The following is a 57,671-nucleotide window of genomic DNA, read 5'->3' on the forward strand; positions in this document are numbered from 1 at the left end:
CGTGCGCCACTAATCCACTTCTAGCAAGCTAGAAGCTTCATCGTTCGACTTGCATGTATTAGGCACGCCGCCAGCGTTCACTCTGAGCCAGGATCAAACTCTCCATAAAAATTATAGATAGTTTAATCTTTTTCTTCAAAGAAAAAGTATATTTAGTAAAGAAAGATTTTTAATCTTTTCTTATTATTCTTGTTTAATTGAATAGATTTTACATAATTACTTATGCCTAAATCTTTCTGGCTCAATCAATCACTTATTTAGATTTCAAAGATTGACTAATAAGATTTGAATAACAATACTAATTTAAAAGAACAAAACAAAAAATCATTTTTAAAAGAAAAGTTTTTTAAATTAAAAAACAAGATTTATAAAAAGCTTTTAGTTTATAAAATAAAAACTAAAAGAATTGATTTATAAAATCTACTAAGCTAGTGAAACTTTATAATTTAAAAGATTTTAAGTCCTTTTTCAAAAAAAGGAAATGAAATTATAACTATTTAAGCTTAAAGGGGAATTAAATAAATAATATGAATAATATAAAAGAAAAACTAAGTATAAAAAATTCCTAAGCATTTTACCAGCAATCATCTCTTATCTTGCGTGTATTTTGCCTAGCTTCATTTTGCACAGCATTATACTTTTATTTTCTTGCTATTTCTTTATGGTTTTAACGCTTTATTTTATTTCTTGTTTATTTTTTAACTTGACTTTTAAATAAATTGAAACTTGAACTTAAAAGGACAATAAAGAAAAACAATATTTTATAAATTTATTAGGTTTTTGAAATTTTAATTTTTAGAGAAGTTAGGAGAGTAGTTTTTTGCAACTTCAATTTTAAATATTTTAAAAAAGATAGAAACTAAAAAAATTTAATTTGACAAGACAGGAAAGTTAATTTTCCCTGCTTTGTTTGAGCGTGAAAGGCGTGATTTTATTAAAAAATGAAGTTAGACTTAATTAAATATAAATTTAAAATAAGTATAATTTCAAAAAATTTTACATCAAAAGGAAAAAAATGAAAAAAATATTAAGCATAGTCTTGCTTGCTTTGGTTGGCTTATTTTTAGGTGCTTGTAACAATAGCTCGGATGCAAATGTGGAATTAAAGGTTGGAACTTCTCCTAATTACAAGCCTTTTAATTACAAAGAAGACTCAAAACTCACAGGTTTTGACACGGATTTGGTTGAAGAAATTGCCAAAAGAAATGGGATTAAAATCATTTGGGTTGAAACGGCTTTTGATGGCTTAATCCCTGCTTTAAAAGCGGGTAAAATCGATATGATAGCCTCAGCTATGAGTGCGACAGATGAAAGAAGAGCGAGTGTGGATTTTACCGAGCCTTATTATATGAGTAAAAATCTTTATCTTAAGCTAAAAGACAATAGCGCCCTGAATTCAAAAGAGGATTTAGAAGGCAAAAAAATCGGCGTTTTGCTTGGAAGCTTGCAAGAAAATACAGCAAAAGCTATCCAAAACGCACAAGTTCAAAGCAATAAAGACTTAAATATAGCTGTTTTGGCACTTAAAAATAACAAAATCGATGCCATTGTGGCTGATAAAGATACGGCTAAGGGTTATTTGAGCGAAAACCCAGAATTAGTAGATTTCTTTGAAGAAGAAGATGGAGCAGAGGGTCTTAGCTTCGCCTTTGATAAGGATAAACAAAAAGAAATAATAGAAAAATTTAACAAAGGCATAGAAGAGTTAAAAGCCGATGGCTTTTATGATACACTTGTTAAAAAATATGGGCTAGAATGAGCGTGAAATCACGCTTCTAGCTTAAAAATTTAAAAGCTCATAATTTCTTTCTTTAGCGATTTTTAATAATCTCGCATCCGCATTACACACCACAGGCTTACTTACTCTTTCTAAAAGGGCTAAATCATTGATAGAATCGCTAAAAAAATAAGAAACTCTCATCCATTTTTCATAATCTTCGCCCAAATATTCTTTTAGCCTTAAAACCTTTCCTTCCCTGTAAGTATGCACCCCCAAAGCCCTGCCGCTAAATTTATTATCCACTAGCTCACATTTTACAGCGATAATTTCTTCAATTCCTAATTTCAGTGCTATTTTTCGCACTAAAAAATCAGCTGTGGCTGAAATCACTATACGCCTTTGCCCTTCATAGCTTTTGACAAGTTCCTTCGCCCTTTCATAAAACTCAATATGCTTTTGTATAAATTCATCAACCAAGTCATTCACAAGCTTTTCATCCTTGCCCTTGATAGCCTTAAGAAAAAAGCTCATAAATTCATCCATATCAAGCCTTTCTTCTTCGTATTGTTTATGAAAAAAATCAATTCGCTCTAAATTCTGCTTGGCTAATAAACCCCGCTCTATGCAAAATTTCAGCCAAAGTCCAGTGCTATCGCCTTTTATCAAGGTTTCATCAAGGTCAAATAAAACAAGTTTCACACAAGCTCCTTTGCCAAATAAAGATTGAATTTCAAAGCGATTTTATCGCCCACTTCAAAAGTGCTAAAAGTGCTAAAATTCAAAGTATCCACCTTAAGTTCTAAATTTCCAAGCTTGACCTTATAGCGAATAATATTGCCTAGCAAGGACTTTTCTTTAATCCTTGCTTCGTATCCTTCATTGGCAATTTCTATGGTTTCAGGACGCAAGGCTATGTCTTTGTTAAATTGATGTTCTAAACCCAACTCATCAAGCTCTTTAGGGCTTAGTATATTATAATTACCTATAAAACTCGCTACAAAATGACTTTGAGGCAAAAGATAGAGATTGTTAGCATTGGAATTTTGCACTATTTTTCCCTCATTCATCAAAATAATCCTATCTGAAAGCTCCAAAGCTTCTTCTTGGTCGTGGGTTACAAAGATAGTAGTAAGATTTAATTCCTTTTGAATTTCTTTGATTTGTGTTCTTAAATGCTTTCTTATCTTAGCATCTAAAGCCGATAAAGGCTCATCTAGCAAAAGTAAATTAGGCTTAGTAACTAAGGACCTAGCTAGAGCTACCCTTTGCATTTGCCCACCTGAAAGGCGGTGCGGATAACTTTGCGAAAAATCTTCAAGCTCCACAAGTTTTAGCATTTTTTTCACTCTTTTTTCTAAATCTTTTTTATCCACTTTTTTAATCCTAAGCCCAAAGGCTACATTTTCAAACACATTAAGATTTGGAAATAAGGCATAGTTTTGAAAAACCATACCAATATTTCTCTTTTGGGGCTTGAGTTTGCTTATATCCGTTTCTCCTAGCAAGATTTTGCCCCTATCTATAAGACTAAGCCCTGCTATACATCTTAAAAGTGTCGATTTTCCACAACCACTAGGTCCTAGCAGGGTTACAAACTCACCCTTTTTAGCACTAAAAGAAATATCTTCAAAAATAATTTTATCCCCATAAGTCTTTTTAAAATTCTTAATTTTTAAATAAGCCATTCTCACTCCTTAAAGCTATAAAAGTTGCAATAAAAATCAACGCAAAATACACCATTACCAAAGCACTAGAATAATGACCGCTTTGACTTTTAATATTATAAAGATAAACCTGCAAGGTCTCATAAGCACTGCCTGCTAACAAATTTGCATATAAAAATTCCCCTATCAAAAAAGAAAAACTCAAAAACACAGCCACTAAAATTCCATTTTTTAAATTAGGCAAAATAAGCCTAAAAATCGCTCTCATCAAAGAACCACCCAATACAGCATTTGAAGCGATTAATTCTTCTAAATTAATATGCGAAATAGCATTATCCAAAGCCCTATAAATGAAGGGTAAGGCTATGGTAAAATAAGTAAAAATAAGTATCCAAGCTGTGCCAAATAAATATTCAGAATAAAGCTGCAAAAGTCCTACGCAGCTTACTATGGGTGGAAAGGCAAAGGGTATAATGATAAGTATATTTACAAAGGCTTTAAGTTTAACAAAATAATAATTGATTACAAAAACCAAAGGAAAAATCAGCAAAATAGAAAGCAAGATGCTAAAAAAACAAACAAATAAAGAACGCCAAAAAGCAAGCAAAAATCTCTCATCGCTAAAAAGTTCTTTATACCATTTTAAAGTGAGTCCATCAGGCAAAACGCTCACGCCCCAAGAGCTTGAAATAGAATATAAAAAAGTAAAAAACAAAGGCAAGGTTAAAAACAAAAACACCGCAAACAAAACAAAATAATGATAAAGCTTTAGCTTAAAACTCAAATTTTCACCCATTAAAGCACCTTAAAATGATATTTTTTAGAAATAAAATTGGCAATAAAACTCACTAAAAGCATAATAAGGCTTAAAATCACGCTCAAAGCACTCGCTAAGTAAGGATTAAGCTCAATATCGCCCGCAACCAAAGCAGCAATTCTCACAGGAGCTATATTAAAATTACCCGAACTTAAAGCATAAATAGTCGTATAGGCTCCAAAAGCATTAGCAAATAAAATCACAAAAACGCCTAGCAAGGCTGGCATAAGCAAGGGCAAGGCGATTTTAAGTCCATATAAAAAACCATTACCGCCTAGCATTTTACAAGCATTTAGATGAGAATTTTCTAAGCTTTTTAAAGCAGGTAATAAAAGCAAAATGGCTAAGGGAATTTGAAAATAAACATAGACTATATTAATCCCTATGCTATCATAAATGCTGATAAAAGGCTCTATACCTATGCTTTTTAAAAAGACATTAACAACCCCATTATGTCCAAGAACTATGATAAAAGCAAAAGCCAAAGGCACACCTGAAAAATTACTCACCATAGTGTTTAAAGAAAAAATGAATTGACAAATTTTAGAAGGGTTTAAAACAAAAAGAGAATAACTCGCCAAAAGCCCTATAATAAGACCAAAAATACTAGAAATAAAGCTAACCCATAAAGAATTGACTATGCTTTGCATAAAAAATTGCGACTCAAATAAAGTGGTAAAATTACTCAAAGTATAGCCCTCATCTTCCACATAAAAGGCATTGATAAAAATCCAAAGCAAGGGCATAATCATAAAAAGTATAAAAACTATAAAAAAGGGTGCAAGAGTCAAAAATGCTAAGATTTTTTCTCTCATTTAGCTGCCTTTAGAAGTTTTTTACTTATTTTTTTATCGTGTGAAAGTCCTAAAATTTCGCAAATAGTTCCACAAATTTCATCTTGTTTAAACTCGGCATCTTCATAAGAAAAAGCAGGACCAAAGCTAAAAAAGGGAACTAAGGTTTCATCATCGCTTAAGCCTCCATGACTTTTTTCAGCTCCCATACCGTGGTCGCTTGTAACGATGACATTAAAGCCTTCTTTAAGCCAAGTATCCAAATAATAAGAGATGATAATATCAGCTTTTTTGGTTTTATTCGCATACTCATTAGAGTGTGAGCCAAATTTATGCCCGGTATCGTCTATATTCATAGAATGAATGAGTAAAAAATCTAAGTTTTTTCTAAGTCTTAAATTTTCAGCATCAGAAAAGAGATGAGAATCCAAATAATCATCTTCATAATAAAAATGCCCATAAGGCAAGGTTAAATTTTCATCTTCTATGTGGCGGTGCAAGGCGGGGATAAATTTTTGCTTATTATAAAGCTCAAAAACCCAATGATAAGCCCCAGCCCCAGCCCTTAAGCCTTGCTTTTTACAAAGTTCAAAAACGCTTACTTGCTTTGAAATACTAAATTCATTGTTGATTATACCGCTTAAAACAGGCTTTACTCCTGTTAATAAGCACTCATATAAGGGACGCGACATACTAGGAAGCTCGCATTTTAAAGAATAAAATTTACCCAAATTCTCTTTGCAAAGTGCGTTTAAATAGCCCATATTGATACTAGCACTCGCACAAGTTAAGCCATCAAGCACGACTAAAATCACTTTTGACATCATTTACTCCTTAAAAAATCTTCCACTTCAAGCAAGATAACTTCATTATCATCAGGCACAAAAGGCTCTCTACTTGCTGAAAAAGGGAAATTATTATCATTAGCTACGACTATATGTTTATCATCTACCACATCCACATCTTCAATGGTAAAAAAAGGAAAAACAAATTTTCCATCCACCAAAGGCTTTTTGGCTATTTTTTTAGGGTCTTTGATATTCATAAGGTCAATATAAGCGATTTTTTCTGCAACGCCCTTATGAAGCCTTACCTTGTAAATTCTTTTAAATTGCGCAGGATTTTTAAAACAATTTTGCACTCTTTGGGCATTACAAGCCTTATCACTAGTGCCTTCTGTATCATCTCTTTCTATGATAAGAGCGTATTCTTCATCTATCATATTAAAATCCCCAACGGAATGTGCGTTATTTTCTAAAGTATAAGTATAATTTTTACCTGTGAATTTTCTAGTCTTAATATCAAATTCAAGTATTCTTAAGAAATTTTTACCCTCTTTATTTTCGTATTTTCCATCCTTAAACATCGCATATTCTAGCATAGGATAAAGTTTGCTTTTATCCTTAGAACTCGCCATAGCTTCAAAACCTTTAGAACGCTTGATATTAGCCTTATTTACCACTTTATCGGGGTTTGAAAGTTCTAAGGCTGGATTATCAGGCGATAAAATAAGCTCATCATCAAACCTTGCATCAAAGACTTCCTTTAGTGTGCCTTTTTCATCAAATTCAAGCAAAAAGGGTCCAAATTCATCGCCCACCCAAAAATTTTTACCTATAATTTGAAAGCTTTCAGGGTCTATATCTGCTCCTGTTAAATACCTGCTTTTGGTTCCTTCAAGATTGATAAGATAGGGAAATTTCTTATTTTTATCGTTAAAAAATAAAGTTTTAAGATGTTTATAAGTGCCTTTATCAAAATCAAAATGATATTGATGGATAAAAACCATAGAATCGGCTGAATTTTTCTTCGTGCCTAAGCCATTATCGCTTAAAAGCCAATAGCTCTTATCCTCTGCAAATTTAATCCCGCTATGCCCTTGCAAGGCTTGTTTTTTAAAAGGAAGTTTAAAAGCATTAGGCTTTTCTTCTTCTACATAATTTGCATCAAAAACACCCAAAGTTTCATTTCTTGTTGTGCGTAAAAATTTCCCCGTGCTTTGCAAAAGCTCGGGTGCGTCCTTAGGCGGGGCTATGAAATTTTGTGCTGGGACGATGATATGCCCTGCAAGCTTTGCCTCATATTCAATCTCATTTGCAGCCCATAAAGCAGAGCCTAAACATAAAGAAAATAAAATTTTTTTCATCTTTTATCCTTATTTAATATTAACTATAACTTTTTCCTGCCAAAATCTAGGCAACTCCTTAGCACTCTTATCCCAAGCCTTTAAATCGCTAATCGCCCTAGCATTTTGGTATTGCTCACTTGGCAAAAGCTTGGCTTTAACATCATCAGGCAACGCAATATAATCAATTCTTATAGGTCTTGCATAGCCTTTAGCAAGATTGATTTGTCCCTTATCAGAAAGTATAAATTCACGGGCTAATTTAGCCGCATTGGGATGTTTGGCGTATTTATTAATGATAGTTGTATAGCCTGAAGTAACGCTACCATCAGCAGGGATTAAAACCTCGTAGCGGTTTTTGCCTACCTTATCCCTATAACCTAAACCATTAAAATCCCACACCACACCCACTTCAATCTCGCCTTTTTCAAGATTGGCTATGCTAATGTCATTTGTAGCTAAACGCCCCTGCTTTGCTAGGCTAGAAAAAAACTCCAAAGCCGGACTTAAATCCTTTTCATCTCCGCCCAAAGCATAATTAGCCGCCAAAACCCCATTAATAGCCTGAGCTGCTATACTTACATCGCCTATGCTGACCTTATAATCACCTTTTAATAAATCCTGCCAAGTTTTAGGCATATCTTTTACCACATCCTTATTGACTATAAAAGCTATGGTGCCTGTATAAGCAAGTAAATAATGCCCGTCCTTATCCTTAGCCCAAGTTGGAATTTGCTCCCAATAACTGGTCTTAAAAGGCTGAGTAACGCCTTGTTTAACAGCTATCTCACCAAAGGAAGCTCCCACATCGCCAATATCCCCACTTGCATTTTTCTTTTCAGCCCTAAATTTCGCAATTTCTTGAGCTGAACTCATATCAGTATCGCTGTGCTTGATACCATAAAGCCTTTCTATATCCTCCCAAGTTTCTTTCCAATTAGCCCAGCTATCAGGCATAGCTAGGGAATTTACCCTGCCCTCTGCTTGGGCGGCTTTAATCAAATTTTCATCCATAGCCTGTGAATTTGAAAACAATAAGACAACAAGATTGAAGCTTAAGAAAAATTTCTTGCTCATTTTTAACTCCTTAAAAAATATGATGAAACTTTAATGAGTTTTAGAAACATTTTAGATACAAGTTGATTTTTAGTAAATCAAAGCTATAATTTCAAAGTCAAAAACAAGGAATAATTATGCTTTATATCTATATCAAAACGCAAAATGCTCTCGTGCAAAGAATTCATTTTAAGCTAGATAGTGGGGAGTTGCCCCAAAATATTTTGTGGATTGATTTGCTTCATCCTAGTGCCGGGGAGCTTGATTTTATCTCTAATGAATTTAAGCTGGAATTTCCTAGCAAAGAAGAAAGAGAAGAAATAGAACAAAGTGCCAAATACTGGGAAGATAACGCTACTATTACCATCAATGCGCATTTTTTGATTAAAGAGCTTAAAAATGATGAAGAAGGCTTGATAAAACTTCGCACGGAAATTGTAACTTTCGTAAGCTCTAAAAATATTTTATTCACCATAAGATACAATGAATTTAGCACCTTTGAAGAAATTCAAGCAAGAATACTCGCAAGTCCTAAGAATTTTGAAGATGGTTTTGACATCATCGATAAAATCTTTGAAGTGCGTGTGGAAAAGGATGCGGATTTGCTTGAGTGGATAGATAAAGAAGCAAGGCGTTTAAGAACTAGTGTTTTAGAAAAAAAAGATGAGTATAGCTATGATGCAATGCTAAAGGATATTTCAAGCTTGCAAGAGCTTAATATGCGAGTAAGGGATTCTTTATTTGATAAAAGAAGGGCTATGACTTCTTTGCTTAAAAGCGATAAAATCGACAGAGATATTAAACAGAATTTAACCATAGTTTTAAAGGACTTAAATTCCTTAGTGGAATTTAGCGTTTCACAGCTTCATGTTTTAGACAATATCCAAGCCATCTTAGCCAGTCAGGTGAATATAGAGCAAAATAAGATTATCAAGCTTTTCACGGTTGCAACGGTGGCTATGATGCCCCCTACTTTAATAGGAACGGTTTATGGAATGAATTTTAAATTTATGCCTGAACTTGAACTACACTATGCTTATCCCATAGTGCTAGGTGTGATGATAGTTTCTATTATCTTGCCTGTGATTGTGTTTAAGAAAAAAGGTTGGTTATAAACTGGTTATAAAGGAGAAAAAATGGATAAAATCAAAATAGGAATTCTCACCCTAAGCGATAGAGCAAGCAAGGGTATATATGAAGATAAAGCCACAGCTGAGATTGAAAGGGTGCTAAATTCCTACATCAAAAATGAAATCATTTATCACAAAGAATTAATCCCTGATGATTATGATTTAATCATTGAAAAATTACTTTATCTAGTGGATGAAAAAGAATGTGATTGGGTGATTACAAGCGGAGGAACGGGTCCGGCACTTCGTGATGTAACCCCAGAAGCCACGCAAGCAGTATGTGATAAAATGATGCCGGGCTTTGGGGAGCTTATGCGTTTAGAGAGCTTAAAATTCGTGCCTACTGCCATACTTTCAAGGCAAAGTGCAGGAATTCGCAATAAGTCTTTTATCATTAACTTACCGGGCAATCCTAAAGCCATCAAGGAATGCTTAGAGCCGGTATTTCCTGCCATACCCTACTGCATAGATTTAATAGGCGGAGCTTACATAGAAGCCAATGATGAAGTAATTAAGATTTTCCGTCCTAAGAAAAAATGTTAAAATTAAAATTTATAAGCCTTAATAAGTCTGCTTAAATGTCTAGCAAGCAGACTTACCGAAGCTTCATCTTTGCTTATCTTTTGCACTTTATTTTTAAATTTATAAAGTCTATCATCTAAATTTACATCATCGACTAAATTTTTAGCCTTTTCTTTTTGCAAAATCTTTTTTTTGAAAAACATTCTTTAATCCTTTTTTCATAAATATACATCAACTTAGTTAAAAAAATATTATTTTGCTTTAAGAGCATTAACTTTATTTCATTATTTTAAGCTAGAATTCGCAAAAACCAATCAAGGAAAATAAATGACTTTAATCGCAATTTTATGTCTTTACACGGCACTTTTAGCTTGGATTTCTTACGCTCAAATTCGTTTTTTAGAAAAAGAAAAAGACAAAAAAGCTCAAATTTTAAGCGAAAAAGACTATCAAAATGCCGCAGATATTGCCATAGAAAATGAAAAATTTAAACTCTTTTCAAATTTTTATAGTCTTATTGTCAATATTTCGTGGGTAGGATTTGGATTTTTTTACCTAAAAGAATGGCTTATTTTAAACAATACCCGCCTTGAAAATACCTTATTTTTGCTTGCTTTTTTAATCCTTACAAGCATTTTAGCCCTGCCTTTAAGCATTTATGAAAGTTTTGTTAAAGACAAGGCTCAGGGTTTTTCAAATATAACTCTAAAGCTTTTTATTAAAGATACGATAAAAAGCCTTGTTTTGACCTTGATATTTGGATTTTTAATTCTTTATGCCTTGCTTTTTTGCTATGATTTTTTTGGGAAGTTGTGGTGGATTGCAGCCTTTATTTTCGCCTTTTGCGTTATACTTGTCCTAAATCTCATTTATCCTACTTTAATCGCACCCCTTTTCAATAAAATGCAAAAGCTAGATGATGCCAATTTACTAGATAAAATTTCTGCTTTGATGAGACAATGTGGCTTTAGTGCCAATGGGGTTTATGTTATTGACGCAAGTAAAAGAGATAAGCGTTTAAATGCCTATTTTGGTGGGCTTTTTAAGAGTAAAAGAGTGGTGCTTTTTGATACTTTATTAAAAGCTTTAAATGAAAAAGAACTTCTAGCTGTTTTAGGACACGAACTTGGACATTTTGTGCATAAGGATATTATCAAAGCTTTATTTAATGGGGCTATAATCTTATTTTTACTCTTTTTTATTTTTGCGCATTTGCCTGAATTTTTCTATTTAGAAAGCCATTTAGAAGGGATAAATAGCGGAGTTTTTGCACTTTTATTTATCTTTGGTGGCGTTTTTAGCCTTTTATTTTCTCCCGTGCTTAATGCCTTAAGTAGAAAAAATGAATTTGCAGCCGATAGACACGGAGCCAAAGTTACAAGCAAAGAAGATATGAAAAATGCCCTAATTGCTTTAGCAAGAGAGAATAAAGCCTTTGTCAAAACAAGCAAAATATATACTTTTTTCCATCTTAGCCATCCTAGCATTAGCGATAGACTCAAGGCTCTTTCTTGACTATAAAAAACGCTCTAACTCAAGCTAAAATGCTTTTGCAAGGCTATGAAAATGAAGCAGCGTTCATACTTTGTGAGTATTTGCAAAGGGATAAAACTTGGCTTTTTTTAAATTCTGATTTTGACTTTGATGAAAAGCCTTATTTTAAACTCATCAAACGCTTTAAAGGGGGAGAGCCTTTTGAGTATATCTTTGAAAAAGCAAATTTTTGGGGTTTGGAATTTAAGGTCAAAAGGGGTGTGTTAATCCCTCGTTATGATAGTGAAATTTTACTCTCTTTAATTCTTAAGCTTTGCCAAAGCTATGCTTTTAAGAAAATTTTAGAAATAGGCTTTGGAAGTGGAATTTTAAGCATAATTTTAGCTAAAGAACTTGGAGTAAAAATCACAGCTTGTGATATTAGCACTAAGGCTTTAGAAATAGCCAAACAAAACGCAAAACTTCACGCAGTAGAAGCACTGATTGATTTTAAGCTTTGTGATTTTAGGGAGTTAGAAGGAAATTTTGATTTTATTTTTTCAAATCCCCCCTATATTAAAAATTCCTACCCCCTTGATATTTGGGTGCAACAAGAGCCTAAAGAAGCCTTATTTGGCGGAGAACAAGGCTATGAAATTTTAGAAGAAATCATACATTTTTCCATAAGCAAAAAGACTAAAATACTTGCTTGTGAATTAGCTTATGACCAAAAAGAAATTTTAGAAAAAATTTTAAGCCAACAAAATTATGCCTCTGAATTTTTTAAAGATGAACGAGGCTATAACCGTGCTTTTGTGGCTAAATTTACAAAGGAGAATTTTTGAAAGCTATTAATTTATTTTTACTTGCGGCAATTATAGGGATAGAACTTATACTGGGCATAGTCGTTGCTCCTGTGATTTTTTATCCGCAAAATTTTATAGGCGAAGGGGTTTTAAGTCCTTTTCAAAGTGGTTTAATGATGACACAAATTTTTATCAAAATGGGCTATGTGTTGATTTTTGTTTCACTGGTTAATTTTTTATATGAGCTTTATTCTTTTATAAAAGATAAGATAAAATTCCAAATCAAATTTTCAAAATTAATGTTAAGTTTGCTCATTTTAATCTTAAGTCTAGTCTTTGTTTTTTATTTTACAAACACTATAATTGAGCTTCAAAATTTAGGCGAACAAGCTACAAAAACTGAAGATTTTAATAGCATTCATAAGGCAAGTGAGGTGGTGATTAAAATCATCTTAATTATGCAAATTTTTTTATATTTCTTAAGCTTTAAGATAGCAAAAAAATGATACAATCCCAGACAAAAATCAAAACAAGGAGTAGGCTATGAAAATCTCTGACGCAACTATGATGCAGCAAAATTATTATTTAAATAATGCACAAAAAGCAAGTGAGAAGGCTTTAGAAAATATCGCAGCTACTCGTGCGATAAGTGGGGTTGATAGTGCGGATTTGGCTATTGCGGATTCTTTAAGGTCGCAATCAAGCACCATAGACCAAGGTGTTGCAAATGCTTATGATGCCATAGGGGTTTTGCAAATTGCAGATGCTAGCCTTACTAATATTTCGCAAAGTGCGGATAGGCTTAACCAACTTTCAGTGAAGGCAAATAGTGTTGCTTTAAACGATAATCAAAAAGCTATGCTAAGAACAGAAGCAACACGCATACAAGAATCCATCAATGATTCGTTTAATAACGCTACTTACAATGGAAAAAATGTCTTTCAAACTATGGATTTTGTAGTAGGTAGTGGAACTGAAACTACGAATTTAAATCCACTAGCCACAGCAGGATTAAGCATAGATAATCAAGACAGCATCACAAGCTTTATGGACCAGCTTGGAAGTTTAAGAAGTGAAATAGGCTCAGGCATTAATGCTATCACTTCAAACATTAATGCAAGTGTGCAAAATAGTATTAATACTAAGGCTGCTGAAAATAATCTGCTTAACAATGATATGGCACAAAATGTTAATGATTTTAACGCCAATTATCTCAAACAAAATGCGGGTGCTTTTGTTGCTGCACAATCTAACGCACAGCTTCAAAACAAAATCGCTACTTTATTACAATAAGCCCTAAATTTAGGGCTTTTACCCACAAATGACCTTAGAGCAAATTTTAGAAAAAACCCAAAATGTCCGCCTTGTAGTTGCAAGTAAATATGTCGATGCTAGTGTAATTGAAAAGCTTTTTATGCAAGGACTGGTGGAATTTGGAGAAAATCAAGTCCAAGCCCTAGCTCAAAAAAAAGAAATACTTAAGGAAAAAAATCTTAAATGGCATTTCATAGGAACACTACAAAGCAATAAAATCAATCTCTTAATCAAACAAAAGCCCCTGTTATGGCAATCTTGCAATGGCTTGAAAATAGCCAAAGCTATGGATAAAAGACTTGGGTTTAAGCTAGATACCCTACTAGAAATTAATGGTGCTAATGAAGACAGCAAAAGTGGTTTAGAGCCGAACAAAGCTTTGGAAGAATATTTACAAATTCAAGAAGAATGCTTAAATTTAAATCTTTGCGGTGTAATGAGCATAGGCTCACACAGCCAAGATGAAAAAAAGATTATAAAAAGCTTTGAAAATACCTTTAAAATTTACCAAACACTACAAAGATATGGAGCTAAAATTTGCTCTATGGGAATGAGTAATGATTTCGAGCTTGCCATAAAATGCGGTTCGAATATGGTAAGACTTGGAAGTATTTTATTTAAAAATCTCAAGTAAGAATAAATCTTACTTAAGCGTATTTATTAGAAATTTCTTCTACTATACTATCGGCTATAATAAAATCCGTATGATAAAGCAAACAAGAACCCGCACTGATAACTTTTAAAACAAGTTTTTTGTTGTTTTTATCCTTAGGATTGTGTGCATTTCTAGCAAGTTCGTGAATCTCATAGATTAGCTCTCTATTTAAACGACTCAAATCAAGTTCTATGATATTTTTTTCAAATTCCTTAGGCTCTGCGGTAAATTGATTTTCTTCTTTATTTCTAAAATCTTTTTTTGCTCCAAATTTCCTTATAGCCTTAAGCTCACTTCCTTCAAGGCTTTGCAAGTCTTTAATCGCTTTTAAAAAAAAGCTAGGTTTTTCGCCCCCCTCAGCCTTAAATCCTAGCACAAAACCATAAGCATTATTTTTTAAATTCTCATCCTTAAAAATATTTTCTATTTCTTCAACATTGCTTTCAAAAACCGTAGCTTCAAAAGAAGAATAATAATCTAAAATTTCAAGCCTTCCATAGCGTTTGTTGTTTTTACTCATCATAGCCTTAAAATCCTCGATTTTACCTATACTTAAAAGCTCTCCGTTATTTTTTAATTTCTCAAATTCCAAGCTTTTGACATAGTCTATGGCATTAATTTGCTCATAAAATCTATCCAAAGGATGCCCTGAAACATAAATTCCTAAAATTTCTTTTTCATAGCCTAATTTTTCCATAAGCTCAAATTCTTCATTTTTAGAACTCAGTTGCACCTTAACCCCTGAACTTAATTCTTCTTCGCCAAAAAGAGAACTTGCAGCATTTTTTCTCACTTCTGCCATTTTACGCGAGGCTTCGCTAAGGGTGTCTAAATTATCAATTAAGGTTTTTCTAGTCAGTCCAAATTCATCAAAAGCCCCCGCTTTAGCCAAGCTTTCTAAGGTTCTGCGATTTATTTTGGCAGGGTCTATTTTGTTTAAAAAATCATTAATATCCTTAAATTCCCCCTTTTGTCTTGCTTCAAGCAAATTTTCAACCGCTGGAATACCCACACTTTTAATAGCCCCAAGTCCATATAAAATAGCGTCTTTTCCATCCTGTTCTAAGGCACTAAATTCGCGTATAGCCTTATTAATCGATGGGGGCAAAAGCTTGATATTCATTTTTTTCATTTCATCAATATACACAGCAACCTTTTCTACCTTATTTTCCTCGCTCGTTAAAAGTGCTGCCATAAATTCACTAGGATAATAGGTCTTTAAATAAGCCGTTTGAAAGGTAATGAGTGCATAGGCTGCTGAGTGCGATTTGTTAAAACCATAGCCTGCAAATTTAACGATTAACTCCCATAAATCTTCTGCTTTATTTCTATCATAGCCCTGTTTTACAGCTCCATCAGCAAATTCACTTTTAAGTTTTTGCATTTTTTCAGGGTCTTTTTTACCCATAGCACGGCGCACCACATCAGCCCCTCCCAAAGAAAAGCCCCCTATGATTTGCACTATTTGCATAACCTGCTCTTGATAGACTATGACCCCATAAGTAGGCTCTAAGACTTTTTCTAAGCTATCAAAAGGATAAACTATGCTTTTTAAGCCGTGTTTTCTATCAATGAAATCATCAAGCATTCCCGATTCCATAGGACCTGGACGATAAAGAGCAAGAACAGCGATAATATCTTCAAAACGCTCTGGTTTTAGCCTAGCATTTAAGCTTTGCATACCGCCTGATTCAATTTGAAAAATACCTAAAGTATTGCCACTTTGTATGGTTTTATAAACCTTAGCATCATTGACATCTATGGTTTCCCAAATAAGGTCTTTATTGTAACGCTTTTTGATGAGTTTAATGGCATTATCAATCACGGTTAGGGTCTTAAGCCCTAAAAAGTCAAATTTAATCAAATCCACATCTTCTAAATGGTCTTTAGAATACTGCGTTACTAAATGCCTTTCATCATTTTTACTTTGTCTAAAAAGCGGGGTTTTTTTCCATAAGCTTTCATTAGAGATTACGACCCCAGCTGCGTGCATACCTGCATTGCGGTTTAAGCCTTCTAAAGCCTTAGCATACTCCCAAACTTCACTCCCTTTTGGATGTTTAGCGATAAATTCTTTAATCTTTGGCTCTTTTTCATAAGCCACTTCAAGAGTGATTTTAAGCTCTTCAGGCACGAGTTTTGCAAACTCATCAGCATCTTGAATGCTGACATCCAAAACCCTAGCCACATCACGAATCACACCCTTAGCCAAAAGCTTACCAAAAGTAATAACCTGTGCAACCTTGTCGCTACCGTATTTGTCAATCACATAATCAATGACCTCGCCACGCCTATCTTGGCAAAAATCCACATCAATATCAGGCATACTCACACGCTCAGGATTTAAAAAACGCTCAAAAAGTAAGCTATAAGGAAGTGGGTCTAAATCCGTAATCTTCAAACAATAAGCCACCAAACTCCCCGCAGCCGAACCCCTACCCGGACCCACAGGAATTCCTTTGTCTTTAGCCACTTTGATAAAATCATGAACTATAAGCATATAGCCTGAAAATTTCATATTTTTAATGATTTGAACTTCACTTTCTAATCTGTCTTTATATTCTTGATGTTTGGCACTATCTATAAATTTAAGTCTTTCTTCAAGTCCCTTTTTGCAAAGCTTTTCAAAAACTATATCATCATTATCAAAGCTAAATTCCTTATGCTCATCAGGCAGATTTAAAGCCAGTTCCTTAGCGTATTCTCTTGTAAATTTAAAATTAGGCGGAGTGGGATTGCCAAGACTTAATTCTAAATTGCATTTTTGTGCTATTTCTTGCGTATTGGCTATGGCTTCGGGGATATCAGCAAAAAGCTCATTCATTTGCTGGGGGCTTTTGACATAAAACTCATGCACGCTGTGGCGTATCCTATCTGGGTCATTTAACTTCTTACCCATAGCAATACACATAAAAACTTCGTGAGCAGCTGCTCTGTCCTTAAAGGTATAATGGGTATCATTTGTGGCGATGATTTTAATATCAAGCTCCTTAGCTAATCTTAATATATCATCATCTATCATTCTTTGGTCTTTGATGCCATGACGCATAATTTCAAAATAGAAATCATCTTTAAAAACATTTTTATACCATAATGCTACTTCTTTTGCTGCTTCATAGCCTTTTGCTCCAAACCGCACATTTCGTTCATTGTGAATATTTAACTGCCAATTTATCTCACCTTGCAAACAAGCAGAAGAGCAAATAAGACCTTCACTGTGCTTTTCTAAAAGCTTTTTATTGATGCGTGGATAATAATAAAGCCCGTGTATATAGCTTTGAGAGCTTAAATACATTAAATTTTCATAGCCAATTTGATTTTTCGCATACAAGCACAAATGAAAGCGTTGGCGAGAGCTTTTATCATCAAGTTCTTCTCCATTATGCAAATACGCCTCAAGTCCAATAATGGGCTTTAAACCCTGAGCCTTCATAGTTCTATAAAAATCAATGGCTCCAAACATATTGCCGTGGTCTGTCATAGCCACGCTTGTAGCACCTTGTTCTTTTAAAGTGCTGGCTAATTCCTTAAGCTTATTCGCTCCGTCAAGCAAAGAGTATTCTGTATGCAAATGCAAATGGGTAAATTGGCTCATTTTTTTCCTTTATTTTCTCAAACTCATAAAAATTTTTGATAAAAATTATAAATTTTTCTCGCTGAATTTGAAAGAAATTGACTCTAAAATTTCACTGAAATTTTTACAAGAAAGGTAAAAATTCAGTCAAAATAAAATATAATAAAAGATTAAGACCTAATCTTAAAATTTCAAACTAAGGAAGAAAGATGAAAATAAAAATTGCTTATTGCAATATTTGAAATTATTACCCACAAGCTGCAAGGGTTGCAGAAGAGTTACAAAACGATTTCAAAGATATTGAAGTGGAATTCGAAGTTGGTGGCAGAGATGATTTCATCGTTGAAGTAGATGGAAGAGTCATTTTCTCAAAAACACAGCTGATAAATTGTGAAAGCGAAAGATTTCCCCATCAAAATGAAATCAATCAATTAATAAAAAATAGAGTGTAAATTACACTCTATTATAAAACTAGCTCATATTCCTTACCAAGATATATTTTTTGCTCATACTCAATAACAGGACGCTTAATGCAACTTGGATTTTCTAGCACAAGCTTTTCAAGCTCTTTATGGGTTAAACTTTTAATTTTTTCTTTATTTAAACCCAGTTTTTTAGCCGTCAAACCCGCTGTATTAATCAACTCTTCAAAGGATTTTTGTTTAAGCCACACAGATAAAATATCGCTATTTATTTTCTTAATATCCAAAAAATCAAATTCAACACCCCTTTGCTTTAGAGTATCCATAGCCTTTTTTACAGAATTGCAATTTTTAATACCATAAAGTTTCATTTCCTAGCCTTTTTTACTAAATCCGCAATCAAAAAGGCAAGTTCTAAAGCTTGGTCGGCATTGAGTCTTGGGTCGCATTGGGTTTCATAGCGTTCTTCTAAACTTTGAGCTGTAACATTACTAGCACCCCCTGTGCATTCTGTTACATCCTGTCCTGTCATTTCAAGATGCACTCCACCCGCGTAAATCCCTTCACTCATAGCAATTTCAAAAAAGGACCTAACCTCTTGCATAATCTTATCAAATTCTCGCGTTTTAAAATTTCCTGCCTTAACAGTATTGCCGTGCATAGGGTCTATACTATATACCAAATTTACGCCTTCGCCTTTAAGCTTAGAGAAAATTTTTGGCAAATTGCTAACGATTTTTTCAGCACCCATACGGATAATAATATTAAGCCTTCCTTCTTCGTTATTGGGATTTAAAACATTTGCTAAAGCTATAATGTCATCTGCATTCGCATTAGGTCCTATCTTAACCCCCAAAGGATTTTTTACACCGCTTAAAAAATGAACATGAGCCCCGTCAAGCTCCCTTGTTCTCTCTCCTATCCAAAGCATATGCGCCGAACAATCATAAATTTCGCCACTTAAGCTATCTACTCTAGTCAAAGCCTCTTCATAGGGTAAAAGCAAAGCCTCGTGCGAGGTATAAACATTAACCTCTCTTAAGCTTGGGGTATTATTTGTATTAATTCCACAAGCCTCCATAAAAGCTATGGCTTGAGAAATTTTTTCACTAATATCCGTATATTGCTTATGAAGTTCATTTTTTTTCAAAAAACCCAAATTCCAGCGATGCACTTCGTGTAAATCTGCCAAACCCCCTTTGGCAAAGCCACGCAATAAATTCAGTGTTGTTGCACTTTGATAATACGCTTCAAGCATTCTATTAGGGTCGGGGACTCTAGACTTTTCATCAAATTCAAAGCCATTGATAATATCTCCGCGATAACTAGGAAGCTTCACTCCATTTAATTCTTCAAAATCGCTGCTTCTTGGCTTGGCAAATTGTCCTGCAATGCGACCAATTTTCACCACAGGACAGCCCCCAGCAAAGGTAAGAACTATAGCCATTTGGAGCAAAATTTTAAACATATCGCGGATATTTACAGCACCAAAATTTTCAAAACTCTCAGCACAATCTCCACCCTGCAATAAAAAAGCTTCTTTTCTACAAACCCTAGCTAAGGCATTTTGCAAGGTTCTTACTTCTCCTGCAAAAACAAGTGGGGGAAGTTTTTCAAGTCTTGCTAAAACTTTATCTAGTTCTTTTTGATTTGGATAAAGGGGTTGTTGCTTTATAGGATAATTTTTCCAAGAATTTTTAGTCCATATCATTTCTTTTTCCATTTTATTTATCAACTTATTTAAAAGCTTAGTTTAAGCTTTATCCAAATTCAAGCCAGTGTTTTTTAAGAATTTAAACTTAATTCGAAAAAAATATTCGCTATCTCATTGTAAATATAATTTTTGTGAAAAGTTAAGCTTTTTTCAAAAAGTCTTTTTTTGCACAACAAAGACCTATTTTAAATATTCTTAATCGATATAAATTCTATGCTTAAATAATACTTAAAAACACAAGCAATTCACAAAAGCATAGACTTATTTTTTAAGCTCTTTAATACGCGCTGCCTTACCGCGTCTATCTCTTAAATAGAATAATCTTGCTCTACGCACACGACCACGGCGTAAAACAACTATGTTTTCTAAACTTTCACTATAAATAGGAAAAATTCTCTCAACGCCAACATTATTGGCACCCATTTTACGCACGATAAAAGTTTCACTTACCCCATTACCTCTTCTTGCAATGCAAATTCCTTCAAAATTTTGGATTCTTGTTTTATCCCCTTCTTTGATACGAATTGCAAGCTTTAAAGTATCACCAGCACGAAAATCTGGAACATTTTTACCTTCGATTTGTTTCGCTTCAAACTGCTCTATATATTTGTTTTTCATAAAAATCCCTTATTTTTTGCGTTCATGCTCTAAAAATAAATCCGGACGAAAAAATTTCGTTTTGCAAGACGCCAAAGTAGTTTTTAAACTTGCGATTTTAGCGTGATTACCCTTTAAAAACTCTGAAGGAGTATAAAATTTTTTATTTTTTTCTTCAAAAATAAAGGGTTTTGAAAAAGCAGGAGCTTCAAGTAGATTATTTTCAAAACTTTCTTCTTCCAAGCTTTCTATATTTCCTAAAACCCCATCAATGTTTCTTAAAATCGCATCGCACATCGTAAGTGCGGGCAATTCTCCTCCTGTTAAAATAAAATCTCCTATGCTAAAAACTTCATTTGCAAAAATTTCAAGCACTCTTTCATCTATACCCTCATAGCGACCACATACAAAAACTATATGCTCTTTTTTGCTCAAACGCTTAGCGTCTTTTTGATTAAAAGTTTTTCCGCTCGGATTTAAAAAAATAAAATGGGAGTTTTGCTCTTTCTTTTTAATGCTTTTTAACGCTTCATATAAAGGCTCAATTTGCATTAAAAGCCCTGCTCCGCCTCCTATTTTATAATCATCAATTTTATGATAGGAATTTTTAGAAAAAGTTCTTGGGTTATAAAAATTAAGTTTGAAAAGTTTTTTTTCTTTTGCTCTTGCTAGTATAGAATCTTGAAAATAAAATTCTATAAGATGAGGAAACAAGGAAACAAAACTAAATTTCATGAATTTTCTAAAATCAAAAAAGCATCTTTAGTGCAAAAAATTTGTCGTTTTTTTATATCGATATTTTTAACAAATTTATCCAAATAGGGAATGAAAAATGTTTTAGGATATTTTTTTTCTACAAGAACTTCATCGCTTTGAATTTCAAGCAAATAAGAAGCTCCAGTTTCTAAAATATCAATCACCTTTCCTAGCCTTAGCTCTTCATCGAAAACTTCACACTCTAAAATATCAAAATAAAAAAATTCATCTTTTTTTAGCTTACAAGTTTTTCTGCTTTCTTCTATGCTTTGAAGAAGAATGAGATGGGTTAAGCTCTTAGCCTTTTCTACACTTTCATAATTTTCAAATAAAATAGTAGAATTGCTAGGATTGTAATGTTTGATTTTTAAACTTTCTTTGCCATTTTTGATAAAAAAACAAGCGTCTTTTTTAAACTGGGAAGAAAAATCGCTAAGGTTATGTAATTTTACATAACCCTTAAGTCCAATGGTTTTACCAAGTTTTGCGACCCAAACGAAATCTTTTTCACTCAAGTGCTTTTACCGTTACCCTATAAGAACTTGCATTCTTGCTCTTGTAAGCAGAGATTACAGTTTTTATAGCATTAATCATTTTTCCATTTTTGCCAATTAGTTTTCCAGTATCTACCTTATGTGCAAAAAGAATAATCTCGAAAAAATTTTCACCCAATTCAATTTTTTGAGTATCAATTTGCTCTGGATAATCTGCAATCAGTTTTGCATATTCTTTTAGAAAATTCTCTACCATAATTATTTACTAGTAATAGAAGCAACTTTATCGCTAAGTTTCGCACCAACGCTTTTCCAATAAGCCAAACGCTCTGTATCTACCTTAATCACTTCAGGTTCTACCATAGGATTATAATACCCTATACTTTCAATCCAACCCCCATCACGGCGTTTTCTACTATCTGTAACCACTATGCGATAAAAAGGTCTTTTTGTTCTTCCCATTCTTGTAAGTCTAATAACTGTCATTTATACTCCTTGAAAATTAAAAAGTTTATTTATAGATACTCTTAAAAGTATTTATAAATAAACCTTAAAACTGCCTTCTAGCCTGACTCATCATCTGCGTTAAACTCTCCATTCCTTTTTTGCCTGAAAATCTTTTCGCAAGCTTTGCTGCATTGCTAAATTGCTTTAAAAAACGATTAACCTCCATTTGAGAAAGCCCTGCTCCCTCTGCTATACGGCGTTTTCTAGCATTATTCAATAAATCAGGATTTTCTCTTTCTTTTGGGGTCATAGAGCTAATCATAGCCCTAATGTGAATAAGTTCTTTTGAATTATCCAAATCCAAATCCTTTACCGCATTTGCCATTGTGCCTAAACCCGGTATCATACCCATTAAAGATTTAAGACTGCCTAGCTTTTTAACACTTTCCATTTGATTAAGAAAATCATTGAAATTAAATTCGCCTTTTTTAATCTTCTGACCTAGTTTTTTTGCTTCCTTTTCATCAAGCACCGCAGCAGTTTTTTCGGCTAAAGTTGCCAAATCTCCTTCGCCCATAATACGACTTACAATGCGTTGGGGTATAAAAACCTCCAAATCCGCTACTTTTTCACCCACGCCCACAAATCTCAAAGGAATACCCACTTGCCTAGCTATACCTAAAGCCACGCCGCCTTTAGTATCGGCATCAAATTTTGATAAAATTACCCCGCTAATACCCAAAGCTTCGTTAAAACTTGCAGTCGTTTTTACCCCATCTTGCCCACTCATTGCATCAGCCACATAAAAAATCTCATCAGGATTTAAAACATTTTTAACCGCTTTTAATTCATTCATCAAAGCTTCATCAATAGCCAAACGACCCGCCGTATCCACAAGCAAAACATCTACCATAGAATTTTTAGCTTTTTCTAAGGCTTGTGCGGCAACCCTAATAGGATTTGTTTCATTTTCTATAAAAAAAAGTTCAAGCTCATTAGCTTCGCAAAGTTGTCTTAACTGCTCCACAGCTGCTAAACGCTGCAAATCACAAGCTGCAACTAAAACTTTTTTATTGCGTAATTTTAGATAATTTGCAAGTTTGATAGTGCTTGTTGTTTTACCGCCCCCTTGTAATCCTGCCATTAAAACTATGGTTGGGGGTTTGGAAGCAAAAACAAAACCCTGAGTTTTGCCCTTGATACTTAAAATATTTTCTAAATTGGCTTTAATGGCGCTTAAAAATTGTTTTTGACCTATTCCGTTTTGCTTGACATCTTCTTCTATTGAGGCTAAAAGCTCTTTGGTTACCTTGTGATGGACGTCTGCCTTTAGAAGAGCTTTTTTTAAGGTTTCTAAAGCATTTTTAAGCGCTTTTTCATCATCAACAAAACGCAGTTTATTGACCGCTGATTTAAAAGATTCGCTGACTAATTCAAACACTTTATTACCTTTCTATAAAATTTTTAAATTAAGCCTTGCATTATACAAAATTTTTTCTTAAATGGCTTTAAAAATCTAAATTTTTTATCTCAAATCCCAATTTTGCAAAACTGCTATCTAAATTAGCCTTAAAATGATAATCAAAAATTTTAATTTCATAACTATGCAAATACATTCTATCACTTGAAATTCTAGCGTATTTTTCATCGCCTACAACGCCGTGTTTTATAAAGGCACTATGCACTCTAATTTGATGCGTTCTGCCTGTTTGAATAACAATTTTTGCTAGGGTTTTTTTTGATTGCATCATAATAGGAGTGATGATACTTAAAGCATCTAAACCCTCTTTTGAAACCTTGCTCAATGCCCCGCTCTTTGTTTTGATAGTAAAAATAGGCTCATTGACTTCAAGCTCTTCAGCTAAAACCCCATCTAAAACCGCAATATAACTTTTATAAACCCTATGTTTTTTAAATTCTTCTATGCAAAGCTTTCTAAAATCTTCATCCTTGCAAAGCAAAATCACACCGCTTGTTTCTTTATCTAAACGATTTAAAAGCTTGGCATTAAATTTTTTTTCCAAATCTTCACTTACATAGGCATAGGGTTTGTTAATAGCAATAATCTTATCGTTTTCAAAAATAATTTGAGAATTTTTGGTTTTTACCACATTAAATTTTGTCTTATCGCTCATCAAAGCTCTAGCAAGCACAACTTTTTTTCCATGTGAAAAAACACACCCCTTATCTATCAAATCTTTAGCTTCACGGTTGGAAATTTTTTCTTGTAAAGCTAGAAGTTTATAAGCCTTTTCTTGCATCAATTCCCTTTTGTATAGTTTGTATAATGGGGTTTAAATTTTCTTTTTTAGAAATTTTAGCCTTTAAATTAGAATGATGGATGATAGCATTTAATTCTTTTAAATCTTCGCAAAAATACACATTTTCCACTTCTTCAAATAAAGCCTTTTGATTATAGATAAATTTTCCGCTAATTAAAACATTATTAAAATGCGCTACTTCTATGGGATTGTGTCCTCCTATGCCTTCTACAAAAGAACCTCCAAGCACAACAAGATCAGAAATAGCATAAAAATTAACAAGTTCGCCTAAGGTATCTAAAAGCAAAATTTTTTTAGAAAATTTCTTATTTTTATCTTCTAAAGAACTAAATTTTTCAAATTCCAAGCCCTTATTTAAAAGCCAATTTTCAAGCTCTTCAAAACGCTCGGGATGTCGTGGGGCTATGATAAGTTTTTCATTTTCTTCTAAGGTAAAATTATCAAGTAAAAGCTCTTCCTCGCCCCTATGTGTGCTAGCAAAAATAATCAATTTTTCCTTAGGCTTGGTATAATTTTTGGTATTTTTAATTTCTAAATTTGCTTTAATATTTTTAAAAATTTTAACATTTTTAGCGCCTAGGTTTTCAAGCCTTGCTTTATCCAAATCACTTTGTGCAAAAACTTCATCAATATAAGAAAAAATTTTTTTATAAAAAAAAGAAAATCTTTGATAGGATTTGTAAGACTTATCCGATATTCTCGCATTAAGTAAAATCACTTTTGCCTTATAAAATTTCGCCATAAAAACAAGCATAAGCCAGTATTCTGCTTCAAAAATTACCAAAACCTTGCAAGGCTTAAACCAAAAAGGTAGAAAATTTTCAAAAACAAGATAATTTACCTTTTTGCAAAATTCTTTCGCACATTCAAAACCTGTTTGAGTGATAGTGCTAATCCTGCTATTAAAAACTAAACTAAGCTCCTTAATGCTTCTTACCTCACCTAAAGAACAAGCGTGAAAATGCACATCGGTTTTTTCTTGATGTAAATTTTTATAGAGAAAAAAACGGGATTTTAAACTCATTTTGTATTTGGATTTTAAAAAAGAAAGTAAAAAAATAAAGGGGGCAAAAAAACAAAATGCCACCCAAGTTAAAAAATAATAAAAAAAAATCAATTGTGCTCTTCTTGCTCTTTATAAAGAATTCTCCCACAATGCGGACAAGTTACTATCTCTTCGCCTCTAACAACAGCTAAATAAGTCTTATCATAAATTTTCATAAAACATCCATAACATGCTTGTTTTTTAACAGAAACTACGGCGGTATTTTTCGCCCATTTGCGAATTTTTTCATAAAAACTTAAAACTTTTTGATTCATCTGGCTAATAAGTTTGGTTTTTTTATCATAAACACCCATTCTATCTTTTTCTAAAACTTCCATTTCAGCTTTAATACTTATGCTAATCTCATTAATATTTTGCTCTTGTTTAATTTTCTCTTCTTCAAGTTCCTTTTTATAAGCTTCTTTATTATCTAAAATTTTATCTAACCTTATAAGCTCATCGTTTGCAGCGTCTAATTGCTCTTTTGCAATGTCTTCTTCAATTTTTAAAGCATTAGCCTCTTTTTCTGTCTTTACAGCTCCACTTTTTTTAGAAAGCTCTTTAATTTTTGCTGAGAATTCAGAAATATGAGCGTTATTTTGCACTTTTTGATTTTCTATATCTTTGATTTCTTCATCAATTTTTTCTAAATCTGTATTGATTTTTCCTATTTTTAACTCTGCATCTTTTAAAGTCTTGTTAATGGCGTCTATTTTAGGCTCATAGCTATCAATTTCTTGGTCTATTTTTGATAAAAGCACTAATTGTTCGAGATATTTATTCATTGATTTTCCTTAAAAATATTGAAATGGATTTTTTGAAACTGACATTATAACTTGTAGTGGCAAATTTTTCAAGTCTTTTGCTAAACATTGAGAAAAATATCTTTCACTTTCAAAATGCCCTAAATCTATAAGACTAAGCCCATTGCTTACAGCTTCTAAAGCCTGATGGTATTTAAAATCTCCACTTAAAAAACAATCCGCATCTATTTTAGGAATTAAATCCCCGCCACTTCCTGTGCATATAGCTATGCGTTTTAGCTCTTTTTTACCACAATCGCTTATGCGTAAATTTTGCAAATTCAAGCTTTTTTTCACTAAAGCACACAAAGCTTCAAAAGATATAGAATTTTCTACATAAATCAAAAATTCATCTCTAAAAGAAATATTAAAACCCAAAATTTCTTCTGTAAAATAAGCATTTAAATGACTCAAATCGTAATTTGTATGCATACTAATTAAAGAAATATTTTTACAAATCATTTCCTTGACAAAAGCTCTAGGGTAAGCTTTATCATATAAATTTTTTAAGCCTTTGAAGATTAGAGGATGATGTGTGATAATTAAAGAATTTTCCTTTGCTTCTTTGATGATATTTTCATCAATATCCAAACTCAAATAAACAAACTCAATTTCATTATCCCCATTTCCTAGCAAAATACCGCTATTATCCCACGACTCTTGCGTATCAAAGGGGCTTAATTGGTCTAAAAAATGATAAATTTCACTCAGTTTCATTTAAATTTTTCTTATAAATTTCAGCACAATTTTTAGAAAGTTCGCGAATTTTTAACATATAATCCTGTCTTTGGGCTACTGAAATAGCTCCTCTTGCATCTAAAAGATTGAAAGTATGTGCAGCAAGCATACAATAATCATAAGCAGGTAAAGCTAGTCCTTGCTCTAAAATATTTTTACATTCCTTGTAAGAATTTTCAAACTGCTCATTTAAAATTTTAACATCACTTACTTCAAAATTATATTTACTAAATTCATATTCACTTTGCTTATGCACATCTGCGTATTTAATTTTTTCTCCATTAAATTCGCTCCAAACTATATCATAAACATTATCAACATTTTGAAGATACATTGCTATTCTTTCAAGCCCATAGGTAATTTCAGCACTTACCAAATCCACCGCTAAGCCCCCCACTTGTTGAAAATAGGTAAATTGCGTTACTTCCATACCATCAAGCCAAACTTCCCAGCCCAAACCCCAAGCACCCAAACTTGGGCTTTCCCAATTATCTTCCACAAAACGAATATCATGATTTTTTAAATCAAAACCCAAATTTTCAAGACTTTTAAGATACAATTTCTGAATATTATCAGGGCTAGGTTTAATCAAAACTTGAAATTGATAATAAGCCCCTAAGCGATTAGGGTTTTCCCCATAACGCCCATCAGTAGGTCTTCTACTAGGTGCCACATAAGCAGCCGCCCATGGTTTTTTCCCTAAGCTTCTTAAAAAAGTTGCTGGATGAAAGGTTCCTGCACCTGCTGGCATATCATAAGGCTGCATAATCGCACAGCCATTTTCTTGCCAATAATTTTGTAAATTAAGTATCATTTGCGAAAAAGTCATTATAGCTCTCTTTATTGTTCTGTATTTTTGGTAGATTTTTCTAAATTTTTATTCATTTGCAAATCAGGCTCTGTTTTAGCTCCAAAAATTTCTGCGGTTTTGCTCCACATTAATTTATACTTACGCTTAAGAAATTCTATTTCCTCGCGTGCGTGTTTTAATTCGCTATTTAAGGTTTCTATGGTTTTTCTATCTTCATCGTAAAGTTCTTGCATAGAATAAAGAGCGTCTTTTAAAAATTTATTTTCATTTTTTAAAGCTTCAAGTGTCTCATCCTTAGCATCAAGCACCTTTTCGTGTAAATTTAAAATAGTGCCTATGGTCTTTTCAACAAAGCTTTCCCCTGCCAAAGTCATAGAATTTACCATAGCAGGTTTTGCCGCACTTGGCACAATGCTAAAAGTGCCTTGATGGGCTTCGATATAAATTATGCCTTCTTCTTCTTTGAAATTCAAAGAACCCTTTGCCATCATACCCTTAACCACATCTTCATTTAAATGCACTAATTTACAAAATTCCTCAAGCTCTAAATAAGTTTGCATTCTTTTCCTTTATAATAAAACTTCCACTTCCTTAGAATCCGCTTCAAGCCTTTGCTCTTTGATTAGGCGGTCGTTTTTAAGCTTTTGAGATAAATCCTCATCATTTAAGGCTAGAATTTGCATAGCCAAATAAGCAGCATTAATAGCCCCAGCCTTACCGATAGCTAAGGTTCCTACTGGAATTCCACTAGGCATTTGCACGGTGGAAAATAAAGAATCCATACTTGCAAGATTGCCCCCTGGCATAGGCACCCCTAAAACAGGCTTAGTCGTATAGGCTGCAACAGCTCCAGCCAAATGCGCTGCCATACCCGCTGCAGCTATGAAAACTTTAGCCCCCTTTTCTTCAGCACTGCTTATATATTCTTTTGTTCTTTTGGGACTGCGGTGTGCTGAAGTGATGATAAGCTCATATTTTACCCCAAAATCTTCTAAGGTTTTAGCCGCTTCTTTCATAAAATCATAATCGCTCTTGCTTCCCATTAAAATAGCCACAAAATTCATATTATTTCCTTTCTTAAAAAGCCAAATTCACTAATCTTGCCCGGCATTTTAATCTCATTTTCATTACCGCTGTGAATTTCAGTGAATTCTTTATTGTTTTTGGCAATAAGCTTCTTAAATTCTACAAAATATTTATCTTCTTTTTTATAAATCCTGCCTAGTTCATTATCACAAGGTGCAAGCTCTGCTTCTAAGGGTATTAAAAGCTCATAAGGAGTATTTAAAACCACCTTGCCCTTGCACTTAAAAAATTCTCCATCTTCACTTATGGCATGGACTTGATGAGAGCCTTCTTCTATGCTAGTATGATGATTTTGGGTATCGTTTTTTTCAAAGGGACGCGACACCAAATAACCCTCAGTAAAACCACGATTTTTAAGCGTAGCAATTTCTTTTTCATACTTACCTGGTTCAAATTTAGCTTCTAAAACATTTTGCACAGCCATTTTATAAGTTCTAGTTGTAAGTGCGACATAGTATTCACTTTTGGTGCGACCTTCTATTTTGAAAGCACTGATACAATTTTCTTGCATGATTTTTTCTATATAAGAGCAAAGATTTAAGTCTTTAGAATTGAAAATATGAGTGCCATTTTCATCTTCTTCTAGACGAAAAAGTGTGCCATTTTCAGAATTTTTGGCATAAAGCTCGTAAGAAAAGCGACAATCATTCGCACAAGAGCCACGGTTACTCATTCTTCCACTTTGGACAGAACTTATTAGACAACGACCCGAATAAGCAAAACACATAGAACCATGCACAAAGGCTTCAAGCTCTATATCGCAATTTTCTTTTAAAGCTAGGGCATCTTTAAGTCCTAATTCACGGGCTATAACCACTCTTTTAGCACCCATATCCTTATAAACCTTAGCGTCTAGATAATTTAAAATATTCGCTTGAGTAGAAACATGTAAGGCAATTTCAGGCGCAAGCTCTTTAACCAGACGCATAGCCCCCACAGAAGCCACTATAAAGGCATCAGGCTTCATTTCACGCAATTTTAAAATATGTCTTTTTAGTCCTTCAATTTGAGAGCTTAAATGAAAGCCATTTAAGGTAACATAAAGTTTTTTACCCCGTTTATGTGTGTATTTTACAGCTTCTTCAAAACTTTCATAGTTAAATTCCCTAGCTGTTCTAGAACGCAAGGAGAAATTATTCACCCCTGCATAAATCGCATCAGCACCATAAGCCAAAGCGATTTTTAATTTAGTAAAATTTCCCGCAGGAGCGACTATTTCAGGGATAATCATTTTTGCCCTAAACTTGCAATTAAAGCTTCTATATCATCATTACTTACAATATCAGTAGTGCTATCACCTTCAATATGAACTGCAGAACTCACACGTTTCTTATCATCAATTTTACCTTCAAATAAAGAACTCATATAACGACTTAAAGCACGCATTACATTGATAACACGCTCAATTTTTTGACGATGTATGTCTTGATATTGCATAGCGTCCATTGCCATCATCACTTCATCTTGTCCGCTTTGAAGGTTATCAATAATATCTTTAATGCCTTTTTTGGCTTTATTATTTAATTCCAAAGATTCGCTAAAACTTTTTACATTAGGAAATCTTTCATTAAGCTTAGAAAAAATATCAATATTTTTTTCCATTGCTTTATTCATTTCCTTAAGCAAACTTTCAGAATTTGCGAAAAAATTATTAATGCTTTCAAGCTTATCCATCATTTCTGTTGCTTTAAGCTCACTATCTTTTGTTACATCATCGAGTTGATGCACGACTTTATGTTCTTGATTTGGTGGTGGTGGTGGCCACACTACGCTAGGGTTGGGTTTATAATCGGCTATTTTAATATCCTCTAACATCAAATCTTCTTCAGGTTGTGATTCCTCACTTTTTATCTCTGCTTCCGCTTCTGAATCAAGATTAACATCTCCATTCATCAAAGCATCAAGCTCTTCTTGAGTCATTTTTTTCCTTTTTTAATCTAGATTTTAATTGCTTGAAATTATAGTCAATTTTATCTAATGAAAATATAAATTTCATTTTTTAATATTTTTAAATTAAATTTTAAATTTATCAAAAAAAATATATTAATTAATTCTTAATTAAAAATTTTAATGCTATAATTTCAAAATCTTATTTAAATCAAGGAGAAAAAATGGGAAGATTTGTTAATAGCGTAAATGAATTCTTTGAATTCTGCAAACAAAATGAGGTGCTTTTTGTGGATTTTCGCTTTAGCGATATGATAGGGGTTTGGCATCATATAACTTATAATCTTCACGCAATCAGCGAAGAAACATTTGAAGAAGGCATTCCTTTTGATGGAAGCTCAGTTCATGGATGGCAACCCATAGAAAAATCCGATATGCTCTTAAAGCCTGATGTTGGCAGTGCTTTTTTAGACCCTTTCACAGCAGACCCTACTATAATAGTCTTTTGCGATGTTTATGATATTTACAAAGGACAAATGTATGAAAAATGCCCTAGAAGCATAGCAAAAAAGGCTATGGAACACCTTAAAAATAGCGGTATAGCCGATACAGCCTATTTTGGACCTGAAAATGAATTTTTCATCTTTGATAGTGTAAAAATCGTAGATAGTGCCAATTGTTCCAAATATGAAGTGGATACTGAAGAAGGTGAGTGGAATGATAATAGAGAATTTGTAGATAGCTATAATACAGGACACCGCCCACGCAATAAAGGCGGCTATCTTCCTGTTGCTCCCATCGATTCTTTAGTTGATATTCGTGCTGAAATGGTGCAAACCTTAGAAAAAGTGGGGCTTAAAACCTTCGTCCATCATCACGAAGTCGCACAAGGTCAAGCAGAAATCGGTGTGAATTTTGGCACCCTAGTCGAAGCGGCTGATAATGTGCAAATTTACAAGTATGTAGTAAAAATGGTTGCCCATCTTAATGGAAAAACAGCCACCTTTATGCCTAAACCCCTTTATGGCGATAATGGTAGCGGAATGCATGTGCATATGAGTTTGTGGAAAGATGGGGTAAATCTCTTTTACGATAAAGAAGGCTATGGCAAACTCAGTCAAAGTGCTATACACTACATAGGCGGAATATTAAAAAACGCTAGAAGCGTAGCAGCCTTTACCAATCCTAGCTCTAATTCTTATAAAAGAATAGTGCCGGGCTTTGAAGCACCCTGCATACTGACTTATTCCTGCCAAAATAGAAGCGCAAGTTGTCGTGTGCCTTATGGTATAACCAAGAACTCGGCACGCGTAGAAATTCGCTTCCCTGATAGCACAGCCAATCCTTATCTAGCCTTTGTTTCTTTACTAATGGCAGGGCTTGATGGGATTAAAAACGCTCACATTCCAGTAGGACCTATGGATGAGAATTTGTTTGAGCTAACCCTTGATGAAGTGCGTGAAAAAGGTATAGAACAATTACCACACACCCTAAGAGGAAGCCTTGAAGCTCTTATTCGCTACAATAGCTTTTTAAAGCCTGTGATGAGTGATATTTTCATCGATGATTATCAGCATTTGAAATTTGAAACTCAGGTTTGGCCTGTGGAAGCTAGACCAACGGCTTACGAATTTAAAACCTGCTATTCTTGCTAGAAAATTAATGGCGTTAAACGCCATTACTTATCTTTTGAGTTGATTTACAATCCCTAGCATATCATCACTAGTCGTAATCGCTTTTGAACCTGCTTCGTAGGCTCTTTGACCTGTGATTAAATCCGTCATTTCTTCAACAAGCTGGACATTGCTAAGTTCAATAAATCCGTGCCTTATAGTGCCTAAGCCGTCCTGACCTGCTATACCCGCCACAGGCGCCCCACTCGCACCCGTTTCAAGATAAAGATTATCTCCCATAGCGTGAAGTCCGGCTGGATTGATAAACTGCACAAGTTCTACTTGACCAATTTGCGTTTCTTGCTGTTCGCCCGGAAGCATAACAGAAACGGTTCCATCTGTAGCAACATTAATCGCTGTTGCACCCTCAGGTATAGTCATTTCAGGTAATAATCTATACCCATCTGAATTTACGATATTGCCTTCGCTATCCTTTGTAAATTGTCCGTTTCTAGTATAGCCTATGGTGCCATCAGGAAGTTGAATTTGAAAAAAACCATTACCCGCAATAGCCATATCAAGACTATCTGTGCTAGTCGCTTTAAGATTTCCTTCAGTAAAAACCTTAGTTACAGCCGTAGGACGCACACCCACACCCACTTCTATACCCGAAGGAGAAAGGGTTGTGGCTGAAGTTGAAGTCCCTGCATATTTCATTACCTGATACATCAAGTCAGCAAATTCAGCACGACTTTTCTTAAAGCCCGCTGTATTAACATTGGCAATATTATTTGAAGTAACATCAATTTGAGTCTGCTGTGCTACCATTCCCGTAGCAGCAGTGTGAAGTGAGCGCATCATTTTTAATCCTTTTTAAATTTATTTAACAGCTGCAAGCTTATTAATAGCTTCTTGATTTAAATCATCCATATGAGCTGTCATTACTTTTTGATACATTTCTACCATTCTATTAGCTTCGATTAAACCTACCATTTCAGTAACGGGATTGACATTAGAACCTTGAGAAAAACCCTGACGAATAGCACTAGAATTTTCTAAATCCCTAATTCTTGTCAAATCATCAATCTTATAAACATTATCCCCGTCCTTTTGCAAAGCTCTTATATCATCAACTTGAGCGACAAATAAACGAGAATTTGCAGCACCATCGACTTCAAGATTGCCATTTTTATCTACGCTGATTTGAGTAGCACCATTGGCAATTCGAATTCCTGCATTTTGTGGATTGCTAAAATAATCACTGCTTAAGATTTTATAGCCCTGTTTATTTACCAAATAACCCTCATCATCAAGCTGAAAATTTCCATCTTTGCTTAACCTTATCTCTCCATCTTTAGTTTGAACCAGATAAAAGGTATCCTCTCTTGTCATAGCTAAATCCAAAGGATTATTCGTAGCCTTTAAAGAACCTAAGCTAAAATCTGTGTAGCCTTGAGAAATTTGGGGCACCCTATCTAGGGTAGTATTTACAAAACGAGAAGCGTCTCTTGTGTGGTTTTCTATAGGTAACTCATCCTGAGTTTCTTTAAAAATCCTTTTAAAATCTGCAATGACAACATCATCTCTTTTGTATCCGCTTGTATTAATATTGGCAAGATTATTTGTGATAACATCAAGTTTATTAAACTGAGTTACCATTCCACCTGTGGCTTGATAATATCCATTTTGCATATTTTCACCTATAAATTTAAGATTTTATAACTATTTTTATAATTAAAAAGCAAAGAGTGTTCCAACTTTTATGAAATAAACAAAAATTTGAAAGAATTTTAAGAGCTAAGTTTTTAAAGAACAAAGCAAGATTAAATCTTGCTTCAAAAATCAATTTTAATCCATCTGTCGGCGTAAGAAAGTGGGTGTTTCAATTTGTGCCATTATTTCTTCATCATAACCACCACTTACCTTTTTGAGACTTAAATAAGGATTTTTCTTAGAAGCTTGAGCTTCTTCAGTGGATTTTTTAGCCATTGTGTCTTTATCCTCAAATCCCGTTGCGATAATAGTTACTTCAACCCTATCTTCCATACTATCATCTGTAGTAGAGCCAAAGATAATCTTAGCATTCTCATCAACAATTTCTTGTATGCTATTTGCCGCTGCTGAAATTTCAAACAAAGAGCAATTAGAACTGGTTTTAAAGTGTAAAATCACACCCTTAGCCCCCTTAATATCCATTCCATCAAGTAAAGGAGACTCTATAGCATTTGAAAGAGCTTCTTCTATGGCATTTTCTCCACTAGCACTACCAACACCCATAAGTGCAAGTCCCCGGTGACTCATAATAGTTCTTACATCTGCAAAATCCACATTAATATCCCCATTATCAAGCAAGATAGATACCATACCCTTCACAGCACGGGCTAAAATATCATCAACCAATCTAAAAGCATCTTTGATTCCTGCTTTTTTATCAATAATACTTAATAATTTCTCATTTTGAATTACAAGAATAGAATCGCTTTCTTTTTTAAGCTCAGAAAGACCGCTTTCAGCAAGTTTTTTTCTTTGTTTTCCTTCAAAAGCAAAAGGCATAGTTACGACAGAAACGGTTAAGGCTCCAATTTCTTTAGCCGCTTGCGCAATAACTGGAGTGGCTCCTGTGCCTGTGCCCCCACCAAAACCTGAAGCAATAAATACAATATCACTTTGACTAAGACTTGCTTTTATTTCTTCAAAACTTTCTCTAGCACTTTCTGCACCCACTTCAGGCAACATCCCCGCACCCAAACCTTTGGTTTTTTTCTCTCCAAGTTGAATTTTAGTTTTTGCTAATGAAGTCGAAATAGCTTGTGCATCGGTATTTGCCGCAATTAAATCAAGCTCATTTAATCCCATTTTAACCATATGGTTAATCATATTACCGCCACCGCCACCGCAGCCTATAACTTTAATTTTCGCACCCTTATTATGTTGCATTTCTTCTACTAAAAATTCACTCATAAAACCTTCTCCTTGTTAAAATTGATTCATAATTTTATGCCAGATATTTGAAAAAACGCTAGGTTTTTTTTCTTTTGGCTCTTTAAAATCTAATTGTTCTTGTATCGCAATTGTATCATTTTCTTGCAAATTTTCATCAAAAAAATCGGATTTTATTTCACTTTCTGTATCTTTTTGCAAAACAATATCTTGCTTGATTTGACGGTTAAAATTTTCGATTTCCCCCTTATATCTTAATTTTTCATTAGAATCAAGTTCATAAGGCGTAAAATACCCCGCTCCATATAAGCAAAGTCCTATGGCACAGGTATTTTCAGGGTCATTAAAAATTTCACTAAAACCCGTAATTAAATCTTTTCTTGCAGCAGCAAGTCTTATAGAGCGGTTATCAAAAGTTGCAGGGGCTAACTCATCAATACCTGCTAATTTAGTCATTCCACCTGTCAAAACCACTCCACCCCCTATGGCATTGGCATAACGATTATCACTGAGTATTTTTGCTAAAATCATCAAAGTTTCTTCTGCTCTTGCATAAATTACATTTGAAATAATATCTAAAGAAACCTCATTAACCTTTCTCTCATCGCCCATTGAAGGAATTTGTATCAAAGTATCAGGTTGCTGAGAAAGGGCTGCGTAACTCAGTTTAATTTTTTCTGCTTCTTTTAAAGGCGTATGGAGTGCCATGGATAAATCTTGAGTAATATTAATTGAACCAATCTGCAAACAATCATTATATCTAATTGAATTTCCAGTATGCACTACCATATCACAAATGGCTCCACCCATATCGATCAAAACAGCCCCCAATTCTTTTTCGCTATCATCTAAACAAGCTATGGCTGAAGCGTAACCTGAAAGGACTATATTATCCACTCTTAAATCCGCTAATTCCACAGCTTTTTTAAGATTTTTAATGTGAGACTCCTGCGAGATGACAATGTGAGTTGAAACTTCTAAGCGATTACCACTCATACCCAAAGGGTCATCAACATGTTCTAGGTCATTAACCTTGAAATTATAAGGTAAAACATGAATGATTTCATAGCCACTTGGTAGGTTAGCAGTATGTTTGGCTGTGCTTACGGCACGATGGATTTCCTTAATGCCTATTTCGTGATTAGGGATATTCACAACACCTATACTATCAACACTTTTTGTATAAGCACCCGAAATAGATACCACAACCTTATCATAATGCTCCCCACTCATCATCTGTGCATTTCTAACCGCTTCTTCTATGGACTTAGAAGCAAGCTCTATATTGGTAATAGCGCCTTTTTTAACCCCATTAGTTTTTGCTTTAGAAAAACCAATAATTTTTAATCCATCTTCATCTTTTTGAGCAATAATGGCACAAGTCTGGGTTGAGCCTAAATCAATTCCTAATATATTCAAAATCAATTCCCTTTATAATAAATTTTTACCTGATATGTCTTTTTTAGTTCATCAACAAGCTCGCGTTTAAGTTCATTTGCTTTTAAATTCTGCAAATTTTGTTCTAACATTGTTTTATATTGTTCGAATTTATTAGAACTCATAGCTAATTTTTGCTTATTGATTTTATATAGTATTGCCTTGCTATCATTTATAAGCACGAAAGAGCTATTTTGTTCGCTATTAAATACATTCATTAAAAAATAAGCAAATTCAGAATCATTTAAAATCCCATCACTCAGCTTAACACTATCACGAGAGCTATCACGGCTAACAAAGCCTATATTATCGCCTTTGAAATTAGCTAAACTGCTTTTAGCCTTTTCTTCTAAATTCTTTTTAGCTTGTTCGCTTAAATACATAGGCAAAACTTCAGCTCTAGCTTCTTCAAAAGTTTTATTTCTTATAGGATTTATTTTATTAAGTTTAACTATGATATATCCATTATTATAAGGTGCGGGTCGTAAAACATCTCCATTTTTAGCCTTATTCAAAAGCTCGATGGGATAATAAACATCGGCTTCGCTAATATTTAAATCTTTTTGAAAGCTAACTTTTTCATTTTTTAAGTCTAAAAATTTAGCATTAGCTGTATTTTTCAATTGCATTAAAGCATAATCCTTAGCAACTTCACTTTTAGCAGCCCCAAAATCCATCACTTTACCTGCAAAATCTTTATATTTTAGTTTATTCTCATCTTGATTATAAAATTTTTCCAATTCCTTATCGTCAATTTTTTCATTACTAGGCTCTAAAAAATAAGTGGAAATTTCATATATTTTTTTAGTTTTATACTCTTCTTTGTGTTCATTCCAAAGCTTTTTTAAGTCCTCTTCATTGATTTGAATATTTTTTTTATCATAATCGATTTTTGCAATACTTAAAGCATCTTGCATAAAATAACTAGAAGCTAACATTTTTAGCTCTTCATCCTTGTTAGAGATATTAAAAATTTGATTAAGCTTATCCGTAATTACTTCGTTTGCAAGTTGCATTTCATAATCTTTTGGAGCTAAATTATTGGCATTTAAAAGCTCATAATAAATACTCTTATTAAAATCCCCACTAGGATTTTGAAATTCCCTAGTATTTGCAAGTTTTTGCAAAATTTCATCTTCACTCACTCCAATGCCTATATCTTTGGCAAAATTTAACAAAAGCTTATCTTCAATAAGCGAAGTTAAAGCCGCACTTTCGATGCCTAATTGCTTCGCATTTTCTTCGCTTAAAGCCCCATTACTGATTTGATTATAATAAGCTAAAATTTGTCTGTATCTAGTGTCAAATTCACTAAAACTTATCTTTTCATTTCCCACTACTGCAACACTAGAGCTACGATTAAGATTAAAATCATAAGCACCCCAACCCAAAAAGCCAGCACCAACAAAGGCTATGGTGCTAATCCATATAGTAACAACAAGATATTTTTTGTGATGTTGCATCCAAGTAAGCATATCATTCCTTGATTGAATTTAAATGCGTATTGTAGCCTAGAAGTGTTTAAGTGTAGTTTAATTATCAAATTTTTACTAAAAAATCTTTGTTCTTTAAATTTATGATTTTGCAATGAAATTGAGTTATAATTACACCTTATCAATAAATTTTTATAGGATTAGCGTTTTGGAAATTCCTCATATCCCAGTTTTGCTTAATGAAGTTGAAGAGCTTTTTAAAAATCTCAGCACGGGTTATTTTTTAGATTGCACCTTAGGCTTTGGAGGGCATAGTGAAGCTTTACTTAAAAATCATCCGCATATTAAATTAATCGCTTGCGACCAAGACCGCCAAGCCTTAGAATTTTCCAAAAAACGCCTTGAATGTTTTAAGGATAGAATAAGCTTTATACAAAGCAATTTTAGTGAAATTTTAGAAAAAATTTCACATAAAGAAAATTTAAGGGGAATTTTAGCTGATATTGGAGTTTCTTCGTTTCAGCTTGATAAAGATGAGCGAGGCTTTAGCTTAAATTCTAATTTTTTAGATATGAGAATGGACCAAAATTCCAAAATGTCAGCTTATGATTTGGTTAATAACTATTCAAAAGAGCAATTAGCTTTTATTTTTAAAGAATACGCACAGTTGCACGATGCCAATTTTATCGCTGAAAAAATTTGCCTTGCAAGAAACAAAACTCCCATTAAAAGTGCCAAAGAACTTTGCCAGATTATAGGAAAAACAAAACATAATAATAGAAAAATATCTAAAGCAACTCTAGCATTTCAAGCCATTAGAATAGAAATCAATCAAGAACTTCAAGCCTTAAAAGATTTTCTTAAGAATTTAGAAATTTTAAAACCAAGAGCTTGTATTTTAGCGATTATTAGTTTTCATTCTTTGGAGGATAGGATAGTAAAAACTTTTTTCAAAAAATGGGCAAAAAATTGTATTTGTGATGATAGAGCTTTACGCTGTGAGTGTGGCAACAACCATAGTCTAGGCGAAATTCTTAGCAAGAAAGCCATAGTGCCAAGCAAAGAAGAGCTTTTGAAGAATTCCCGTTCAAGTTGTGCTAAAATGCGTGCTTTTTATTTTAAAAATATTGGATAATGAATGCTAGAAGATGAATTTTTAAAAGAACGCCAAAATATACGGCAAAAAATGCTAAAATTTTCCCGTGCGGTGAGTCAGGGTAAGCCACTGGATAAGGATTTAAAAGAGGATTTTTCTAGCGATGATATTTTAAGACGCCGTTTTAAAAAAAAGACTGCTTTCTTAGAAGAATTAGATGGAGAATATGAGCCAAAAAGCACTAAACAATCCAATATATATTTAAAAGAAGACTTAATCAATGTTAAATTAGAAGAAAAACAATCCCTTGCTAAAAAAATTTTCTCTAAAATGAAAACCAAAAGCAAAGAGAAAAAAAAAGAAAGCCATAAAAAAACTAGAAAAATTTTTAGCTTTGCAAGGAAAAAATCAAACGAAGCAAAAAATACGCCAAACAAAGCCCAAATTCAAAACAATCAAATTCCCATTCAAGCCCAAGAAGAAAAGCCTACAAAACCATCAAATCAGACTCAAAAGTCCAAAGCACAGCAAGTCCAAAGCACAGAGAAAAAAATAGAAAAAAAACCTGAGCCTAAAAACCAGCCTGATGTCAAACAAAGTTTGGAAAATTTACAAAAAAAAATAAAACAAGAAAACAAACAAGAACTTCCAAAACCACCCGTTCAAGTCCAAAAGCAGCAAAACAATGAAGACGCTCAAAAAGAAAAAAATGTATTATTAGAGGGCTTTTCTAATGCGACAAAAGAAGATAGAAATTTAAATTTCAACCATCTTCTTTTTGCAGCTTTGCTTGTTAGCTTTGCCTTGTTTTTGTTTGCTCCGCAAATTTACATTAGAAACCAAATTTATTATCTTAGTAGAGAAATTGCCACGCTAAGAACAGAAGAAAATGTTTTAAACGAAGAAAATAAAGACTTGAAAAGAAGGCTAGAAAATATGCGTTTTCAAAATCAAATTTTGGATTATTTAGAATGAATGATTTTATCTAAAACATACTGCTCTAAATTAGCTTTTGGAATTTCTTCTTTTAAGGCTTGTTTATAAAATTCACCCGCCATCACAGAGTATTTTTCATAAGCAAAATAAGGAAAATGCAAAGCCCAAGCCTTTTGTATTAATTTTTTAGAGATGATTTTCCTAGCATAAACTTTAAAAATATCATAGCCTATAAAAACACAAGCTGTAACCATCACCGCACTTAACACGCTGATATGAAAATCAAGTCTTGTCAAAAAATAATGCGTAATGAAAAGCAAAGGCAATAAAACCACCCCGCAAAATATTCCAAAATAAATATAAAAATTCACATTTTTAAAGTTAAAATTAAGCTTAGAAGGGTCAACCAACATACCATCATTAAAAAGTGCATTCGCTTCCAATAAATCCTTAACAAGCACGGGTTGGTTTGATACTTTGAATAAAAAATTAAGACTAAATTCTTTAAATTTTTCCATAATTTACGCTTTGTTTTTTAGCAGGGATTTTAGCTAAAAAATTTTTAATTTCAACTAAACTTCGCCCGTAAATTTCTTCGCCCATAAAATTATTTTGCTATAATTTCAAGCATTTTATCAAAGAAAGTAAAAATATGACTTATTGTCCAGAACTTAAAAAATACCTTAACAACAATCTTTTCACAAGTTATTCTTTAGAAATTGACTTTCCTCTTATTTATGATTTCAAAGCCAAGCAGGAAATTTTTAAGGATATTTTAAACCAAATTACCAAAATTTATGACGAAGAAAAATTTAAAAAACAAAACGAACATCAATTTGAAGATGAATTTATATCAAAAGTATTAGAAATTTTAGGGTGGTACTTTGTAAGACAAGATGAAAAAATCATACAAGGAAAATTGGAAAAACCTGATTTTTTGCTCTTTAGCAATGAAAAATTAAAAGCAAAATACGAAAATTTAGACAAAGAAACGAAAAAATCCAACAATGAATTTGCCATCATCTTAGAATCAAAAGCCTACGATGTAGAGATAGACAATAAAAAAGTAAAAGACAATCCCCACTTTCAAATTCTAAGATATTTAAGCAATCTTAAAAAAGACTATGGTTTTTTAACCAATGGGAGATTTTGGCGTTTTTATGATAATTCTACGCTAAATTCGAACAAAGTTTTTTATGAAATCAATTTAGAACAAATCATCAAAGACCAAAATGACAAGGCTTTTGCGTATTTTTATAGTGTATTTGCTGCTTTTAATTTCAAAGAAGAAAATCATTTGCAAACAGCCTTAGCTAACAACAAACTTTCCAAAATCAAAATAGAAGACGATTTAAAATCCATTATCTATGGAACTAATGGAAAAGAATCTTTGTTTGAATTTATAGGCTCTAGAATTTATGATAAAACAGGAGCGGATTTAAAACTCATTTATGAAAATTCTTTGTATTTTGTATTTAGACTTTTATTTATAGCGTATTTTGAAGATAAATTTGAACTTATCCTAGAAAAGCATAAATATTTCAAAAGCAAAATCAGCCTTAGAACCTTACTTGAAAATTTACAAGATGATGAAAGCTTAAGCGGTGGTTTTGGAGAGCTTGAAAATATTTTTCATATTTACAACAAAGGCAAGGGAAATTTTGATATGCCTGTTTTTAATGGTGGCTTATTTGATGAGAGTAAAACCATACTTTTAAGCACCCCAAAAATCTTTAGCGATAAGGACTTAAAACATATTTTAAACCAGCTTTTAAATTTTGAAGAAAATAATACACTCTTTAAATTTAAAAGAGATTATAAAACCTTAAGCGTAGAACATTTAGGCACTATTTATGAAGGCTTACTCTCTTATTTTTTTGAGTTAGCTTATGAAGATATTTATTATGTAAGTTATAAAGAAAAATCCAAAGAAATAGAGTGTTATTTTGATAATTATGATTTTAAAATCTTAGAAAAATCAAAAAAGATAGAAAAATATAGCTTTTATAAAAAAGGGCAAATTTACCTTAAAAATAGCAGTAATTCCAGAAAAACAAGTGCTAGTTTTTATACGCCAAAATCCCTTGCGAATTTCTTGATACAAAGTGCTTTAAAAGACAAGCTAAACAATGAAAATATTTTAAATTTCAAAATACTAGACAATGCTTGTGGCAGTGGGCATTTTTTAGTGGGTGCTTTAAACGCTATCACACACATAGTTTTAAGTGATTTTGATAAATTTAGCAATTTAAAAAAGCTTTATGAACAAGAAAAAGAGCATATACTAAGCCACATAAAAGATTTTGTGCAAGATTATGAAATAGATGAGAGTGATATTTTAAAACGACTTTTGCTTAAACGCATTATTTATGGAGTGGATTTAAATCCTTTTAGTGTCGAGCTTACCAAACTGAGCCTTTGGATAGATAGTTTTATTTTTGGCACTCCACTTTCCTTCATAGAACATCACATAAAGTGTGGTAATGCTTTGATAAATTCTAGCCTTGAAGATTTTAAAAGCTTAATCAAACAAAATTCTTACAATCTTTTCACAGCTTCCATAAGCGAAGAATTTAAAATTTTACAAGAAGTGTTTGAAAAGCTTGATAAGTTAAAAGATATAAATGAAACAGAAATTAAACAATCCAAACAAATTTATCAAAATGAAATCACACCCAAGCTTGATAAGTTAAATTTATATTTAAACTACATCAACACGCTTCATTTTGCTAACGAAGAAGAGGGGCAAATTTTAAAAGCCTTAAGCCAAGATGAATTACAAAATTTAAGCCAGAATGAACAAGCAAAAAAAATAATTAGCAAATACCAAAAAGAATTTAGCTTTTTTAACTACGAGTTAGAATTTCCCCAAATCACAGAAAATCAAAAATTACAGGGTTTTGACCTCATCATAGGCAATCCACCTTGGGATAAGTCAGAATTTAGCGATAGTGATTTTTTCCCACAATACAAAAGCGATTATAGAAGTTTAATCGCTAGCAAGAAAAAAGAAATTCAAAATAACTTACTAGCTAAAGACTATATAAGACAAAATTACGAAAAACAAAAAGCGTATGTAGATGTAATTAATGTTTATTATAAAAATACATTTATGTCTAATTCTTTAACAAAAGATATTAATTTATTTCGTCTTTTTGTAGAAAGAAACCTTACTCTTTTAAAACAAGGCGGGAATTTAGCCTATGTAATTCCAAGTGCTTTGATGTTTGAAGATGGAAGCTTAAACTTACGCAAAGAAATCTTAGAAAATAAAACTTTAGAGTATTTTTATAGTTTTGAAAACAGAGAAACCATATTTAGTGATGTTTATTTTAGATATAAATTTGCTCTTATGCTCATAAGCAATACCCCCCCCCCGTTAAAACATAAAATCAAAACTATGTTTTATAAAACAAACACAAATTCTCTTGAAAATAAAGATGAAATTTTATACCTAAGCTTAAAAGATATAAAAAAACTAAGCCCAACCCACCTAGCCTTAATGGAACTAAAAGACAAACAAGCCTTAAAAATTCTAAGAAAATGCTATCAAACTTTTCAAAACTTGTCTTTTGATTATATAGATTTTAGACAAGAATTAAATATGACTACCGATAAAGGTTTGTTTATAGAAGAATTTAAAGAAGGGCTTTTGCCCTTATATGAAGGAAAGATGATACATCAATTTAACGCAAATTTTAGCCAAGCGACTTATTTTTTAGACAGGGCTAAATTAGATGAGCGTTTAAAAAGCAAAGAACTTTCAAGAGCCAAAAAAGCTACAAATAAAAAGTTAAATCCTAAATTCATAAAATACGATAGAGAATTTTTTAGACTTGCTTATAGGGCTATTGCAAGAGATGCAGATGAAAGAACCCTAATAGCTTCTTTGTTGCCAAAAAATTGCGGATGTGGAAATAGTGTTTATTCTCATATTCCAAAACAATATATTTTAAAAGATAATAAAATTTGTATAGCTATAGTGCCTATGAAGAGGGTTTTATTTATCTTAGCTTTGTTTAATTCTTTAGTAGTGGATTTTATCATAAGAAATATGGTGCAAATCAATGTAAATAAAACTTACCTAGAAAGAATTCCTCTGCCTCAACCAAGCGATGAAGAACTAAAAAATAATGAAAATTACAAAAGCCTAGCTAGAAATGCCCTGCTTTTGCAACTTTTTAATGACAAAAACCATTATTTTGATGAGCTAAAACAAGAATTTAACATACAAAATGAAGAAATTCCAAAAACCAAAAAAGCCTATGACACTCTAAGGGCAAAAAATGATTTGCTAGTAAAAGAACTTTATGGCTTAGATGATGAGAGTTTTGCTTATATACTCAGCACCTTTAAAGTATTAAACGAAAAACAAGGCGAGTATGTAGCCTTGTTTAATTTTTGCTGATAAGCTCCCCAGTAATCCTAGCGATTTGTAATTCTTCATCTGTGGGAATGATGAGTATCTTAACCTTAGAATGAGTATGATTTATCATTCTTTCTTTTGAGCTTCTTTGCTCATTAAGCTCAAAATCAAGCTCCATACCCAAATGTGCCAAATTCTCACAAACCTTTCTACGCACCAAAGTATCATTTTCGCCTATACCCCCTGTAAAAATAAGAGCATCCGTCTTTGGTAGCACCGCAAAATAAGCCCCTATGTATTTAACCAAGCGGTAACAAAACATATCAAGAGCCAAACGCGCCTTATCATTGCCCTGCTCTATCTGTTTTGCTATATCTCTAAAATCATTAAAGCCGCAAATTCCATACACTCCGCTTTTTTTATTCAGCAAACTATCTATTTCATCGCTATTTAAATTTTTAAGCCGTTCTATGTAGGGCAAAATAGCAGGGTCTAAATCCCCACAACGAGTCCCCATAATCAAACCCTCAAGCGGAGTAAAGCCCATAGAAGTATCTACGCTCTGCCCTTGCTTAATAGCACAAACACTAGCTCCATTTCCAAGATGGGCTGAAATACAGCTTATATCTTTTTTACCTAGCAAAAGAGCCGCCCTAGAACTAACATAAGAATGAGAAGTGCCGTGAAAGCCGTATTTTCTTATACTATGCTTCTCATAAAATTCATAAGGCAAAGCATACATATAAGCAAAATCAGGCATAGTGCCGTGAAAAGCCGTATCAAAAATCACAGCATTGCTAACGCTTGGAGCGGCTTTTAGCATAGTTTTAATCCCCATTAAATGAGCAGGATTATGCAAGGGTGCAAAAACACTCACCCTTTCAAGCTCTTCAAGCACGGCATCACTTACTAAGCAATGCTCTTTTAACTTCGCTCCCCCATGCACAATGCGATGCCCGCAACCATCAAGAGCATTTAAATCCGCTAAAATTCCTGATTCTTTAAAAAGCTCACTTACAAGCTTTAATCCTTGCTCGTGGTCTTTTATGGCTAATTCTCTTTCAAAATTTTCGTTATTTAAGACATTTTTTAAACTCACTTTTGAATTTTGCTCTCCAATTTTTTCTACCAAACCACTAGCTTTAACGATTTTATCGTCAAAAAATTTAAATTTAATCGAGGAAGAGCCTGAATTTAAAACTAAAATTTTCATTATTTTTCCTTTCTATTGTGCTTGTATAGCGCTTAAAATCACGGTATCGACTATATCTTCTACTAAGCAGCCGCGACTTAAATCATTTACAGGCTTTTTAAGTCCTTGCAAAATAGGACCAATCGCTAAGGCATTAGCGGTTCTTTGAACGGCTTTATAGCAAATATTTGCCGCATTTAAATCAGGGAAGATATAGACATTTGCCTGACCTGCTATTTTAGAATTTGGCATTTTTTTAGCTGCGGTTTTAGCATCATAAGCACAGTCAAATTGCATAGGACCATCTATATTTAGCTCAGGGTATTTTTCTTTAGCGATTTTCAATGCTTCTTTTACAAGCTCCACACTTTCTCCCTTGCCACTATCCCCGCTTGAGTAAGAAAGCAAGGCTATTTTAGGCTCTAGCCCAAAAGATTTAGCCGTCATAGCACTCACATAAGCACTAGTAGCAAGCTGCTCGGGACTTGGACTTGGATTTACAGCACAATCAGCAAAGGCTAAAACCCTATCTTCAAGCCCCATAAAGAAAATTCCAGAAACTGAGCTAATGCCTTCTTTGGTTTTGATAAGCTGTAAAGCAGGTCGAATCGTTTGGGCTGTGGTCGTTGATGCCCCACTTACCATAGCATCAGCCTTGCCACTATGCACAAGCAAGGTGCCAAAATAGCTTCTATCTTTAACTAAATTCTGTGCTTCTTCAAGGCTCATTCCCTTAGACTTTCTTGCTTCATAAAGCATATGGGTAAATTCTTCATTATACTGAGAATTTAGGGGATTGATGATTTTAATGGTAGCAAGATTAATGCCTAACTTGTCTGTGTTTTTTTTGATTTCTTTTTCATCTCCTAGCAAAATAAGCTCGACTACATTGCTCTTTAGCAAAAGCTCAGCCGCCTTTAGAATTCTCTCATCATCACTTTCAGGCAAAACAACGACTTTTTTATTTTTTACGCTTTTTTTAATCAACTCATATTTAAAACGATGAGAAGTTGTAAAATCATAAGGCTCAAGCTTATTTAATTTTTCAAAATCAAAATTCTCATCAATCATAGCATAATTCCTACCCGCTAAGGCTTCATTGAAATATTTTTGTGCTAAAAGCCTGTCTTTTTCATTGATAATAGCTGCTATGGGGGTGTTGAGATTTTTGGCTAATTTTATACTCAAATCAAAGCCATCGAGTATGCCAAATTCACAAAAGCTACTTACCAACACAAAATCGTATTTGAGTTTTAATTCTTCGTATTCTTCTAAAATGGTATTAAAAAAATTATGCGGGTCGGCACTAAATTCATCCATAGCTTCTTTAAAAGTAAAACCATAGGCATTTTTTAAATTTTGCTTGATGTGAAAATTCTCAAGCCATTCTTGTAAAATAGGGATACGATGCACATAAATCACAGGGACATAAATCGCCATATTTTTGTAAATTCTACTATAATTTTCGAGCAATTTTGTGCTAACTAGGGTATTTAACTCATCACTCCTAGACTTTATCAAATAAAGATTTGCCATTATTTTCTCCTTAATTTTAAAAAGTGGAACACTCTTTGCTTTTACATAATTTTAACAAAAAAACGAAAAAATTCACATTTTTAAAGGACGAAAATGAAAAAATTTTTACTCTATACGCTACCCTTAGCTTTTTTTGGTTGTTCGGCTACGGTTGATCCGCAAATTTCTATGAAACCCCCTGCTTATGTAGAAGAACTTGCTCCTAAACAAAGCAACAATATAGAAAGTGCTCCGGGCTCTCTTTTTGGCAAAGGGGACAATCCTTTATTTTCAGATAAAAAAGCGATGAATGTCAATGATTTGGTTACGGTTGTGATACAAGAAAGCACCACACAAAGCACTCAGGCAAACAAGGCTACAAATAGAACCAACACTTCTAACTTAGGTGGAGGAAGTTTAACGGGTGGAGCTGGGATTGTAGGCAGTGCTATCAATAAGGTCAATGCCTACTCTAACATAGGCTTTCAAACTAATAGCACAAATAGCTACACAGGAACAGGTTCTCAAAGCAGGAATGAGAGTTTTAGCACGACTATTTCAACCCGTGTGATTAAAATTTTATCCAATGGGAATTATTTTATCGAAGGTTCAAGAGAGCTTTTAATCAATGGCGAAAAACAAATCATACAATTAAGCGGTGTCATTCGTCCTTATGACATCGGTCAGGATAATACCATAGATAGTAAATACATAGCCGATGCGAAAATTCTTTATAAAACCGAAGGCGAAGTCGATAGAAGCACTAGAAAACCTTGGGGAAGTAAGGTTATAGAAGCGATATGGCCGTTTTAAAACGCCGTTTAAAAAGCAAGGCGATACCTTGCTTTTTGGCTTTTATTCTTTTACAGCCCTACTCTTAAGCTCATCTTCAATCTCAGCTAAAAATCTATCCACAAGCTCATCTTCTTTGAGTTTAGCCACCACTTCACCCTGTCTTATCACTAAGCCTTGATTTTTTCCAAAGGCTATGGCTACATCAGCTCCCTTAGCTTCGCCCAAAGCATTGACAACACAACCCATTACACTGATATTTAAAGGCTCTTTGATATGCTTGGTTTTTTCTTCTACGATTTTTATAGCCTTGATTAAATCGCTTTGAATTCTGCCACAAGTTGGACACGATATGATATTTACCCCGCTTTTTTGCACCCCACTATCTTGCAAAATCGCTTTAGCCACACGAATTTCTTCTTCAAGTTCGCCCGTCATAGACACACGCAAGGTATCGCCTATGCCCTTAAGCAATAGCTTCCCTAAGGCAATGGAGCTTTTAATAGTGCTATGAAATTTCGTCCCCGCTTCTGTTACACCCAAATGAAAAGGATAAGCACAAAGGGGTCTTAGTCTCTCATAGGCTTCTATGGTCTTTTGAGTGTCTGAAGTTTTCATAGAAATTTTAATATCAAAAAAGTCCAAATCTTCCAAAAGCTTGATATTATACTTCGCACTTTCAAGCATAGCATCCACGCCATAGCCAAATTTATCGCTAAATTGTTTTTCTATGGAGCCGTGATTAATGCCTATGCGTATGGGGATATTGCGTTCTTTACACGCACGAACGACTTCTTTTATATTTTCTTTAGAGCCTATATTTCCGGGATTAATACGCACTCCATCGATAAATTCAGCACAAAAAACGGCTAAATTATGATTAAAATGAATATCTACGATTAAAGGCAGGGGACTTTGAGCCTTAATCTCTTTCAAAGCCCTTGCATCTGCCATATCAAGACAGGCAAGGCGGACTATATCAGCCCCTGCAAAATAAAGCCTTCTTAGCTGCTCTAAAGAAGCTTCAACATCCCTTGTCTTGCTAAAAAGCATAGACTGAACCGAAATGGGAGCATCTCCGCCTATTAAAACATCGCCTACCTTAACCTGCTTGGTTTTAAATCTTTTATATTCCATAACCTTACTCTTTTGAAATTTAATTTTAAATTTTAACTTTTTATTGCTTTAGCTAAAGTTTATTTTGGGTAATATTAAGCTTAATTTTTCAAATTTTTAAGGAAAAAAATGCAAAATCTTTTACTTTATATCAAAAACAAGTTAAATCCTATTCAAGCTAAAATTCTTCTTAATGCACTTTCTCATTCTAACAATGAAAATTTTTTTAATTTTGTTTTAGAAAATATTGAGCTTATTTGCACTTGGCTTGACTCTAATGAATTTAAGCAAAAATATGAAAAATTAGCTTATCCACCCTTAATAAACCCAGAATTTATAGAAATAGATGCAAGTAGGCATTGTGCTGAGTTGGCTTGGGATTTAAATTTGCCCTTGCCTAAGCATTATAAATTCATCTACATCTCCCCGCACGGAGTGGGAGCGGCGGCGTTTTTAAGATACCTTAATCAATGCTGCAATGTCAAATGTATCCCTTCGTGGATATTGCCTGCTGATTCTAAGGAAAGATACTGCATTCATCATTCGTGCTTAATCAACAATGCTAATCCACAATACGCTATCAATATAGCCGAAATTAACCTGCCTGATTTTGATAAATTTTTAGCCTTGCTTGATTTTAACTCCAAAATTATCTGCGGGGTTCGCGACCCCATAGGAATTTTAAGGCATTCTTGGGGTAGGGATTGGAGTAAGGTTTTAAGAGACTATCCCCCTGAGTTTAATCTAACTTATGATTGGCGGCATTACATACGCTTTTTAACCCATCAAAGCAAGGAGCTTAAAATCGACAAAAATGAGCTTGCAAATAGCGGTTTTATCATCGCTTACTTGCTTAAACGCTTTAACGAAAATAATATATCTTATGTTGATATGGAAGAAATTAAGCCCCAAAAAGCCTTAAACACTATGAATTCACTCTCTAAGAAATTTAGCCTTACCCCCCCCCTAAAGAAAGTTTAGATTTGTTTAAAATCAAGGAATTTAGAGGCTATATACGCTATCTTTTTCCCATCACGCTTTATGCCAATTCTAAGGATACTCACAATATCTTTCATCTTAAGCACCCCAATAACCCAAAAAATCCTAATATCGACCCAATAGATAGCATTCCTATTATCCTAGATAGAAAATACCTAGACCCTGAAAAAATCAACTTCATAGAAGAAATTATCCAAAATGATTTAAGTGATGATATGGGCGTGTATGTCTGCAAAAATGATTTTGAAAAACTAAAACAAAATGAGCCTTTGTTCGCAAGCATTAAGGCTTATTTATATGATTTTTTGTGTGAAATTAAAAAAACCATAGATGAAACAGAAATAAAAATGATAAAAGAAGAAGATGTCTTAGCGTATTTTGCAAAAAATAAATCCCTAATCCCTGAATTTTTTAAAATTTTTCAAGATGAATTTGCCCTTTTAAAACAACATCGCCCCGATATAGTAGCTTCTTGGAAATACTACGCCGAATTTGAAAAAATGATTTGAAAATGATAGCTTTCACATAAAATCAATGGGGTCAATATCGCAGTTAGCGTTTTTAAACTGCAAAATATAGTTTTCAACCCTTATTAAAGCCTTGTAATTTTCACTTCGAAAAAGCAAATAAAAGCGGTATTTTCCATTTAGCATTTCAACCCCACAAGCTCCATATCCTATAAGTTCTATTTGCTTTAAGCTTCCTAAGGCTTTGGCTAAATTTTCGCAAAGCTTCCTAGCCTTTTGTTGCTCTTTATCTTCTATAAGAACCCTTAAAAGACGCTTAAAAGGTGGATAAAGCTCTTTTCTGTTTTCTAATTCATCTTTTAAAAACGCATCATAATCTTCTATATATTTTTCAAAAAAGGCTCTGTTTTTAGTCTGCAAAAGCACTCTAGCTTCGCCCTTACGCCCTGCTCTACCCGCTACTTGCATAGCTAGTGCCAAAGTCTCTTCACTGGCTCTAAAATGAGGACGAAACAAATACTCATCAAGCCCTAAAATCACGCTTAAATCCACGCTATGATAATCATGCCCCTTAGCCAACATAGAAGTTCCTATGAGTATGTCGATTTTATTTTCATTAAAATCTTTCAAAAGGGTATTGAGTTTTTTAACACTTGTAACGCTATCGCTATCAAATTTAGCTATTTTTGCTTGTGGCAGGGCAATTTGTAAAAGCTCTAAAAGCTCGGCTGTTCCCATTTTTCTAGCTTCTAGCATTGCACCCTTGCAACTTGGGCAATTTTGCTCTATCAAAGAAGTATAATTACAATAATGGCATTTTAAAATATTTTTCTTTTTATGCATACTCATAGCTATGGAGCAAAAGGGGCATTGTATGCTTTTGCCACAATCCTTGCAAAGAATTTGCCTAAAATTCGCCCTTGTAGGCAAAAAAATAATGGCTTGTTTTTGTCTAGCCAAACTCTTTTTTAATTCGTCTAAAAGCATAGGCGTGATACTAAGCTCATTTTCATCGTATAAAAAATGTTTTTTGCTTTCAAAAAAAGTTCCCTTAAGTCTAAAGCTTTTTTGCCTATAAAAGCTCGTCAAAGAAGGAGTAGCAGAGCCTAAAACCACTTTAATCCCTGCTTTTTGCCCTAAAAAAAGAGCCAAATCTCTTGCGTTAAATAAAGGCTGATTGGAAGCTTTATAGGAATTATCGTGTTCTTCATCAACCACAATAAGCCCTAAATTCCTAAAAGGCAAAAACAAAGCCGACCTAGCCCCTGCGATTAAAAGCACCTTGCCTTCATTAAATTTCTCTAAGCAATGCTGCTTTTTTTTCTTAGAAATTTTAGAATGCCAAAGGAAAAAATTGTCTTTAAAATACACTTCCAAACGCTTTTGCATTTGTGGAGTGAGTGCGATTTCTGGCATTAAAAGCAAGGCTTGTTTTCCCTGCTCTAAACATTCTTTAATCAAAGAAATGTAAATTTCAGTTTTACCACTGCCCGTATCGGCAAAAAGCAAGGCATTGTTTTCTTTTTTAAGAAAATCAAAAGCCTTTTCTTGCCCAACGCTTAATTTAGGAAAATCTTTTAGGATAATTTTCTCACACTCATAATAAAGGCTTGTTTCAAAAAAACCTAAAACAAAGCCAAGTTTTGAAGCATAATAATAAGCGATAAAATGGGCTAATTCAAATTGCAAAGGACTTAGAAAATATTGTGTAATTTCTTTGATTTGCGTGGTTTGAAAATCAGGTTTTTGACATTCTTTAAGCACGATGGCTTTAAGGTTTTTTTTAGCTTTTAAATCCACCCGAACTTGGGTCAAAGGTTTGATTTCATCAAAGCTATGAAAGATTAAATTATCCAAATACAAGCCACAAATTGCAAGCTCATAGTATCTTAATTCAAATCTTTGCATCTCATTCCTAAGCATTTTAGCAAGCCTTCTTTAGAATCATAAATAAATTCGATTTTCTCTTTTGCATTTAGGCTAAAACTATAATGATTTTTAGCGATTTTCATCCAAGCTTTAAAATCAGAATAAATAGGCGTATCAAGCAAAGAATAAGCACAATCCGTGCAGTAAAAAAGCTTTTCTTTGGCTTGATTATTTTTTGCCTTATCTAAAATTTCAACGAAATTTAAATTTTTAAGCTTCATTTGAGTTCGCATTAAAGCAAGAGCGGAATTTAGCAACTCATAATCCATTTTTAATTTCAACATTTGAACTTCGTCTTTTCGGATATTTGTAAAAGATAGGGCTAGGCTGGATAAAATTCCTAAAATGAGTATCACAAAAACAAGCTCAAGCAGGGTGAAAGCTTTATTCATTTTGTCGGGAGTTCTTCATTGATAGCTTTGATTAGTTTTTTAAGCTCTCTTTCTAAAATGTAGTTTTGATAACTTTTTTTCACAAAGGCATCGACAAAGCGTTTAAGCTCAATTTTTTTCGTGCCACCTGAGATTAAAGCGATGTCATCTTCCAAAAAATTTGCAAATTCTTCACTGCACTTGACAATAAAATCCTTTGCATTGACATTAACAATGACTTGTTTTAGATTATCTGCCAAGAACAGCCTCTATTTTCTTATAAATATCTTCGCTTTCTATATTGCGAGATTTAAGTTCTTCTTCTAAACGCATAATTTGATTACTTTTGGCTTCATTTTGTGCTTTTACACTTACAAGCTCATTTCTTAAAGCTTCATTCGCTTCGCAAACTTCGTTGTATTTTTCAATAAGCTCATTTACTTTATCTGTCATAGTATTGATTATTTTTTCATCAAACATATTTTTGCCCTTTTGGAATTTAAATTTAATTTAGAAAATATCCTTCGCATTGTAGCAGAAAAAATTTAAATTTAGATTTTTCATCTAGAATTAATTTACAATTAAGGCATTTTTTTTAAAATTTTTTACAAATTCATTCAAAGTAGAAAAATGTTAGAACTCACAAGCGAATTCACACCCAGCCCTGACCAACAAAACGCCATACAAGGCATAGTAAAAAGCATAAAAAAAGGCAACAAATACCAAACCCTACTAGGCGTTACAGGAAGTGGAAAAACCTTCACTATGGCAAATATCATTAAAGAATTAAATATCCCCACTCTCATTATGAGCCACAACAAAAGCCTTTGTGCGCAGCTTTATAGCGAATTTAAGGGCTTTTTTGCGAAAAATCGCGTAGAGTATTTTATCTCTTATTATGATTATTATCAGCCTGAAGCCTATATCCCACGCACTGATGTTTTTATAGAAAAGGACAGCTCTACTAATGAAGACTTAGAACGCTTAAGATTAAGTGCCACAGCTTCGCTTTTAAGCTATGAAGATGTGGTGTGTATCGCTAGTGTATCGGCAAATTATGGGCTTGGAAATCCTAATGAATATATAGGTATGGTCTTAATCTTTGAGCTGGGTATGCAAATTTCACAAAAAGAACTTTTGAAAAAACTTGTAGATATGGGCTATAAAAGAAATGATAATTTTTTTGATAGGGCTGATTTTCGCGTGCAAGGAGATAGTATTGATATTTATCCTGCTTATTATGAAGATGAAGTGATTAGGCTTGAATTTTTTGGCGATGAACTTGAAGCGATGTATCATTATAATGTTTTGGAAAATAAAAAAACTAAGGATTTAAAACGCTTCATACTCTATCCTACAAGCCAATTTAGCGTAGGTGAAGAACGCTTAAAACAAGCCATCAAAGACATCAAAATAGAGCTGAATGAACGCTTAGCGGAATTTGAGCTTGAAAATAAGCTTGTAGAATATCAAAGGCTTAAACAAAGAGTGGAATTTGACCTTGAAATGCTTACAAGCACAGGGATGTGCAAGGGAGTGGAAAACTATGCTAGGCATTTAACAGGGCTAAAAGCAGGCGATACACCCTACACGCTTTTTGATTATTTTGCTATTAAAGATAGAAAATTCCTAGTTATAGTCGATGAAAGCCATGTGTCCTTACCCCAATTTCGCGGGATGTTTGCAGGCGATAGGAGTCGTAAGCAAACCTTAGTCGATTATGGTTTTCGTCTGCCTTCAGCCTTGGATAATCGTCCTTTAATGTTTGATGAGTTTATCCATAAAAATTGCCAATTTCTCTTTGTTTCAGCCACTCCCGCACCGCTTGAACTTGAACTAAGTAAGGAAAATATTTTTCATCAAATTATGCGTCCTACGGGGCTTTTAGACCCTGTAATAGAGCTAAAAGACAGCGACAATCAGGTTGAAATTTTATTTGATGAAGCCAAAAAAGTCATAGCTAGGAATGAAAGAGTGCTAGTAACAGTGCTGACTAAAAAATTAGCCGAAGAGCTTACAAGGTATTATTTAGAGCTTGGCATAAAAGTCAAATATATGCACTCTGATATTGATGCTATCGAACGCAATGAAATTATTCGTGGCTTAAGAAGTGGGAATTTTCATATGCTAATAGGCATCAATCTGCTTAGAGAAGGACTTGACTTGCCTGAAGTTTCACTCATTGCCATTATGGATGCAGATAAGGAAGGTTTTCTAAGAAGCACTACAAGTTTAATCCAAACTATGGGTAGAGCAGCTAGAAATGTCAATGGTAAGGTTTTGCTTTTTTGCAAAAAAATCACAAAATCCATGCAAGAAGCTATGGATACCACCAATGAACGCCGCAAACTTCAAATGGCTTATAATAAAAAACACAATATCACTCCAAGTTCAGTCAAACGCCATTTAGAAGAAAGTTTAAAAAATGAAGAAGATTTAGGCGAAATTTATCGCAAAGGCAAAAAGCTAGAAAAAATGCCAGCAAGTGAAAGAGCAAAACTTGTCAAAGAACTGAAAAAACAAATGCTCAAAGCAGCTAAAGCACTAGAATTTGAAAAAGCGGCTGCAATTAGAGATGAAATTAATAAATTAAGGGATTTATAATAAAAATATATCCCTTGTTCTCACTCCCGCTTCATTAAGTAAGGCACTTAAAATTTCATACTGAAAGTCTTGCAAGGGGCGTTTTTCTTTCAAAACTATACCTATAACTCCCTTAGTTTTTTCTCCATCTTCTATAGGCAAATACATAGCATTAGCGTTAGGCAGAGTGTTGGTGCAAACACCAGCTCTTTCTTTGTTTGTTGCAACCCATTGAGCAATGGCAATCTCATCAGCACTAAAGCAATTTTTTAACATTTGCTTATCGTCATTAAAAAATAATAAGGGCTTGGATAAAATATTATTTTTATTCATGGGATAAATAATAATAGGTAAATTAAGCAATTTTAAAGCCTGATTTCCAAGTTGTTCCCAAAGCTCTTGTTTGCTTTTTACTCTTGCTAATTTTTCACTATTTTCAAGTAAAATCGCAGTCCTATAAGCTCTTTTAGTGAGTTCTTTGGATTGTAATTTTAATCTCCTTGTAAAAACAGCCGTTAAAAATCCCACTATAAACATAGTTGTAAAAGTAATAATGTTTCCACTATCGTGAATCTTAAGACTAAAAATAGGTTCTAAAAAGAAAAAATTATAAATCAAAACACTTACCAAAGAAGAATAAAAGGCAAAAAATTTATTATCAGAAATGAAAGAAGAAGCAAAAACCGCCAAAATAAAAATCATCACTATATTACTTGACTGAGTATTAAATTTATGAAATACAAAAGCTATAAAAGTTGCCAGAAACAAAACCCCTGTGATTTTTAAAAAACCTAAAAAGTCAAAACCTTTTTTACTGCGTATTTTTGGAGTGGAAATTTGATTTTCATTTACAAGATACAAATCAATATTAGGTGCTTTTTTGGCAACAGCTTCAAAAATTTCTTCTTTAAATTTCTTTTTGTCTTTATTTTTGCCCAAAACAATCTTAGAAACATTGCTAATACTGGAATATTCTGCAATTTGTCTTGCCATATCATCATCATAAACGCTAATGATTTCAGCATTAAAACTTTTAGCTAACTCTATATTTTCTTCTAAGGTTTTTTCTTCTTCAGCATTAGGATTTTTTATATAAAGTGCGCTTAATTTAGCATGAAAAGCTAAAGCAAGTCTTGCGGCCGCACGAATAACCTTTGCATTTGAAGCATTAATACAAACTAAAATATGCTCTCCAGTATGATAAGCTAAATCATCATTAATAAGCCTTTGTTCGCTTGCTCTTAAATTCACCCTTGAAGCAAGTCTTCTTAAGGCAATCTCACGCAAAGCTATAAGTCTTTCTTGGCGGAAGAAATTTTCAAGTGCGAGTTTAGCTTGTTTTTCTTTGTAAATTTTGCCTTCTTGCATTCTTTTTAAAAGCTTACTAGGCTCAATATCAACAAGTTCAACTTGGTCAGCCTCATCAAAAATACGATCAGGAATACGCTCTTTAACTTCTATTTTGCTGATATTTGCTACTAAATCATTTAAACTTTCTAAATGTTGTATATTTAAAGTAGTATAAACATCAATTCCTGCTTTTAAAAGCTCTTCTATATCCTGAAAACGCTTTTCATTACGTAAGCCTTTAGCATTAGTGTGTGCAAGTTCATCCACTAAAACCAAAGCGGGTTTTCTCTTAAGGGTAGTATCTAAATCAAATTCTTTTAAAATTATATTTTTATAAGGAATTTCAAGATTAGCTATACTTTCAAAACCTCGTGTTAAAGCCATCGTTTCGGCTCTATCGTGAGGTTCTATATAGCCTAAAACAACATCAATACCATTATCTCTTAAAGTCTTAGCTTCACTTAACATAGCATAAGTTTTTCCAGAACCTGCAGCATAACCTAAGAAAATTTTTAATTTTGCAAGTTTGTTTTTTTCTTCTTCTTTGGCTTTAACTTCAAATTTTTTAAGAATTTGCTCAGGGCTTTGTTTTTGCATTTTTATTCTTTGTTTATGACTTTAGCAATGGCTATATTAACGGCTAAAACATTAACTTTTTCTTCCCCAAAAATCCCTAAAAATTTAGACTCGGTATTTTCTTGGATGATTTTTTCTAATTCTTCTTTGCTGAGTTTTGAGTATTGGGTTATTCTAGGAATTTGCACTAGAGCTGCTTGAAGACTGATATGAGGGTCAAGACCTGAC

56 protein-coding genes, 1 rRNA gene and 1 pseudogene (1 of these 58 running past the window's edge) are annotated in these 57,671 nt (G+C 33.3%); 16 read left to right on the forward strand and 42 right to left on the reverse strand.

All coding sequences use genetic code 11. The features are described from left to right. Positions 1–109, reverse strand: a 16S ribosomal RNA gene (locus tag ACLL8X_RS01690); the annotation flags it as partial. A gap of 906 nt (positions 110–1,015) precedes the next feature. Here ACLL8X_RS01690 and ACLL8X_RS01695 point away from each other — a divergent pair. After that, positions 1,016–1,759: a basic amino acid ABC transporter substrate-binding protein gene (locus ACLL8X_RS01695; protein WP_411989230.1), complete on the forward strand. Its 744-nt coding sequence runs from the start codon at positions 1,016–1,018 to the stop codon at positions 1,757–1,759. A gap of 21 nt (positions 1,760–1,780) precedes the next feature. Here ACLL8X_RS01695 and ACLL8X_RS01700 read toward each other — a convergent pair whose 3' ends face one another. Genes ACLL8X_RS01700 through ACLL8X_RS01730 form a run of 7 tightly spaced genes read right to left on the reverse strand, consistent with a single transcriptional unit; the run spans position 1,781 to position 8,197 of the window. Further along, positions 1,781–2,419, reverse strand: a complete 639-nt coding sequence (locus tag ACLL8X_RS01700) for an HAD family hydrolase (protein WP_411989231.1) — start codon at positions 2,417–2,419, stop codon at positions 1,781–1,783. Further along, on the reverse strand, positions 2,416–3,405 hold the full coding sequence (locus ACLL8X_RS01705; RefSeq protein WP_411989232.1) for an ABC transporter ATP-binding protein: 990 nt from the start codon (positions 3,403–3,405) through the stop codon (positions 2,416–2,418). Before ACLL8X_RS01705 ends, ACLL8X_RS01700 begins: the two co-directional genes overlap by 4 nt. Next, a complete protein-coding gene (locus tag ACLL8X_RS01710; protein WP_411989233.1) occupies positions 3,386–4,180 on the reverse strand; it encodes an ABC transporter permease in 795 nt (264 codons plus the stop codon). The genes ACLL8X_RS01705 and ACLL8X_RS01710 overlap by 20 nt, the downstream gene beginning before the upstream one ends. Then, positions 4,180–5,016 carry an ABC transporter permease gene (locus ACLL8X_RS01715; RefSeq protein WP_411989234.1) on the reverse strand — a complete coding sequence of 279 codons (837 nt, stop codon included), beginning with the start codon at positions 5,014–5,016 and terminating at the stop codon, positions 4,180–4,182. The genes ACLL8X_RS01710 and ACLL8X_RS01715 overlap by 1 nt, the downstream gene beginning before the upstream one ends. Continuing rightward, entirely contained in the window at positions 5,013–5,822 is an 810-nt protein-coding gene (locus ACLL8X_RS01720; RefSeq protein WP_411989235.1) for an alkaline phosphatase family protein, read from the reverse strand. The genes ACLL8X_RS01715 and ACLL8X_RS01720 overlap by 4 nt, the downstream gene beginning before the upstream one ends. Beyond that, on the reverse strand, positions 5,819–7,141 hold the full coding sequence (locus ACLL8X_RS01725) for an esterase-like activity of phytase family protein (RefSeq protein WP_411989236.1): 1,323 nt from the start codon (positions 7,139–7,141) through the stop codon (positions 5,819–5,821). The genes ACLL8X_RS01720 and ACLL8X_RS01725 overlap by 4 nt, the downstream gene beginning before the upstream one ends. A gap of 9 nt (positions 7,142–7,150) precedes the next feature. Further along, complete coding sequence (locus ACLL8X_RS01730; protein WP_411989237.1) at positions 7,151–8,197, reverse strand: ABC transporter substrate-binding protein; 1,047 nt, start codon at positions 8,195–8,197, stop codon at positions 7,151–7,153. Positions 8,198–8,313: 116 nt separating this feature from the next. Here ACLL8X_RS01730 and corA point away from each other — a divergent pair, with 116 nt between their 5' ends. Then, positions 8,314–9,291, forward strand: a complete 978-nt coding sequence (gene corA / locus ACLL8X_RS01735) for a magnesium/cobalt transporter CorA (RefSeq protein WP_411989238.1) — start codon at positions 8,314–8,316, stop codon at positions 9,289–9,291. A 21-nt stretch (positions 9,292–9,312) separates the two neighbouring features. Further along, on the forward strand, positions 9,313–9,849 hold the full coding sequence (mog, locus tag ACLL8X_RS01740; protein WP_411989239.1) for a molybdopterin adenylyltransferase: 537 nt from the start codon (positions 9,313–9,315) through the stop codon (positions 9,847–9,849). Between the two features lie 2 nt (positions 9,850–9,851). On the opposite strand, the gene ACLL8X_RS01745 is transcribed toward mog, so the two are convergent. Further along, positions 9,852–10,031, reverse strand: a complete 180-nt coding sequence (locus ACLL8X_RS01745; protein WP_411989240.1) for a molybdenum cofactor biosynthesis protein — start codon at positions 10,029–10,031, stop codon at positions 9,852–9,854. A gap of 124 nt (positions 10,032–10,155) precedes the next feature. Between ACLL8X_RS01745 and ACLL8X_RS01750 the strand changes: the two genes are divergently transcribed. Genes ACLL8X_RS01750 through ACLL8X_RS01770 form a run of 5 tightly spaced genes read left to right on the forward strand, consistent with a single transcriptional unit; the run spans position 10,156 to position 14,055 of the window. After that, positions 10,156–11,343: a M48 family metallopeptidase gene (locus tag ACLL8X_RS01750; RefSeq protein WP_411989241.1), complete on the forward strand. Its 1,188-nt coding sequence runs from the start codon at positions 10,156–10,158 to the stop codon at positions 11,341–11,343. Further along, on the forward strand, positions 11,340–12,146 hold the full coding sequence (locus ACLL8X_RS01755) for a HemK/PrmC family methyltransferase (protein ID WP_411989242.1): 807 nt from the start codon (positions 11,340–11,342) through the stop codon (positions 12,144–12,146). Before ACLL8X_RS01750 ends, ACLL8X_RS01755 begins: the two co-directional genes overlap by 4 nt. Then, positions 12,143–12,613, forward strand: a complete 471-nt coding sequence (locus ACLL8X_RS01760) for a DUF4149 domain-containing protein (RefSeq protein WP_411989243.1) — start codon at positions 12,143–12,145, stop codon at positions 12,611–12,613. Before ACLL8X_RS01755 ends, ACLL8X_RS01760 begins: the two co-directional genes overlap by 4 nt. A gap of 37 nt (positions 12,614–12,650) precedes the next feature. Next, on the forward strand, positions 12,651–13,400 hold the full coding sequence (gene flaC / locus ACLL8X_RS01765) for a flagellin C (RefSeq protein WP_411989244.1): 750 nt from the start codon (positions 12,651–12,653) through the stop codon (positions 13,398–13,400). Positions 13,401–13,428: 28 nt separating this feature from the next. Continuing rightward, positions 13,429–14,055 (forward strand): YggS family pyridoxal phosphate-dependent enzyme, encoded by a 627-nt coding sequence (locus tag ACLL8X_RS01770; protein ID WP_411989245.1) that lies wholly within the window; start codon positions 13,429–13,431, stop codon positions 14,053–14,055. 13 nt (positions 14,056–14,068) lie between these two features. Here the strand turns inward: ACLL8X_RS01770 and dnaE are convergent, their stop codons facing one another. Next, a complete protein-coding gene (dnaE, locus tag ACLL8X_RS01775) occupies positions 14,069–17,671 on the reverse strand; it encodes a DNA polymerase III subunit alpha (protein ID WP_411989246.1) in 3,603 nt (1,200 codons plus the stop codon). Positions 17,672–17,859: 188 nt separating this feature from the next. Here dnaE and ACLL8X_RS01780 point away from each other — a divergent pair, with 188 nt between their 5' ends. Further along, complete coding sequence (locus ACLL8X_RS01780) at positions 17,860–18,102, forward strand: SelT/SelW/SelH family (seleno)protein (RefSeq protein ID WP_411989247.1); 243 nt, start codon at positions 17,860–17,862, stop codon at positions 18,100–18,102. An 11-nt stretch (positions 18,103–18,113) separates the two neighbouring features. Here the strand turns inward: ACLL8X_RS01780 and ACLL8X_RS01785 are convergent, their stop codons facing one another. The 17 genes from ACLL8X_RS01785 to ACLL8X_RS01865 form a co-directional block, all read right to left on the reverse strand. Beyond that, positions 18,114–18,443, reverse strand: a complete 330-nt coding sequence (locus ACLL8X_RS01785) for an ArsC/Spx/MgsR family protein (RefSeq protein WP_411989248.1) — start codon at positions 18,441–18,443, stop codon at positions 18,114–18,116. Continuing rightward, positions 18,440–19,780 (reverse strand): class II 3-deoxy-7-phosphoheptulonate synthase, encoded by a 1,341-nt coding sequence (locus ACLL8X_RS01790; RefSeq protein WP_411989504.1) that lies wholly within the window; start codon positions 19,778–19,780, stop codon positions 18,440–18,442. The genes ACLL8X_RS01785 and ACLL8X_RS01790 overlap by 4 nt, the downstream gene beginning before the upstream one ends. 267 nt (positions 19,781–20,047) lie before the next feature. Continuing rightward, on the reverse strand, positions 20,048–20,404 hold the full coding sequence (rplS, locus tag ACLL8X_RS01795) for a 50S ribosomal protein L19 (protein WP_411989249.1): 357 nt from the start codon (positions 20,402–20,404) through the stop codon (positions 20,048–20,050). A gap of 9 nt (positions 20,405–20,413) precedes the next feature. Beyond that, positions 20,414–21,118, reverse strand: coding sequence for a tRNA (guanosine(37)-N1)-methyltransferase TrmD (gene trmD / locus ACLL8X_RS01800; RefSeq protein ID WP_411989250.1), 705 nt, complete (start codon positions 21,116–21,118; stop codon positions 20,414–20,416). After that, on the reverse strand, positions 21,115–21,654 hold the full coding sequence (rimM, locus tag ACLL8X_RS01805) for a ribosome maturation factor RimM (protein ID WP_411989251.1): 540 nt from the start codon (positions 21,652–21,654) through the stop codon (positions 21,115–21,117). Before rimM ends, trmD begins: the two co-directional genes overlap by 4 nt. Next, positions 21,647–21,889 (reverse strand): KH domain-containing protein, encoded by a 243-nt coding sequence (locus ACLL8X_RS01810; RefSeq protein ID WP_411989252.1) that lies wholly within the window; start codon positions 21,887–21,889, stop codon positions 21,647–21,649. The genes rimM and ACLL8X_RS01810 overlap by 8 nt, the downstream gene beginning before the upstream one ends. Before the next feature lie 2 nt (positions 21,890–21,891). Continuing rightward, positions 21,892–22,119: a 30S ribosomal protein S16 gene (rpsP, locus tag ACLL8X_RS01815; protein WP_052817361.1), complete on the reverse strand. Its 228-nt coding sequence runs from the start codon at positions 22,117–22,119 to the stop codon at positions 21,892–21,894. A 64-nt stretch (positions 22,120–22,183) separates the two neighbouring features. Further along, the gene (ffh, locus tag ACLL8X_RS01820) at positions 22,184–23,521 is read right to left on the reverse strand and encodes a signal recognition particle protein (RefSeq protein ID WP_411989253.1); all 1,338 of its coding nucleotides are present in this window, start codon (positions 23,519–23,521) and stop codon (positions 22,184–22,186) included. A gap of 67 nt (positions 23,522–23,588) precedes the next feature. Beyond that, a complete protein-coding gene (locus ACLL8X_RS01825) occupies positions 23,589–24,341 on the reverse strand; it encodes a pseudouridine synthase (protein ID WP_411989254.1) in 753 nt (250 codons plus the stop codon). Next, on the reverse strand, positions 24,322–25,479 hold the full coding sequence (gene waaA, locus ACLL8X_RS01830; RefSeq protein ID WP_411989255.1) for a lipid IV(A) 3-deoxy-D-manno-octulosonic acid transferase: 1,158 nt from the start codon (positions 25,477–25,479) through the stop codon (positions 24,322–24,324). Before waaA ends, ACLL8X_RS01825 begins: the two co-directional genes overlap by 20 nt. Then, complete coding sequence (locus ACLL8X_RS01835; protein ID WP_411989256.1) at positions 25,476–26,192, reverse strand: zinc ribbon domain-containing protein; 717 nt, start codon at positions 26,190–26,192, stop codon at positions 25,476–25,478. Before ACLL8X_RS01835 ends, waaA begins: the two co-directional genes overlap by 4 nt. A gap of 9 nt (positions 26,193–26,201) precedes the next feature. Beyond that, on the reverse strand, positions 26,202–26,927 hold the full coding sequence (locus tag ACLL8X_RS01840) for a Nif3-like dinuclear metal center hexameric protein (RefSeq protein ID WP_411989257.1): 726 nt from the start codon (positions 26,925–26,927) through the stop codon (positions 26,202–26,204). After that, the gene (gene glyQ / locus ACLL8X_RS01845) at positions 26,914–27,777 is read right to left on the reverse strand and encodes a glycine--tRNA ligase subunit alpha (protein WP_411989258.1); all 864 of its coding nucleotides are present in this window, start codon (positions 27,775–27,777) and stop codon (positions 26,914–26,916) included. The genes ACLL8X_RS01840 and glyQ overlap by 14 nt, the downstream gene beginning before the upstream one ends. An 11-nt stretch (positions 27,778–27,788) precedes the next feature. After that, positions 27,789–28,319 carry a DUF3972 domain-containing protein gene (locus ACLL8X_RS01850; protein WP_411989259.1) on the reverse strand — a complete coding sequence of 177 codons (531 nt, stop codon included), beginning with the start codon at positions 28,317–28,319 and terminating at the stop codon, positions 27,789–27,791. Positions 28,320–28,328: 9 nt separating this feature from the next. Then, entirely contained in the window at positions 28,329–28,823 is a 495-nt protein-coding gene (gene purE, locus ACLL8X_RS01855) for a 5-(carboxyamino)imidazole ribonucleotide mutase (protein ID WP_411989260.1), read from the reverse strand. Further along, positions 28,820–30,076, reverse strand: a complete 1,257-nt coding sequence (locus ACLL8X_RS01860) for a peptidase U32 family protein (protein WP_411989261.1) — start codon at positions 30,074–30,076, stop codon at positions 28,820–28,822. The genes purE and ACLL8X_RS01860 overlap by 4 nt, the downstream gene beginning before the upstream one ends. Beyond that, positions 30,073–30,765 (reverse strand): chemotaxis protein, encoded by a 693-nt coding sequence (locus tag ACLL8X_RS01865; RefSeq protein WP_411989262.1) that lies wholly within the window; start codon positions 30,763–30,765, stop codon positions 30,073–30,075. The genes ACLL8X_RS01860 and ACLL8X_RS01865 overlap by 4 nt, the downstream gene beginning before the upstream one ends. A gap of 191 nt (positions 30,766–30,956) precedes the next feature. On the opposite strand from ACLL8X_RS01865, the gene glnA reads away from it, so the two are divergent. After that, positions 30,957–32,387 carry a type I glutamate--ammonia ligase gene (gene glnA, locus ACLL8X_RS01870; protein WP_411989263.1) on the forward strand — a complete coding sequence of 477 codons (1,431 nt, stop codon included), beginning with the start codon at positions 30,957–30,959 and terminating at the stop codon, positions 32,385–32,387. 27 nt (positions 32,388–32,414) lie between these two features. Here the strand turns inward: glnA and flgG are convergent, their stop codons facing one another. The 5 genes from flgG to ACLL8X_RS01895 form a co-directional block, all read right to left on the reverse strand. Then, a complete protein-coding gene (gene flgG / locus ACLL8X_RS01875) occupies positions 32,415–33,206 on the reverse strand; it encodes a flagellar basal-body rod protein FlgG (protein WP_411989264.1) in 792 nt (263 codons plus the stop codon). Positions 33,207–33,224: 18 nt separating this feature from the next. Then, entirely contained in the window at positions 33,225–34,037 is an 813-nt protein-coding gene (locus ACLL8X_RS01880) for a flagellar hook-basal body protein (RefSeq protein ID WP_411989265.1), read from the reverse strand. A gap of 156 nt (positions 34,038–34,193) precedes the next feature. Continuing rightward, positions 34,194–35,306 carry a cell division protein FtsZ gene (gene ftsZ, locus ACLL8X_RS01885; RefSeq protein WP_411989266.1) on the reverse strand — a complete coding sequence of 371 codons (1,113 nt, stop codon included), beginning with the start codon at positions 35,304–35,306 and terminating at the stop codon, positions 34,194–34,196. Between the two features lie 15 nt (positions 35,307–35,321). Next, complete coding sequence (ftsA, locus tag ACLL8X_RS01890; protein WP_411989267.1) at positions 35,322–36,710, reverse strand: cell division protein FtsA; 1,389 nt, start codon at positions 36,708–36,710, stop codon at positions 35,322–35,324. Continuing rightward, entirely contained in the window at positions 36,707–38,197 is a 1,491-nt protein-coding gene (locus tag ACLL8X_RS01895) for a peptidylprolyl isomerase (RefSeq protein WP_411989268.1), read from the reverse strand. Before ACLL8X_RS01895 ends, ftsA begins: the two co-directional genes overlap by 4 nt. A 112-nt stretch (positions 38,198–38,309) precedes the next feature. Here ACLL8X_RS01895 and rsmH point away from each other — a divergent pair, with 112 nt between their 5' ends. Together rsmH and ACLL8X_RS01905 are read left to right on the forward strand one after the other, a co-directional pair. After that, positions 38,310–39,290 carry a 16S rRNA (cytosine(1402)-N(4))-methyltransferase RsmH gene (rsmH, locus tag ACLL8X_RS01900; protein ID WP_411989269.1) on the forward strand — a complete coding sequence of 327 codons (981 nt, stop codon included), beginning with the start codon at positions 38,310–38,312 and terminating at the stop codon, positions 39,288–39,290. Positions 39,291–39,293: 3 nt separating this feature from the next. After that, positions 39,294–40,226, forward strand: coding sequence for a hypothetical protein (locus ACLL8X_RS01905; RefSeq protein ID WP_411989270.1), 933 nt, complete (start codon positions 39,294–39,296; stop codon positions 40,224–40,226). Here the strand turns inward: ACLL8X_RS01905 and ACLL8X_RS01910 are convergent. Beyond that, complete coding sequence (locus tag ACLL8X_RS01910) at positions 40,214–40,705, reverse strand: hypothetical protein (protein ID WP_411989271.1); 492 nt, start codon at positions 40,703–40,705, stop codon at positions 40,214–40,216. The genes ACLL8X_RS01905 and ACLL8X_RS01910 overlap by 13 nt on opposite strands. Before the next feature lie 134 nt (positions 40,706–40,839). On the opposite strand from ACLL8X_RS01910, the gene ACLL8X_RS01915 reads away from it, so the two are divergent. Continuing rightward, positions 40,840–44,595, forward strand: a complete 3,756-nt coding sequence (locus ACLL8X_RS01915) for an Eco57I restriction-modification methylase domain-containing protein (protein WP_411989272.1) — start codon at positions 40,840–40,842, stop codon at positions 44,593–44,595. Here the strand turns inward: ACLL8X_RS01915 and ACLL8X_RS01920 are convergent. Continuing rightward, positions 44,582–45,766, reverse strand: a complete 1,185-nt coding sequence (locus ACLL8X_RS01920) for an acetate kinase (protein ID WP_411989273.1) — start codon at positions 45,764–45,766, stop codon at positions 44,582–44,584. The genes ACLL8X_RS01915 and ACLL8X_RS01920 overlap by 14 nt on opposite strands. Before the next feature lie 12 nt (positions 45,767–45,778). Continuing rightward, the gene (gene pta / locus ACLL8X_RS01925; protein ID WP_411989505.1) at positions 45,779–47,284 is read right to left on the reverse strand and encodes a phosphate acetyltransferase; all 1,506 of its coding nucleotides are present in this window, start codon (positions 47,282–47,284) and stop codon (positions 45,779–45,781) included. A gap of 90 nt (positions 47,285–47,374) precedes the next feature. On the opposite strand from pta, the gene flgH reads away from it, so the two are divergent. Beyond that, on the forward strand, positions 47,375–48,073 hold the full coding sequence (flgH, locus tag ACLL8X_RS01930) for a flagellar basal body L-ring protein FlgH (RefSeq protein ID WP_411989274.1): 699 nt from the start codon (positions 47,375–47,377) through the stop codon (positions 48,071–48,073). Positions 48,074–48,115: 42 nt separating this feature from the next. Here flgH and ispG read toward each other — a convergent pair whose 3' ends face one another. Then, positions 48,116–49,189, reverse strand: coding sequence for a flavodoxin-dependent (E)-4-hydroxy-3-methylbut-2-enyl-diphosphate synthase (ispG, locus tag ACLL8X_RS01935; protein ID WP_411989275.1), 1,074 nt, complete (start codon positions 49,187–49,189; stop codon positions 48,116–48,118). A 108-nt stretch (positions 49,190–49,297) separates the two neighbouring features. On the opposite strand from ispG, the pseudogene ACLL8X_RS01940 reads away from it, so the two are divergent. After that, positions 49,298–50,676 (forward strand): annotated as a pseudogene (locus ACLL8X_RS01940) (DUF2972 domain-containing protein). A gap of 12 nt (positions 50,677–50,688) precedes the next feature. Here ACLL8X_RS01940 and ACLL8X_RS01945 read toward each other — a convergent pair. From ACLL8X_RS01945 to ACLL8X_RS01960, 4 genes are read right to left on the reverse strand one after another with little or no spacing between them, the layout of a single operon-like run. Then, positions 50,689–52,542, reverse strand: coding sequence for a primosomal protein N' (locus ACLL8X_RS01945; protein WP_411989276.1), 1,854 nt, complete (start codon positions 52,540–52,542; stop codon positions 50,689–50,691). Continuing rightward, positions 52,524–52,955 (reverse strand): type II secretion system protein, encoded by a 432-nt coding sequence (locus tag ACLL8X_RS01950; protein WP_411989277.1) that lies wholly within the window; start codon positions 52,953–52,955, stop codon positions 52,524–52,526. The genes ACLL8X_RS01945 and ACLL8X_RS01950 overlap by 19 nt, the downstream gene beginning before the upstream one ends. Then, complete coding sequence (locus ACLL8X_RS01955) at positions 52,952–53,194, reverse strand: hypothetical protein (protein WP_411989278.1); 243 nt, start codon at positions 53,192–53,194, stop codon at positions 52,952–52,954. The genes ACLL8X_RS01950 and ACLL8X_RS01955 overlap by 4 nt, the downstream gene beginning before the upstream one ends. After that, positions 53,184–53,414 (reverse strand): hypothetical protein, encoded by a 231-nt coding sequence (locus ACLL8X_RS01960; RefSeq protein WP_002852327.1) that lies wholly within the window; start codon positions 53,412–53,414, stop codon positions 53,184–53,186. Before ACLL8X_RS01960 ends, ACLL8X_RS01955 begins: the two co-directional genes overlap by 11 nt. Positions 53,415–53,564: 150 nt before the next feature. On the opposite strand from ACLL8X_RS01960, the gene uvrB reads away from it, so the two are divergent. Next, complete coding sequence (uvrB, locus tag ACLL8X_RS01965) at positions 53,565–55,538, forward strand: excinuclease ABC subunit UvrB (protein WP_411989279.1); 1,974 nt, start codon at positions 53,565–53,567, stop codon at positions 55,536–55,538. Here the strand turns inward: uvrB and ACLL8X_RS01970 are convergent. Beyond that, on the reverse strand, positions 55,533–57,464 hold the full coding sequence (locus ACLL8X_RS01970; protein ID WP_411989280.1) for a sensor histidine kinase: 1,932 nt from the start codon (positions 57,462–57,464) through the stop codon (positions 55,533–55,535). The two genes, uvrB and ACLL8X_RS01970, sit on opposite strands and share 6 nt — an antisense overlap. Before the next feature lie 2 nt (positions 57,465–57,466). Further along, a protein-coding gene (gene kdpC, locus ACLL8X_RS01975) for a potassium-transporting ATPase subunit KdpC (protein ID WP_411989281.1) crosses the window boundary here: on the reverse strand, positions 57,467–57,671 show its final stretch. The gene runs 404 nt beyond the window's last position; the window shows 205 of its 609 coding nt (coding positions 405–609); its start codon lies beyond the right edge, outside the window; it ends in the stop codon at positions 57,467–57,469.

Source organism: Campylobacter parajejuni, from assembly GCF_046764905.1.
In the GTDB taxonomy this organism is placed as follows: domain Bacteria; phylum Campylobacterota; class Campylobacteria; order Campylobacterales; family Campylobacteraceae; genus Campylobacter_D.

Excerpts from the sequence above, each read along its gene's own strand:
- ACLL8X_RS01695 (WP_411989230.1), top strand. The coding sequence starts at position 1,016 with ATGAAAAAAATATTAAGCATAGTCTTGCTTGCTTTGGTTGGCTTATTT.
- ACLL8X_RS01705 (WP_411989232.1), bottom strand. The coding sequence starts at position 3,405 with ATGGCTTATTTAAAAATTAAGAATTTTAAAAAGACTTATGGGGATAAA.
- ACLL8X_RS01710 (WP_411989233.1), bottom strand. The coding sequence starts at position 4,180 with ATGGGTGAAAATTTGAGTTTTAAGCTAAAGCTTTATCATTATTTTGTT.
- ACLL8X_RS01715 (WP_411989234.1), bottom strand. The coding sequence starts at position 5,016 with ATGAGAGAAAAAATCTTAGCATTTTTGACTCTTGCACCCTTTTTTATA.
- ACLL8X_RS01720 (WP_411989235.1), bottom strand. The coding sequence starts at position 5,822 with ATGATGTCAAAAGTGATTTTAGTCGTGCTTGATGGCTTAACTTGTGCG.
- ACLL8X_RS01725 (WP_411989236.1), bottom strand. The coding sequence starts at position 7,141 with ATGAAAAAAATTTTATTTTCTTTATGTTTAGGCTCTGCTTTATGGGCT.
- ACLL8X_RS01730 (WP_411989237.1), bottom strand. The coding sequence starts at position 8,197 with ATGAGCAAGAAATTTTTCTTAAGCTTCAATCTTGTTGTCTTATTGTTT.
- corA (WP_411989238.1), top strand. The coding sequence starts at position 8,314 with ATGCTTTATATCTATATCAAAACGCAAAATGCTCTCGTGCAAAGAATT.
- mog (WP_411989239.1), top strand. The coding sequence starts at position 9,313 with ATGGATAAAATCAAAATAGGAATTCTCACCCTAAGCGATAGAGCAAGC.
- ACLL8X_RS01745 (WP_411989240.1), bottom strand. The coding sequence starts at position 10,031 with ATGTTTTTCAAAAAAAAGATTTTGCAAAAAGAAAAGGCTAAAAATTTA.
- ACLL8X_RS01750 (WP_411989241.1), top strand. The coding sequence starts at position 10,156 with ATGACTTTAATCGCAATTTTATGTCTTTACACGGCACTTTTAGCTTGG.
- flaC (WP_411989244.1), top strand. The coding sequence starts at position 12,651 with ATGAAAATCTCTGACGCAACTATGATGCAGCAAAATTATTATTTAAAT.
- ACLL8X_RS01770 (WP_411989245.1), top strand. The coding sequence starts at position 13,429 with ATGACCTTAGAGCAAATTTTAGAAAAAACCCAAAATGTCCGCCTTGTA.
- dnaE (WP_411989246.1), bottom strand. The coding sequence starts at position 17,671 with ATGAGCCAATTTACCCATTTGCATTTGCATACAGAATACTCTTTGCTT.
- ACLL8X_RS01785 (WP_411989248.1), bottom strand. The coding sequence starts at position 18,443 with ATGAAACTTTATGGTATTAAAAATTGCAATTCTGTAAAAAAGGCTATG.
- rplS (WP_411989249.1), bottom strand. The coding sequence starts at position 20,404 with ATGAAAAACAAATATATAGAGCAGTTTGAAGCGAAACAAATCGAAGGT.
- trmD (WP_411989250.1), bottom strand. The coding sequence starts at position 21,118 with ATGAAATTTAGTTTTGTTTCCTTGTTTCCTCATCTTATAGAATTTTAT.
- ACLL8X_RS01810 (WP_411989252.1), bottom strand. The coding sequence starts at position 21,889 with ATGGTAGAGAATTTTCTAAAAGAATATGCAAAACTGATTGCAGATTAT.
- rpsP (WP_052817361.1), bottom strand. The coding sequence starts at position 22,119 with ATGACAGTTATTAGACTTACAAGAATGGGAAGAACAAAAAGACCTTTT.
- ACLL8X_RS01825 (WP_411989254.1), bottom strand. The coding sequence starts at position 24,341 with ATGCAAGAAAAGGCTTATAAACTTCTAGCTTTACAAGAAAAAATTTCC.
- ACLL8X_RS01835 (WP_411989256.1), bottom strand. The coding sequence starts at position 26,192 with ATGAATAAATATCTCGAACAATTAGTGCTTTTATCAAAAATAGACCAA.
- ACLL8X_RS01840 (WP_411989257.1), bottom strand. The coding sequence starts at position 26,927 with ATGAAACTGAGTGAAATTTATCATTTTTTAGACCAATTAAGCCCCTTT.
- glyQ (WP_411989258.1), bottom strand. The coding sequence starts at position 27,777 with ATGACTTTTTCGCAAATGATACTTAATTTACAAAATTATTGGCAAGAA.
- ACLL8X_RS01850 (WP_411989259.1), bottom strand. The coding sequence starts at position 28,319 with ATGCAAACTTATTTAGAGCTTGAGGAATTTTGTAAATTAGTGCATTTA.
- purE (WP_411989260.1), bottom strand. The coding sequence starts at position 28,823 with ATGAATTTTGTGGCTATTTTAATGGGAAGCAAGAGCGATTATGATTTT.
- ACLL8X_RS01860 (WP_411989261.1), bottom strand. The coding sequence starts at position 30,076 with ATGATTATCCCTGAAATAGTCGCTCCTGCGGGAAATTTTACTAAATTA.
- ACLL8X_RS01865 (WP_411989262.1), bottom strand. The coding sequence starts at position 30,765 with ATGACTCAAGAAGAGCTTGATGCTTTGATGAATGGAGATGTTAATCTT.
- glnA (WP_411989263.1), top strand. The coding sequence starts at position 30,957 with ATGGGAAGATTTGTTAATAGCGTAAATGAATTCTTTGAATTCTGCAAA.
- flgG (WP_411989264.1), bottom strand. The coding sequence starts at position 33,206 with ATGATGCGCTCACTTCACACTGCTGCTACGGGAATGGTAGCACAGCAG.
- ACLL8X_RS01880 (WP_411989265.1), bottom strand. The coding sequence starts at position 34,037 with ATGCAAAATGGATATTATCAAGCCACAGGTGGAATGGTAACTCAGTTT.
- ftsZ (WP_411989266.1), bottom strand. The coding sequence starts at position 35,306 with ATGAGTGAATTTTTAGTAGAAGAAATGCAACATAATAAGGGTGCGAAA.
- ACLL8X_RS01895 (WP_411989268.1), bottom strand. The coding sequence starts at position 38,197 with ATGCTTACTTGGATGCAACATCACAAAAAATATCTTGTTGTTACTATA.
- rsmH (WP_411989269.1), top strand. The coding sequence starts at position 38,310 with ATGAAATTGAGTTATAATTACACCTTATCAATAAATTTTTATAGGATT.
- ACLL8X_RS01905 (WP_411989270.1), top strand. The coding sequence starts at position 39,294 with ATGCTAGAAGATGAATTTTTAAAAGAACGCCAAAATATACGGCAAAAA.
- ACLL8X_RS01910 (WP_411989271.1), bottom strand. The coding sequence starts at position 40,705 with ATGGAAAAATTTAAAGAATTTAGTCTTAATTTTTTATTCAAAGTATCA.
- ACLL8X_RS01915 (WP_411989272.1), top strand. The coding sequence starts at position 40,840 with ATGACTTATTGTCCAGAACTTAAAAAATACCTTAACAACAATCTTTTC.
- ACLL8X_RS01920 (WP_411989273.1), bottom strand. The coding sequence starts at position 45,766 with ATGAAAATTTTAGTTTTAAATTCAGGCTCTTCCTCGATTAAATTTAAA.
- flgH (WP_411989274.1), top strand. The coding sequence starts at position 47,375 with ATGAAAAAATTTTTACTCTATACGCTACCCTTAGCTTTTTTTGGTTGT.
- ispG (WP_411989275.1), bottom strand. The coding sequence starts at position 49,189 with ATGGAATATAAAAGATTTAAAACCAAGCAGGTTAAGGTAGGCGATGTT.
- ACLL8X_RS01945 (WP_411989276.1), bottom strand. The coding sequence starts at position 52,542 with ATGCAAAGATTTGAATTAAGATACTATGAGCTTGCAATTTGTGGCTTG.
- ACLL8X_RS01950 (WP_411989277.1), bottom strand. The coding sequence starts at position 52,955 with ATGAATAAAGCTTTCACCCTGCTTGAGCTTGTTTTTGTGATACTCATT.
- ACLL8X_RS01960 (WP_002852327.1), bottom strand. The coding sequence starts at position 53,414 with ATGTTTGATGAAAAAATAATCAATACTATGACAGATAAAGTAAATGAG.
- uvrB (WP_411989279.1), top strand. The coding sequence starts at position 53,565 with ATGTTAGAACTCACAAGCGAATTCACACCCAGCCCTGACCAACAAAAC.
- ACLL8X_RS01970 (WP_411989280.1), bottom strand. The coding sequence starts at position 57,464 with ATGCAAAAACAAAGCCCTGAGCAAATTCTTAAAAAATTTGAAGTTAAA.